51 protein-coding genes (1 of these 51 running past the window's edge) are annotated in these 57,671 nt (G+C 34.7%); 39 read left to right on the top strand and 12 right to left on the bottom strand.

All coding sequences use genetic code 11. The annotated features are described in order from the left end of the window. Positions 1-490 carry the end of a hypothetical protein gene (locus J7574_RS13430; RefSeq protein ID WP_290969133.1) on the top strand. 677 nt of this gene lie to the left of the window's left edge, so 490 of the gene's 1,167 nt are visible here — the last part of the coding sequence; the start codon falls outside the window, past its left edge; the stop codon is at positions 488-490. An 85-nt stretch (positions 491-575) separates the two neighbouring features. Here J7574_RS13430 and ytxJ read toward each other — a convergent pair whose 3' ends face one another. Then, entirely contained in the window at positions 576-965 is a 390-nt protein-coding gene (ytxJ, locus tag J7574_RS13425; protein WP_290969130.1) for a bacillithiol system redox-active protein YtxJ, read from the bottom strand. Positions 966-1,168: 203 nt separating this feature from the next. On the opposite strand from ytxJ, the gene clpB reads away from it, so the two are divergent. The 5 genes from clpB (at position 1,169) to J7574_RS13400 (ending at position 7,567) form a co-directional block, all read left to right on the top strand. After that, entirely contained in the window at positions 1,169-3,766 is a 2,598-nt protein-coding gene (gene clpB / locus J7574_RS13420) for an ATP-dependent chaperone ClpB (protein ID WP_290969127.1), read from the top strand. 395 nt (positions 3,767-4,161) lie between these two features. Next, on the top strand, positions 4,162-5,046 hold the full coding sequence (locus tag J7574_RS13415) for a DUF808 domain-containing protein (protein WP_290969124.1): 885 nt from the start codon (positions 4,162-4,164) through the stop codon (positions 5,044-5,046). 346 nt (positions 5,047-5,392) lie between these two features. Continuing rightward, entirely contained in the window at positions 5,393-5,806 is a 414-nt protein-coding gene (locus J7574_RS13410; protein WP_290969121.1) for a hypothetical protein, read from the top strand. Positions 5,807-6,121: 315 nt separating this feature from the next. Next, positions 6,122-6,595 carry a DUF6169 family protein gene (locus J7574_RS13405; RefSeq protein ID WP_290969118.1) on the top strand — a complete coding sequence of 158 codons (474 nt, stop codon included), beginning with the start codon at positions 6,122-6,124 and terminating at the stop codon, positions 6,593-6,595. An 81-nt stretch (positions 6,596-6,676) separates the two neighbouring features. Then, positions 6,677-7,567, top strand: coding sequence for a carbon-nitrogen hydrolase (locus tag J7574_RS13400; protein WP_290969115.1), 891 nt, complete (start codon positions 6,677-6,679; stop codon positions 7,565-7,567). A 375-nt stretch (positions 7,568-7,942) separates the two neighbouring features. Here J7574_RS13400 and J7574_RS13395 read toward each other — a convergent pair whose 3' ends face one another. After that, entirely contained in the window at positions 7,943-9,202 is a 1,260-nt protein-coding gene (locus tag J7574_RS13395; protein ID WP_290969111.1) for an OmpA family protein, read from the bottom strand. 201 nt (positions 9,203-9,403) lie between these two features. Further along, positions 9,404-10,924: a choice-of-anchor I family protein gene (locus J7574_RS13390; protein WP_290969108.1), complete on the bottom strand. Its 1,521-nt coding sequence runs from the start codon at positions 10,922-10,924 to the stop codon at positions 9,404-9,406. A gap of 184 nt (positions 10,925-11,108) precedes the next feature. Here J7574_RS13390 and J7574_RS13385 point away from each other — a divergent pair, with 184 nt between their 5' ends. Then, entirely contained in the window at positions 11,109-12,149 is a 1,041-nt protein-coding gene (locus tag J7574_RS13385; RefSeq protein ID WP_290969106.1) for an agmatine/peptidylarginine deiminase, read from the top strand. A gap of 214 nt (positions 12,150-12,363) precedes the next feature. Beyond that, on the top strand, positions 12,364-13,548 hold the full coding sequence (locus tag J7574_RS13380) for an endonuclease/exonuclease/phosphatase family protein (protein ID WP_290969103.1): 1,185 nt from the start codon (positions 12,364-12,366) through the stop codon (positions 13,546-13,548). Positions 13,549-13,725: 177 nt separating this feature from the next. Here the strand turns inward: J7574_RS13380 and fahA are convergent, their stop codons facing one another. Continuing rightward, positions 13,726-15,009, bottom strand: coding sequence for a fumarylacetoacetase (gene fahA, locus J7574_RS13375; protein ID WP_290971146.1), 1,284 nt, complete (start codon positions 15,007-15,009; stop codon positions 13,726-13,728). Positions 15,010-15,119: 110 nt separating this feature from the next. On the opposite strand from fahA, the gene glyA reads away from it, so the two are divergent. From glyA to J7574_RS13355, 4 genes are all read left to right on the top strand, one after another. Next, the gene (gene glyA, locus J7574_RS13370; protein WP_290969100.1) at positions 15,120-16,394 is read left to right on the top strand and encodes a serine hydroxymethyltransferase; all 1,275 of its coding nucleotides are present in this window, start codon (positions 15,120-15,122) and stop codon (positions 16,392-16,394) included. Positions 16,395-16,545: 151 nt separating this feature from the next. Beyond that, complete coding sequence (locus J7574_RS13365; RefSeq protein ID WP_290969097.1) at positions 16,546-17,139, top strand: tRNA-(ms[2]io[6]A)-hydroxylase; 594 nt, start codon at positions 16,546-16,548, stop codon at positions 17,137-17,139. A 280-nt stretch (positions 17,140-17,419) separates the two neighbouring features. Beyond that, on the top strand, positions 17,420-18,460 hold the full coding sequence (locus tag J7574_RS13360; protein WP_290969094.1) for a GMP reductase: 1,041 nt from the start codon (positions 17,420-17,422) through the stop codon (positions 18,458-18,460). Position 18,461: 1 nt separating this feature from the next. Continuing rightward, positions 18,462-18,959 carry a GNAT family N-acetyltransferase gene (locus J7574_RS13355; protein ID WP_290969091.1) on the top strand — a complete coding sequence of 166 codons (498 nt, stop codon included), beginning with the start codon at positions 18,462-18,464 and terminating at the stop codon, positions 18,957-18,959. A gap of 152 nt (positions 18,960-19,111) precedes the next feature. On the opposite strand, the gene J7574_RS13350 is transcribed toward J7574_RS13355, so the two are convergent. Continuing rightward, on the bottom strand, positions 19,112-19,690 hold the full coding sequence (locus tag J7574_RS13350; RefSeq protein WP_290969088.1) for a pentapeptide repeat-containing protein: 579 nt from the start codon (positions 19,688-19,690) through the stop codon (positions 19,112-19,114). 156 nt (positions 19,691-19,846) lie between these two features. Here J7574_RS13350 and aspA point away from each other — a divergent pair, with 156 nt between their 5' ends. The 6 genes from aspA (at position 19,847) to J7574_RS13320 (ending at position 26,787) form a co-directional block, all read left to right on the top strand. Then, positions 19,847-21,256: an aspartate ammonia-lyase gene (aspA, locus tag J7574_RS13345; RefSeq protein WP_290969085.1), complete on the top strand. Its 1,410-nt coding sequence runs from the start codon at positions 19,847-19,849 to the stop codon at positions 21,254-21,256. A 156-nt stretch (positions 21,257-21,412) separates the two neighbouring features. Next, entirely contained in the window at positions 21,413-22,699 is a 1,287-nt protein-coding gene (locus J7574_RS13340) for a BamA/TamA family outer membrane protein (protein ID WP_290969082.1), read from the top strand. A 157-nt stretch (positions 22,700-22,856) separates the two neighbouring features. Continuing rightward, a complete protein-coding gene (locus J7574_RS13335) occupies positions 22,857-23,531 on the top strand; it encodes a response regulator transcription factor (RefSeq protein WP_290969080.1) in 675 nt (224 codons plus the stop codon). A gap of 1 nt (position 23,532) precedes the next feature. Further along, positions 23,533-24,915, top strand: a complete 1,383-nt coding sequence (locus J7574_RS13330; protein WP_290969077.1) for a HAMP domain-containing sensor histidine kinase — start codon at positions 23,533-23,535, stop codon at positions 24,913-24,915. An 82-nt stretch (positions 24,916-24,997) separates the two neighbouring features. Beyond that, on the top strand, positions 24,998-25,720 hold the full coding sequence (locus J7574_RS13325) for a hypothetical protein (protein ID WP_290969075.1): 723 nt from the start codon (positions 24,998-25,000) through the stop codon (positions 25,718-25,720). 119 nt (positions 25,721-25,839) lie between these two features. Next, entirely contained in the window at positions 25,840-26,787 is a 948-nt protein-coding gene (locus J7574_RS13320; RefSeq protein ID WP_367272605.1) for a bestrophin family protein, read from the top strand. 166 nt (positions 26,788-26,953) lie between these two features. On the opposite strand, the gene J7574_RS13315 is transcribed toward J7574_RS13320, so the two are convergent. Then, positions 26,954-28,375: a PLP-dependent aminotransferase family protein gene (locus J7574_RS13315; protein ID WP_290969070.1), complete on the bottom strand. Its 1,422-nt coding sequence runs from the start codon at positions 28,373-28,375 to the stop codon at positions 26,954-26,956. A 110-nt stretch (positions 28,376-28,485) separates the two neighbouring features. Here J7574_RS13315 and J7574_RS13310 point away from each other — a divergent pair, with 110 nt between their 5' ends. Continuing rightward, positions 28,486-29,400 carry an EamA family transporter gene (locus J7574_RS13310; protein ID WP_290969067.1) on the top strand — a complete coding sequence of 305 codons (915 nt, stop codon included), beginning with the start codon at positions 28,486-28,488 and terminating at the stop codon, positions 29,398-29,400. Between the two features lie 328 nt (positions 29,401-29,728). Continuing rightward, on the top strand, positions 29,729-31,987 hold the full coding sequence (locus J7574_RS13305; protein WP_290969065.1) for an acyl-CoA dehydrogenase: 2,259 nt from the start codon (positions 29,729-29,731) through the stop codon (positions 31,985-31,987). 119 nt (positions 31,988-32,106) lie between these two features. Here J7574_RS13305 and J7574_RS13300 read toward each other — a convergent pair whose 3' ends face one another. Then, the gene (locus J7574_RS13300; RefSeq protein WP_290969062.1) at positions 32,107-32,451 is read right to left on the bottom strand and encodes a 5-carboxymethyl-2-hydroxymuconate Delta-isomerase; all 345 of its coding nucleotides are present in this window, start codon (positions 32,449-32,451) and stop codon (positions 32,107-32,109) included. A 116-nt stretch (positions 32,452-32,567) separates the two neighbouring features. Here J7574_RS13300 and J7574_RS13295 point away from each other — a divergent pair, with 116 nt between their 5' ends. The 4 genes from J7574_RS13295 (at position 32,568) to J7574_RS13280 (ending at position 38,783) form a co-directional block, all read left to right on the top strand. Beyond that, on the top strand, positions 32,568-34,214 hold the full coding sequence (locus J7574_RS13295; RefSeq protein WP_290969059.1) for a DUF6377 domain-containing protein: 1,647 nt from the start codon (positions 32,568-32,570) through the stop codon (positions 34,212-34,214). A 204-nt stretch (positions 34,215-34,418) separates the two neighbouring features. After that, the gene (locus J7574_RS13290; protein ID WP_290969057.1) at positions 34,419-36,635 is read left to right on the top strand and encodes a glycoside hydrolase family 3 C-terminal domain-containing protein; all 2,217 of its coding nucleotides are present in this window, start codon (positions 34,419-34,421) and stop codon (positions 36,633-36,635) included. Between the two features lie 273 nt (positions 36,636-36,908). Then, on the top strand, positions 36,909-37,556 hold the full coding sequence (locus J7574_RS13285; protein WP_290969055.1) for a DUF1349 domain-containing protein: 648 nt from the start codon (positions 36,909-36,911) through the stop codon (positions 37,554-37,556). 81 nt (positions 37,557-37,637) lie between these two features. Then, positions 37,638-38,783: an acyltransferase gene (locus J7574_RS13280; protein WP_290969052.1), complete on the top strand. Its 1,146-nt coding sequence runs from the start codon at positions 37,638-37,640 to the stop codon at positions 38,781-38,783. Between the two features lie 270 nt (positions 38,784-39,053). On the opposite strand, the gene J7574_RS13275 is transcribed toward J7574_RS13280, so the two are convergent. Together J7574_RS13275 and J7574_RS13270 are read right to left on the bottom strand one after the other, a co-directional pair. Continuing rightward, on the bottom strand, positions 39,054-40,160 hold the full coding sequence (locus J7574_RS13275; protein WP_290969050.1) for an NADH:flavin oxidoreductase: 1,107 nt from the start codon (positions 40,158-40,160) through the stop codon (positions 39,054-39,056). Between the two features lie 7 nt (positions 40,161-40,167). Then, on the bottom strand, positions 40,168-40,470 hold the full coding sequence (locus J7574_RS13270) for a helix-turn-helix transcriptional regulator (RefSeq protein ID WP_290969047.1): 303 nt from the start codon (positions 40,468-40,470) through the stop codon (positions 40,168-40,170). 309 nt (positions 40,471-40,779) lie between these two features. Here J7574_RS13270 and J7574_RS13265 point away from each other — a divergent pair, with 309 nt between their 5' ends. After that, positions 40,780-41,274 carry a TlpA disulfide reductase family protein gene (locus tag J7574_RS13265; protein ID WP_160783455.1) on the top strand — a complete coding sequence of 165 codons (495 nt, stop codon included), beginning with the start codon at positions 40,780-40,782 and terminating at the stop codon, positions 41,272-41,274. 227 nt (positions 41,275-41,501) lie between these two features. Here the strand turns inward: J7574_RS13265 and J7574_RS13260 are convergent, their stop codons facing one another. Next, positions 41,502-41,882: a hypothetical protein gene (locus J7574_RS13260; RefSeq protein ID WP_290969043.1), complete on the bottom strand. Its 381-nt coding sequence runs from the start codon at positions 41,880-41,882 to the stop codon at positions 41,502-41,504. Between the two features lie 211 nt (positions 41,883-42,093). On the opposite strand from J7574_RS13260, the gene galA reads away from it, so the two are divergent. The 5 genes from galA to J7574_RS13235 all read left to right on the top strand — a co-directional run bounded on the left by galA (position 42,094) and on the right by J7574_RS13235 (position 49,240). After that, positions 42,094-44,916, top strand: coding sequence for a beta-galactosidase GalA (galA, locus tag J7574_RS13255; protein ID WP_290969040.1), 2,823 nt, complete (start codon positions 42,094-42,096; stop codon positions 44,914-44,916). A 354-nt stretch (positions 44,917-45,270) separates the two neighbouring features. Continuing rightward, positions 45,271-46,140 (top strand): AraC family transcriptional regulator, encoded by an 870-nt coding sequence (locus tag J7574_RS13250; RefSeq protein WP_290969038.1) that lies wholly within the window; start codon positions 45,271-45,273, stop codon positions 46,138-46,140. A 307-nt stretch (positions 46,141-46,447) separates the two neighbouring features. Next, on the top strand, positions 46,448-46,846 hold the full coding sequence (locus J7574_RS13245; protein ID WP_290969037.1) for a cupin domain-containing protein: 399 nt from the start codon (positions 46,448-46,450) through the stop codon (positions 46,844-46,846). 214 nt (positions 46,847-47,060) lie between these two features. After that, entirely contained in the window at positions 47,061-48,113 is a 1,053-nt protein-coding gene (locus tag J7574_RS13240; protein ID WP_290969034.1) for an NAD(P)-dependent alcohol dehydrogenase, read from the top strand. Between the two features lie 146 nt (positions 48,114-48,259). After that, positions 48,260-49,240 carry an aldo/keto reductase gene (locus J7574_RS13235; RefSeq protein WP_290969031.1) on the top strand — a complete coding sequence of 327 codons (981 nt, stop codon included), beginning with the start codon at positions 48,260-48,262 and terminating at the stop codon, positions 49,238-49,240. A 293-nt stretch (positions 49,241-49,533) separates the two neighbouring features. Here J7574_RS13235 and J7574_RS13230 read toward each other — a convergent pair whose 3' ends face one another. Beyond that, complete coding sequence (locus tag J7574_RS13230; RefSeq protein WP_290969028.1) at positions 49,534-50,121, bottom strand: DUF4142 domain-containing protein; 588 nt, start codon at positions 50,119-50,121, stop codon at positions 49,534-49,536. 197 nt (positions 50,122-50,318) lie between these two features. Here J7574_RS13230 and J7574_RS13225 point away from each other — a divergent pair, with 197 nt between their 5' ends. From J7574_RS13225 to J7574_RS13200, 6 genes are all read left to right on the top strand, one after another. Continuing rightward, a complete protein-coding gene (locus J7574_RS13225; protein WP_290969025.1) occupies positions 50,319-51,191 on the top strand; it encodes a hypothetical protein in 873 nt (290 codons plus the stop codon). Between the two features lie 21 nt (positions 51,192-51,212). Next, on the top strand, positions 51,213-51,608 hold the full coding sequence (locus J7574_RS13220) for a hypothetical protein (RefSeq protein ID WP_290969022.1): 396 nt from the start codon (positions 51,213-51,215) through the stop codon (positions 51,606-51,608). Between the two features lie 305 nt (positions 51,609-51,913). After that, a complete protein-coding gene (locus J7574_RS13215; RefSeq protein ID WP_290969020.1) occupies positions 51,914-52,153 on the top strand; it encodes a Rho termination factor in 240 nt (79 codons plus the stop codon). Positions 52,154-52,195: 42 nt separating this feature from the next. Next, entirely contained in the window at positions 52,196-53,290 is a 1,095-nt protein-coding gene (locus J7574_RS13210; RefSeq protein WP_290969017.1) for a DNA topoisomerase IB, read from the top strand. A gap of 73 nt (positions 53,291-53,363) precedes the next feature. Continuing rightward, a complete protein-coding gene (locus J7574_RS13205) occupies positions 53,364-53,525 on the top strand; it encodes a DUF1328 domain-containing protein (RefSeq protein WP_012026284.1) in 162 nt (53 codons plus the stop codon). 88 nt (positions 53,526-53,613) lie between these two features. After that, positions 53,614-54,261, top strand: coding sequence for a DUF5661 family protein (locus tag J7574_RS13200; RefSeq protein WP_290969002.1), 648 nt, complete (start codon positions 53,614-53,616; stop codon positions 54,259-54,261). Between the two features lie 75 nt (positions 54,262-54,336). Here the strand turns inward: J7574_RS13200 and J7574_RS13195 are convergent, their stop codons facing one another. After that, positions 54,337-54,924, bottom strand: coding sequence for a hypothetical protein (locus J7574_RS13195; RefSeq protein WP_290969000.1), 588 nt, complete (start codon positions 54,922-54,924; stop codon positions 54,337-54,339). A gap of 188 nt (positions 54,925-55,112) precedes the next feature. On the opposite strand from J7574_RS13195, the gene J7574_RS13190 reads away from it, so the two are divergent. The 3 genes from J7574_RS13190 (at position 55,113) to J7574_RS13180 (ending at position 57,194) form a co-directional block, all read left to right on the top strand. Beyond that, entirely contained in the window at positions 55,113-55,685 is a 573-nt protein-coding gene (locus J7574_RS13190) for a ferritin-like domain-containing protein (protein ID WP_290968998.1), read from the top strand. A 67-nt stretch (positions 55,686-55,752) separates the two neighbouring features. Further along, positions 55,753-56,484: an endonuclease gene (locus J7574_RS13185; protein WP_290968995.1), complete on the top strand. Its 732-nt coding sequence runs from the start codon at positions 55,753-55,755 to the stop codon at positions 56,482-56,484. Next, positions 56,481-57,194, top strand: a complete 714-nt coding sequence (locus tag J7574_RS13180) for a DUF72 domain-containing protein (protein WP_290968992.1) — start codon at positions 56,481-56,483, stop codon at positions 57,192-57,194. Before J7574_RS13185 ends, J7574_RS13180 begins: the two co-directional genes overlap by 4 nt. Positions 57,195-57,671: the final 477 nt, after the last annotated feature.

Genomic DNA, 57,671 nt, shown 5'->3' with positions numbered 1-57,671 from the left:
TCTTTCTTGCAATTATTTAGTGGTCAGAGAGCTTTCAGTGGCGCTTTTAGGAGCAGATATAAAACCAGGAACCGATATTCCGTTTGCATTTTTCTTTTATGCATTTACTTTGATAGTGCCCATTTATTATTTGGTTCAGGCTTTAAAAACAAAAGATAGATTAATGCTTTGGATTAGCTTTTTGGCAATTGCATTTTCAATTTATACCATTCGATTTTATCATTCTGTTTTACCGGTAGAAGTTGCGCTTACTCTTGGTGGAGCAATCTTATTTGCAATTGCTTATTTTTCAATTAGAAAATTAAAAGAAAAAGAAAGCGGTTTAACCTTTAAACCGGATAGAATCAGTCATTCAGATGCGATTTTAAATGCAGAAGCGTTAGTAGTTGCTTCAACTTTTGGAATGAAACCGGAAGTAAAACCGCAAGCGTCTCCAATGGAGTTTGGCGGTGGCGGTTTCAGCGGTGGCGGTTCTGAAGGAAGCTTTTAATATTTGTGAAATATGAAATGTGAAATGTGAGAGGTAAGATGTTTAAATCAGATTACTTCTCACATTTTTCATTTCACAAAAAAAATTAAACTTTGCTTTTCAACGTTTCAGCATCAATATCACTGTGAGAAACATCGTAAACTGCTTTTCCATTTTTGATTAAAATCAATTGAGGCGATTCGTGATATACACCAAATTTATTTGCAATTTCGTTTGAAACATCTCTGTGTGCGATTAAGTCTAAAAAGTACGCATCAACTTCACCTTCAAGATCATAATCTCTTTCAAATTGTTTTAAAGCCATTCGGCTAATGCTGCATCTCGTGCTGTGTTTAAAAATTACAACTGGTTTTTTATTAGAAATAGCTTCAATTTCCATTAATTGAAGCAAATCAGTTAATTCTGTCCAGTTTACTTTACTTTTTTGTGCTTCTGAGTTCTCTGAACTTCCGAAGATTGAATTAAAAAAACTCATATTTGGCGTTGTTTGTGACTTTTTGACGTGTTTAAATGAAAAAACTTAATTTTTACCGTCATTTTGTCTGTTTTTATAGTGTGGAATATAATTTGTCTATTTCAATGCAAAGTTAAATTATTTTGAGTTAAAAATTTACCTCAATAAATCGTAACTTTAATCTTATAAATTTCAAACATTTAAATCAATCAAATCGAAAAAATATGAATATAAATAAGTTTACTATTAAATCGCAAGAAGCCATTCAGCTGTCTCAACAGATAGCACAACGAAATGGCCAGCAGCAAATTGAAAATGAACACATTTTCAAAGCTATTTTTGAAGTGGATGAAAACGTAGCACCATTTATACTTAAAAAATTAAATGTAAATGTGCCGTTGTTTTTACAGCTTTTAGATGCTACAATTCAGAGTTTTCCAAAAGTTTCTGGGGGCGAAATCATGCTTTCAAGAGACGCCAATAAAGCTTTGAACGAAGCTGAAATTATTGCACAAAAAATGAACGACGAATACGTTTCGATCGAGCATTTAATTTTAGCCATTTTCGACTCAAAAAGCCGTGTTTCTCAGATTTTAAAAGATCAAGGGGTTACAGGAAAAGGTCTTAAAGCGGCAATAGAAGAATTGCGTAAAGGCGAAAGAGTAACTTCGGCTTCGGCGGAAGAAACATACAATTCGTTGAATAAATATGCTAAAAACCTAAACGAATTAGCGCGTACAGGAAAACTAGATCCGGTTATTGGCCGTGATGAAGAAATCCGTCGTGTGCTGCAAATCTTAACGCGTAGAACCAAAAACAATCCAATGCTTATTGGTGAGCCTGGAGTTGGTAAAACAGCTATTGCAGAAGGTTTGGCGCATAGAATTGTAGACGGAGACGTTCCAGAAAACTTGAAAGAAAAAATCGTTTTCTCACTAGATATGGGAGCTCTTATTGCGGGAGCAAAATACAAAGGAGAATTTGAAGAGCGTTTAAAATCGGTTGTAAAAGAAGTTACAGCTGCAGAAGGTGATATCGTTTTGTTTATTGATGAAATTCATACGCTTGTAGGAGCGGGTGGAGGTGAAGGCGCAATGGACGCGGCAAACATCTTGAAACCAGCTCTAGCACGTGGAGAACTAAGAGCAATTGGTGCGACGACTTTAGATGAGTATCAAAAATATTTCGAAAAAGATAAAGCACTAGAAAGACGTTTCCAAAAAGTTCTAATCGACGAGCCTGATACCGAAAGTGCGATTTCAATTCTTCGTGGAATTAAAGAAAAATACGAAACGCACCATAAAGTTCAGATTAAAGACGAGGCAATTATTGCAGCGGTTGAACTTTCGCAAAGATATATTACCAATCGTTTCTTGCCTGATAAAGCGATTGACTTAATGGACGAAGCAGCTTCTAAACTGCGTATGGAAATCAATTCAAAACCAGAAGAATTAGATGTTTTGGATCGTAAAATCATGCAATTGGAAATTGAGATCGAAGCCATCAAACGTGAGAAAGAAGAAAGCAAGCTTAAAATTTTGGGTATGGAATTGGCCAACCTGAAAGAAGAGCGAAACGAAATCTTTGCTAAATGGAAATCTGAAAAAGATATTGTTGATGGAATTCAAGCTGTAAAACATGAAATTGAAGACTTTAAGTATGAAGCTGAACGTGCAGAACGTGAAGGAGATTACGGAAAAGTAGCCGAGATTCGTTACGGAAAAATAAAAGAAGCGCAAGAACGTCAGGAAACATTGCAAAAACAATTGCAGGAATTCCAATCTGGAAATTCTTTAATCAAAGAAGAAGTAACTAGAGAAGACATTGCAGAAGTGGTAGCAAAATGGACAGGAATTCCAGTAACCAAAATGCTTCAGACAGAAAGAGAAAAGCTATTGCATTTGGAAGACGAATTGCACAAACGTGTTGTTGGACAAGAAGAAGCGATAGAAGCGGTAAGTGACGCAGTTCGTAGAAGCCGTGCCGGTTTGCAGGATATGAAAAAACCTGTTGGTACTTTCTTATTCTTAGGAACAACTGGAGTTGGTAAAACCGAATTAGCAAAAGCTTTGGCCGAATATCTTTTTGATGACGAAAATGCCATGACTCGTATCGATATGAGTGAGTACCAAGAACGTCACAGCGTTAGCCGTTTAGTTGGTGCGCCTCCAGGATATGTAGGTTATGATGAAGGCGGGCAATTGACAGAGGCGGTTCGTAGAAAACCTTATTCTGTGATTTTGTTAGATGAGATCGAAAAAGCGCATCCGGATACATTTAATATTTTGTTGCAAGTTTTGGATGAAGGACGTTTAACAGATAATAAAGGACGTTTGGCCGATTTCAAAAACACGATTATCATCATGACTTCTAATATGGGAAGCCAGATTATTCAAGAGAAATTCGAAAATCTAAAAGGTGGAGTAGAAGCAGCGACAGAAGCAGCCAAAAACGAAGTTTTAGGATTATTGAAACAAACAGTACGTCCGGAGTTTATCAACCGTATCGACGAAATCGTAATGTTTACACCTCTTACAGCAGATAATATTTCTAGAATTGTAAGCTTACAGTTAAAAGGTGTAACCAAAATGTTGGCACAACAGGGCATTACAATGGATGCAACTCCAGAAGCGATTGCTTACTTATCAGACAAAGGATATGATCCGCAGTTTGGTGCAAGACCAGTAAAACGTGTCGTGCAGAGAGAAGTTTTAAATCAATTGTCAAAAGAAATTTTGGCAGGAAACATAACAACAGACAGCATCATTTTGTTAGATGCTTTCGATGGCAAATTGGTTTTTAGAAACCAGACAGCTAATTAATTTTTTTTTCATGTTAATCTTAAAAAAGCATCAGTTCTTAACTGGTGCTTTTTTTTTACTCACAATTCTGAAACTTTTTATCCAATTCATATAACATGATATCTTCAAAAAAGAATCAATTTTAAATTAATAAAAATCAGCAAATTATTAATTAAAATTTTTAAATCATGAATAATATATTTAGAGGACTACTGGCGGGATATGGTGCTAAAAAGCTAGGTGGAGGTTGTTTTGGAACAATCATAGTTTTCATCATTTTGTGGGTTCTTTTAGGGCAATGCCATTAAGGCCGCAATACAGAAAATTACGAATAAAAACACAAATTTAGATGCGATATTTTTGGGCAGATTAAGTCAAAATGTCTAGATTCGCATCACTAAAATAAATTAAAAAAAATGGGTTCAGGTTTTTTCGCTTTATTAGATGATATCGCAGCAATTATGGATGACGTTGCAGTAATGAGTAAAGTTGCTGCAAAAAAAACAGCCGGAATTTTGGGCGACGATTTAGCAGTAAATGCCGAAAAAGCGTCTGGATTTGCTTCGTCTAGAGAATTGCCGGTTTTGTGGGCAATCAGTAAAGGTTCGTTATTAAATAAAATCATTATTCTTCCAGTTGCATTTTTATTAAGTGCCTTTTTTCCAATTGCTATTATGGTGATTTTGGTATTGGGAGGATTGTTTTTAGCTTACGAAGGAGCCGAAAAAATCTACGAATTTATAGTGCCCCACGCGCATGAAGAATCTGAAGGAATTACAGATGAGGTGCTTACCGAAGAAGAAATTTTGCTTATAGAAAAAGACAAAGTAAAATCGGCAATCGTAACCGATTTTATTCTTTCTGTCGAAATCGTAATTATAGCGCTTGGAACCGTAATCGGAAAACCATTAGTTTCGCAAATTGTTACCGTTTCTATCATTGCAGTAATTGCAACTATTGGAGTTTACGGAATTGTAGCACTTATTGTTCGTATGGATGAGGTTGGTTTCAAAATGATTAAGCATAGCAAAAAAGAAAAAAGCCTTTTAAAAACTGTTGGGAACATATTGGTTCAAGCACTTCCAAAAGTCATTAAAGCATTAACCGTTATTGGTACAATTGCCTTAATCTTGGTTGCAGGCGGGTTATTCGTTCATAATATCGAATTCTTTCACCACCTTTTGCCAAACTTTCCTTCAATTATAAAAGAGTTTGCAATCGGACTTATCATTGGTTTTATTGTTTTAGCAATAGTAAACCTTTTCAAAAAAATATTTAAAAAGAAAGAGCCAGCGGTTTAATAATTGCTTTCAAATAACAAACAGAACATCAGTCGAAAGGCTGGTGTTTTTTTTGAAGCAAGAACGAATAGTTTCAGTTCAAGTCCAGTCCCGCTATCCACTATATCTTTTGGGGCTCCCGATAGCCATCGGGACTGCCCCAAAAGGATGCCGTTTCTATCGGGGCTAAAGTAGAAAGTTTCATTTTTTATAAGAAATATAAGTAAGTCTGAACTTTTTTTTAAACAAATAAAATGCTGATTTATAGTTGTTTGTTGTTTTAGTAAAATTTTTAACATTTTTATTTAAGCAACCATTGCCATATCGCGACATCTTCATAGTAATTAACAATTAATTATTATTTTATATGAAAAGTTTTAGATTAAAATCAGTTTTAGTAGTATTATTTTTGTCAATTGCATTTGTTTCATGCAGTAGCGATGACGACAACAAAACACCTGCTCCGACAACAACAAAAGCCGCTTTGGTGACTGAAATCAAAGGACCAGCAACAGGAAAAGTAAACGACGAATTGAGCTATGATGTAACGTATGTAGTAGATAATGCTTGCGCAGAATTTGATAAAATTTCAGAAGTAACAATCGGATCTGTAAAAGGTCTTCAAGTAATTGCAAAATACCCATCTGAAGTTTGCACACAACAAGTACCAGATCCAAAAAAGACAGTTTACAAATTTAAAGCAACTGCAAAAGGAACTTTCGAAATTAAATTCAAAAAATCAGAAACAGAATTCCTGACTCAAAAAGTAGTAATCGAATAACAACAAGCTTAGTTGAATTTTTTTAGGTTGAAAAGCCATTTTGCAGAGGTTTAATTTTAAGCTGATGTAAAATGGCTTTTTGTTTTAAATATGTAAGGTTTTTGTCTTTTTTTAATTTTAGACTCTATTGAAAATAAGGTTGTTTAATCTTTTTTTCTTACATTTGCATACAATTCGAAAACAATTATGGAAAAAACAATAATCATAAAACCAGACCCTAAAATAGTTTCTGTTTTAAAGAAGATGGTGGATTTAAAAGAAGAACATCGCAAAGAAGTTTTGGCGAAAGCAAATAAAAAATAAAGTTATTTTTTAATGTATCAATATATTTCAGAAGAGGGTTTAAGCCCTCTTTTTTATTTTATAAAAAAATATGATTTAAAGTATTTTGTAAGTTTTAGAAAAGTAGATTTTGAGAATGATTATTTCGAGAATTTATTTTTTATTGATTTTTATGAATCAAATAATCAAAAATTTTATAATGATCCACATATTGAAACTACAATTATTACAATCATAAGTGATTATTTTAAAAGAAATCCGAATGTTATAATAAGTTATGTTTGTGATATTGTTGATTATAAACAGGATTTTAGAAAACGATTATTTGATAAATGGTATAAAAATTTCAATGATAATAAGTTTTCAAAAATTAATTTTCAATATGAAATAGAAAATAATAGTATTACTTATCATTTAAGTTTAATTTTTAGAAGTGAACTATATAAAGAAGAAGAATTAATAGAAAATGTTAATTTACAATTAGAAGAATTTACAAACTTGAAATGATTTCAATTTTATATTACCCTTAACTATCTCACTTTGCCATTCCTTTAAAAATTACTACTTTTGCACTCTAAATTTTATGTCATGGCGAAAAGAAAGTATAAAATATCGGTTATTCAGTTAAACCTGAATGATGTTGCTGAAAACAATCTTAAAAAATGTATTAGCAGGGTAAGAGATGCTGCAAGTCAAGGTGCAGAAGTGATCTTACTGCCTGAATTATATAGCAGTCATTATTTTTGTCAAAGTGAAGATGTAGAGAATTTTGCATTAGCAGAACCGCTTTACAGCACTTCATTTATTGCATTCAGCGAATTGGCAAAAGAATTAGGAGTAGTAATTATTGTTCCTTTCTTTGAGAAAAGAATGGCAGGAATCTATCATAACAGTGCTTACATTATTGACACAGACGGAACTGAGGCTGGTTTATACCGTAAAATGCATATTCCAGACGATCCGCATTTCTATGAGAAATTCTATTTCACTCCAGGTGATTTAGGCTTCCAAGCTATCGAAACTAAAAAAGGAACTGTTGGAACTTTAATCTGCTGGGATCAATGGTATCCAGAAGCAGCTCGTATTACAGCTCTTAAAGGGGCAGAGGTTTTGTTTTACCCAACAGCAATTGGATGGCATCCTAAGGAAAAAGAACAATACGGAGAAAACCAATATGGCGCTTGGATGAACGTTATGAAAGGTCACGCTGTAGCAAATGGCGTTTTTGTAGCGGCAGCTAACCGAATTGGTTTAGAAAAATACATCGACGGAACAGAAGGGATTCAATTCTGGGGAGCTTCTTTCATTGCTGGACCGCAAGGAGAAATATTAGCTCAAGCTTCTCACGATAAAGAAGAAATCTTAATTGCAGAGGTTGATTTAGATTTGCAAGAAAATGTTCGTCAAAACTGGCCATTTTTCAGAGACAGAAGAATTGATGCTTTTGGAGATATTACAAAAAGAGCAATCGATAAATAATTAGATTTTTATCTATATAAGTACAGAGAAGAGCTATCTTGAAAGGATAGCTCTTTTTTTTACGCTTCAGAGAAGCGAAATATATAAATTTTGGATATCGCTCCGCTGGAGCTTTTTTCATTTGTGTTGTTCAAATTCTATAGATATTTAGCTCCTATGGAGCCTATATGCGTTTTTTGTTATGCCGCCGCTTCAGAGAAGCGAAATATTTATAGAAAAGAATACATATAGGCAATAAAGAGCTCCAGAGGAGCGAAATGTATTAAGTAAGGATATTTGCCGCTGCTCTGGAGTCCTCAGCGCATTTTTTATAACTAAAAAAAGCTGTTTCATATTGAAACAGCTCCTTTTCTTGTTTTAACTTTTATATATAAATTACTTCACTTGGAAAGTAACTCTTCTCACGATTTGACGTGCTTCTTTAGAATTTTTGTTAACAGATGTATCTTCTCCGTTAGCAATTACATTCAATCTTGAAGCATCAATTCCAGCATTTACAGCTACTTTTTTCACAGCCTCAGCTCTTTTTCTTGATAACTCAACATTGTAGTCTGAATTTCCAATTTCGTCAGCATATCCAATAATGTCTGCTGATTTTCCAGGGTTGTTTTTCAAATATTTAACCAAGAAATCTACGCCTGATAAAGAAGCATTTGTTGGTTTAGACGAATTGAAGTCGAAATAAACGTTTACATAACCACCATTGATTAATTCTTCAACAGTATTGTTTGTAGCTGTTCCAGCGCCTTTCTTTTCGTAAGTTTTATCTAAATAGCTTTCTAACTCATCTGGCACACCATTTTGATTAGTATCAATAGATTGTCCTTTTGTGTTAACAGCAACTCCTGCGATAGAATTTGGTTCTAAATCGTATAAATCAGCAACTCCATCTTTGTCTGAATCGATAAGACCAGTTTCGATTAAGTCCACTCTTTTTTCCAATTCGCTAATTCTATCTTCTTCGCCAACCCAGTCAGCATGTTTTTGATTTTTGCCTAAGTAGAAAGTTAAACCAACAGAAGCGTTTAATAAAACACCGTCAAAAGCACCTGTTGATGTAGTTCCCATTCCGTCGAAGTTCCAGTTTTGTCTTCCGTTCACAATTCCGGTAAGATCACCTGTTAGAGCTACTCGGTCGCTTAATCTGATTTGTCCTGTTAAACCAGCAATTCCGTGTGCCATATAATCTTGTCCTCCAAATCCTGTTTCGGTGCTAATTTGAGAAACTCCAAAACCACCATGTGCCAAAAGACCAATTGTATTTGTCCAAGTTTCAAAATTTAAAGCACGTCCAACATTGATAACCCCTTGTAAACTAGCTCTCACATAGCGGCTGTCAAAATCTGGAGTGTTTTTTTTCTCTTTAAATTGATCGTAACCAACATCTAATTTTACCCCAAACTTTGGACTAAACATATATCTTACACCTAAATCTCCGTGAAAAAAGTTTAAAGATTCTGTAGTATAACCTGGAGTCATTGTTCTGGTTGGTTTATTAACACCACCATTAAGTTCGATCGACCATTTGTTGTATTCTTGGTCTACGCTAGGCTTGGTAGAAGTGGTTGCCATATTTTGAGCGCCTGCAGCAAATGATAGCAGTAATAATGATACTGATACTAATTTCTTTTTCATGATATCAAAAATTAAATTGTTTTTATTTTAAACTCATGAGCAAAATTAAAAGTCGATTTTCAGAATGTGTTGTATATGCTCTTACATAATTCCCATATTTTGGCTTTTAATTATATAAAACAGTTAAAATTAGCATAATAAGAGTTTAAAAAAAGGGCAAAATTCACATTTTGCCCTTTTTTATTCTTACAAAAAATAATATTATTTCAAATCTGGTTGATAAATTTTAACAGATCCATCTCCTTCGCTGCTTACTACTAATAAGCTTCTTTTTGTTGGACTTTTTGAAGCTGGAATAAATAAAACTCCTTCTGGAGCATCTCCTGTTTTTACTGTTTGCAAATATTGAGGAGAAGTTGGATTTGAGACATCATAAACCATAAAAGCATCAGATCTTTCTAAACCAACAAATAAAATGCTTTGAGTTCCTATTTTTGCTACAACCACTGCTTCAGGTTCAGAACCTTTATCGTCACTTCTTTTATCGTCATAAGTTCCTAATTCATTAGTCTTTTTGTCAGCATCATTTTTGCTGTCAAAAACAATTTTTCCAGTGTTTCCGTTCCAAATTGAGAATGATCTTCCTCCAAAACTTACCATTTCGTCCAAATCTCCATCGCCGTCAGTATCTCCCATATCAGCAACAAGATTTAATCGTCCTAAATTAGCATCTAATTTTAAAGTAGCGGCATCAGGAAAAACCGTTGCATCAAGAGTCATGTTTTTCATACGTTTCACATCTGTGTAAGCAGTGTATTCTCTTGCATCACCTTCGTTAGCCGTAACAAAATAAGGAATGTTGTTTACTGTAAAATGGCTAATAGCGTCTGGCATATAAAGACCTTTTACTTTCCAAGGATTAAAAGCAATTTTATTGTCACTATCGCTTACATCAATTGCATTTTCAGCGGTATTGTAATCTTTTAAACCTAAAGGGTAAATGGCAGTAATAGTCTTAGAAGTCAAATCCACTTTTGCAACGCCATTATTTTCTTGCAGAGTTACCCAAGCTGTTTTAGAATCGTCAGAAATAGTAATGTATTCTGGTTCGATATCTTGGGCAAAGCTAGTTTTAGCAAATTTAGAAACTCTAAATCCCTCTTTTTTCAACGCTTCAGCCTGACCTGCAAAAGAGCTGAAATCTAAAGTTGTCACATTATAAGAGCTAGTTTCGATGATAGAAACTGTTCCGTTAGGATCTTGCGAATAATCTGTATTTGGTTCGCCCTCATTAGCGGTCATAATAAATTTTCCGTCAGGAGAAAAAGTAATCATATCTGGCAATGCCCCAACTGTGACTTGTTTGATTAAGCTATAGTCTGCAGTATTAAAAACAACTACTTTGCCATTTCCTTGCTTATTTATGGTAGATTCTAAAGCAACAGCCAATTTTCCGTCAAAAACAGAAACACTGTTTGCGGCACCTTCGTATGTAGCCAAATTAATTTGTCCAATTTTAATAGGTTTTGTTGGGTCGGCAATGTCAATAACATCAATTTGATTGACACCGCTGTTGTTTACTGTAAAAAGTCTTTTTGTTTTTTCGCAGTAAGCTGAAATTTCGGCTGCACCTTCGCCGCCAATAGTAATAGAACTAATTTCTTTAAAAGTTCCGGGATTTTCATTTGCAACAACTTCAGGTGTGCTGTTAGAGTTTTCATCATTGTTACAGCTAGCCAAAACAAAAAGGACTGCTAATAATGAGATTGATAAATTTTTCATGTGTTAGTTTTTAGTTTTTGCTAAAGTAGTTCTGAGGCGTCTGTTAAATATTAAGGATGTATTATTTAATCTTTAACTTAGTTTTTACAAGATATTTTTTGTGAAATGGCATACGAATTTTACTCATATGTTTTAAAATCCTAACGAATGCTTATCTTTGCACTTTCTAAATTAGAACCTTTTTATGTCAACAAATAATAGAAGATTTCCAGCAGAATGGGAAAAACAGCAAGGAATTGTATTATGTTTTCCGCATAACGGCAACGATTGGCCAGGAAAATATGAAGCTGTTCAATGGGCTTTTGTGGAGTTTATAAAGAAAGTTGCCACTTTTGAAACTGTTTTTTTGGTGGTTGCCGATGAAAAACTGAAAGAGAAAGTAGCCGATATGCTTGAAAGAGCTCGTGTGAACCTTAAAAATGTATCTTATATTATTCATAAAACCAACAGAAGCTGGATGCGTGACTCTGGACCAATTATTGTAAAAAATGGTTCTAAAAGAGAAGCTTTGAATTTCAATTTCAATGGTTGGGCAAAATATAAAAACTATCAATTAGATAAATTCGTTCCGGGTAAAGTAGCTGATTTTATTGATGTTCCCTTAACTCAGGTAATGTATAAAGGAAAACCAGTAATTGTAGAAGGCGGAGCAATTGATGTAAACGGTAAAGGAACTTTATTGACTTCTGAAGAATGTTTGATGCACCCAACAATTCAGGTGAGAAATCCTGGTTTTACCAAAGAAGATTACGAAGCGGTTTTTAAAGAATATCTTGGAGTAACCAACGTAATCTGGTTAGGAGACGGAATTGAAGGTGATGACACACACGGTCACATCGATGATTTGTGCCGATTTGTAAATGAAGATACAATTGTAACGATTGTAGAAACAGATAAAAACGATTCTAACTACAAGCCTTTGCAAGACAATTTGAAACGTCTGCAAAACGCAAAATTAGAAAACGGAAAATCACCTGTAATTGTAGCATTGCCAATGCCAAAACGTGTTGATTTTGAAGATTTGCGTTTGCCTGCGAGCTATGCTAATTTCTTGATTTTGAATAATTGTGTATTAGTGCCAACTTTCAATGACAGCAATGACCGTGTCGCTTTGAATATCTTAGCAGAATGTTTCCCTGATCGTGAAGTAATCGGAATGAGCTGTATCGATTTTATCTGGGGCTTTGGAACTTTACATTGTTTAAGTCAGCAGATTCCTGCTTAAAAAAAGTAAAAACAGATTTATAAAAAATCACTTTAGTCTTTTTAATCTTTGGTGTAATCATTTGATATAGAAAGATTTTTTAATATTCTCTGAGCTGTCACTTTTGTTGGCAGCTTTTTTTTGTTGTATATTTAACAGACAGATTTACCTCGTGTTCCTAGAACCTCCTTATATTCGTGTGTTCAACAATGCAGAAATGCAGATTTAATTTTATATGAAGAAAATATTTTTTATCCTTTCCGTGCTTTCTTCCGGAGTTCTTTTTTCACAGTCTGATTCGCAAGAAAAAAGTGAACTTACATTTGCAACCTACAATGTAAGTATGGAATCTGATAATTATTCTCCAAAAGGCGCAATGGGAAAATCAGAGCAGATATTGATTAAGCAACTTAGTTCAGGAAATAATACTCAAATTAGAAATATTGCCCAGATTATTCAGACGGTTAGGCCAGACGTTATTCTATTAAACGAACTCGATTATATTAAAGATCCTGAACTTGGTGTAAAGGCTTTTATTAAAAATTATTTAAATGTGAGTCAAGGCGGGGCAACGGCCATAGATTATCCATACTTTTATTATTCAACAGTAAATACAGGTCAGCCAAGTCCTTACGATTTGAACAATGACGGAAAACTGGATAATTTTGGAAATGATGCATGGGGATTTGGCATGTATCCCGGACAATATGGGATGATGCTTTTGTCTAAATATCCTATTGATGTTAATGCGGTTCGTACTTTTCAGCATTTTAAATGGAAAGATATGCCGGGAGCATTGCTTACCAAAAAAGCCGATGGATCAGATTGGTATAGCAAGAAAGCATGGAAGGAATTTCCGTTGTCTTCAAAATCCCACTGGGATGTTCCTGTACAGATTGGCAGCAAAACAGTTCATATTTTAGTCAGTCATCCAACTCCTCCCACTTTTGACGGTGAAGAAGATCGCAATGGAAAAAGAAATCATGATGAAATCCGATTCTGGAAAGACTACATTTCAGACAATTCTGCTTCGTACATTTATGATGATAAAGGCGTAAAAGGTGGTTTACCTCAAAATTCTCAATTTGTTATATTAGGAGATCAAAATGCTTCGCCAGTTGAAGGAAACGCGATTAGAGAAGGCATAAAGTCTTTAATTGAAAGCCCGAAGATTAATAGCGATTTTACGCCTGCTAGTAAAGGCGGTGCTGAATATAGTCCTGAAAATCCTTTTGGAATTAATCATACTGCCTTTTGGAGAATGCGTGCTGACTATGTATTGCCATCCAGACTTGGTTTTAAGGCTGTCAGCAGCGGTGTGTTTTGGCCTGCAAAAGGGGAGCCAATGTCTGAATTAGTTGAAAAACGTGAATCAAGTTCAGATCATCGTTTGGTTTGGGTAAAAGTGGTTTTGGAGTAAATGACTCTTTCGGTATATTTTTCACACAGATTCCTTTTTAGTGATGTTTAAATAATCAGCGAAATCAGCTTAAATCTTTTTAAATCTGCGTGAAATAAATAGACAATCTCTAAATAAAAAAAGCTTGTTAGTTTTTATTCTAACAAGCTTTTTATTTTAATGTATATTATCTTCTCTTCACTGTCTAGTAAAAGGAGGTAGCAATTGGCTTGAAACTTCTCCAAATCCAATTCTTACTTCGGCATTTTCACAGAAACCGCGAATGATTACAGTATCATTGTCTTCAATAAATTTACGTTCGCTACCATCTTTTAACTTCAACGGATTTTTTCCGCCCCAAGTCAACTCTAGCATAGAGCCAAAACTATCAGGTGTTGGACCAGAGATTGTTCCAGAACCCATCATATCGCCAGAATTTACACGACATCCGTTTGATGTATGATGTGTTAATTGCTGAGCCATAGACCAGTACATATATTTGAAGTTAGATTTTGAGATCACAGTTTCTTCCTGATCTTCTGGTTTTAAAGAAACTTCTAAATGAATATCAAAAGCTTTTTTACCTTTTGTCTGTAAATAAGGAAGTGGCGACGGATCTTGTTTAGGTCCTTTAGTTCTAAAAGGTTCTAGAGCATCCATAGTTACAATCCAAGGCGAAATTGAAGTGGCAAAGTTTTTAGCTAAGAATGGTCCAAGAGGCACGTATTCCCATTTCTGAATGTCACGAGCACTCCAGTCATTTAGTAAAACCATCCCGAAAATATAATCTTCAGCTTCATAAGTTGAAATATTTTCGCCCATTACATTTACGTCTGTTGTAATAAAAGCTGTTTCCAATTCAAAATCCACTAAACGCGAAGCGCCAAAAACAGGCGTGTCGTGTCCGGCAGGTAAAGTTTGTCCCATTGGTCTATGAACTGGAATTCCAGAAGGAACAATTGTAGAGCTTCTTCCGTGATATCCAACTGGAATATGAAGCCAGTTTGGCAACAAGGCATTTTCAGGGTCACGGAACATTTTTCCTACGTTTGTAGCATGTTCTCTACTAGAATAAAAATCTGTATAATCACCAATTAAAACAGGAAGCTGCATCTCTACATCTTCAATTTTAAATATAACAATATCGCGATGTTTTGTTGTATCTCTTAATTGTGGGTTAGTTTCGTCGAATATCTCTGCGATACGATTTCGAACCAAACGCCATGTTTTTTTTCCGTCAGAAATAAAATCATTTAGTGTGTCCTGCATAAACATATCATCGGTCAATTCTATTCCCTCAAAATAGTTTAATTGCTGTAAAGCCCCTAAATCTATGGCATAATCGCCAATTCTTGTTCCTACTGTAACGACATTTTCTTTGGTAAGAAACACGCCAAAAGGAATATTCTGAATAGGGAAGTCGCTATTTTCTGGTACTTCTAACCATGATTTTCTACTGGTATCGTTAGCGGTTATAGGCATGTTTAATGTTAATTGTTTTGTTGAAAAATTGTATGTCAAATATATCATAATCTAGCAGTTTGACAAACGTTTTTTTGTATTTTTGCGTGAAATTAACGAAAAACAAAAAAATGCAACGCGACGAACAAATTTTTGATCTTATCCAAGAGGAGAAAGAAAGACAAATTCACGGATTAGAGCTTATTGCTTCAGAGAATTTTGTAAGTGATGAAGTAATGGCAGCAGCAGGGTCTGTTTTAACTAATAAATATGCAGAGGGTTATCCTGGCAAAAGATACTACGGCGGTTGTGAAGTAGTTGACGTTATTGAGCAGATTGCGATTGACAGAGCTAAAGAATTATTTGGCGCTGAATATGCAAACGTGCAGCCTCACTCAGGTTCTCAGGCAAATACAGCTGTTTATCACGCTTGTTTGAATCCTGGCGATACTATCTTAGGTTTTGACTTATCTCATGGTGGTCACTTAACTCACGGTTCTCCAGTAAACTTCTCAGGACGTTTGTACCGTCCAGTTTTCTACGGTGTAGATGCTGAAACTGGCCGTTTAGATTATGATAAAATTCAAGAAATTGCAACTAAAGAACAGCCAAAATTAATCATCGCAGGAGCTTCAGCTTATTCTCGTGATATGGATTTTGCTCGTTTCAGACAAATTGCAGACAGCGTAGGAGCGATCTTATTTGCTGACATTTCTCACCCAGCTGGTCTTATCGCAAAAGGATTATTAAACGATCCAATTCCTCACTGCCATATTGTTTCTACAACAACGCATAAAACATTAAGAGGACCACGTGGAGGTCTTATTTTAATGGGGAAAGATTTCCCAAATCCACAAGGATTAACAACTCCAAAAGGAGAAATCAGAATGATGTCTTCATTATTAGATTTAGCTGTTTTCCCAGGAAATCAAGGCGGACCTTTAATGCATATTATCGCTGCTAAAGCGGTTGCTTTTGGTGAAGCGCTTAAAGATGAGTTCTTTACTTATGCAATGCAATTGCAAAAAAATGCAAATGCAATGGCTGATGCTTTCGTAAAAAGAGGTTACAACATTATCTCTGGCGGAACAGATAACCACATGATGCTTATTGACTTAAGAAATAAAAATATTTCGGGTAAAGAAGCTGAAAATGCATTAGTAAAAGCTGAAATTACAGTAAACAAAAACATGGTTCCTTTTGACGATAAATCTCCATTTATCACTTCTGGAATTCGTGTTGGAACAGCTGCAATCACAACTCGTGGTTTAGTTGAAAAAGATATGGAAACTATTGTTGAGCTTATAGATAAAGTTTTATCTAACCATACAGATGAAAACGTAATCGAAGAAGTTGCTGAACAAGTAAACGAAATGATGAGCGAAAGACCAATTTTTGCTTATTAATTAGTTTAAAGTTTAAAGTTTAAAGTTTAAGGTTTCAAGTTTAAAGTTTTGTAATGCGGAAACAAACGTATTACAAGACTTTAAACTTTTTTAGCTTTAGGAATAACTTGAAACAAGATAAACCTGAAACAAAACAAACAAAATTTAAGTTATGGGCGTATTAAGATTACAATTGCCAACCGACCCAAGATGGGTAAATATTGTTGAGAAAAACATCGAAGAAATCTTAACAGATCATGCTTGGTGCGAGCAAAAAGCTGCAACAAATGCAATTACAATTATTACAAATAATTCTGAGCATCAAGATCTAGTAAAAGATTTATTGGCTTTAGCCAAAGAAGAAATCGATCATTTTGAGCAAGTTCACAACATCATCATCAAAAGAGGATTAAAACTAGGACGCGAACGTAAAGACGATTACGTAAACGAACTATACCAATACATGAAAAGAAGCGGAGACGGAAGTCGTGTTTCGGGACTTGTTGAAAGACTTCTTTTTTCTGCAATGATCGAAGCTAGAAGTTGCGAACGTTTTAAAGTGCTTTCTGAAAACATTAAAGATGAAGAATTAGCTCTTTTCTACAGAGAATTAATGGAAAGCGAAGCCGGACATTACACTACTTTCATTACGTACGCACGTAAATACGGAATCGGAATCGACGTTGAAAAACGCTGGAGAGAATGGTTAGCCTTTGAAGAATCTATCATTACCAATTACGGAAAAGGAGAGACAATTCACGGGTAAGTTTTTTGTTTCATGTTTCAAGTTTGTAACGTTGAGTAAAACTTTGTGAACCTCCGTGAAAACTTTTGCGAATCTTTGTGAAATTTCAAAATAAAAAAATCAGTTTTTATCCGCGATTTCGCGAAAGCGAATCCGTGCCATCAGTGTTCAAATTTTAAGTTTGAAGTTTCAAATTAGTCACAATGAGTAATTGTTCAAAAGTTCAAGTTTTTGTTAATCTAATAATCTGAAATCTAAAATCAGAAATTCTTACATTTGAGAGTAACCAAAATCTCGAACTATGAGAATAGAAATGGACCTGAAATTAGGATTTAAAGACGTAATGTTTAGACCTAAAAGATCAACGCTTAAAAGCAGATCTGAAGTTTCCTTAGAACAAAATTTCAAATTTTTGCACAGTTCTTCAACTTGGACCGGAATTCCAATTATGGCGGCCAATATGGATACTGTCGGAACTTTTGAAATGGCAAAGGTTTTAGCAAAAGAAAAGCTTTTCACGGCCATTCATAAACATTACACTTTAGAAGAGTGGAATTCGTTTCTAAAAAATGCAGCTCCTGATATTTACGATTACATTGCAGTTAGCACTGGAACAGGAAAAGAAGATTTTGAGAAGATTGAGAAAATAATTACTGCAAATCCGTTACTGAAATTTATTTGCATTGATGTGGCAAACGGCTACTCGGAACATTTTGTTCAGTTTTTGAAGAAAACCCGTCAACAATATCCAGATAAAATCATCATTGCAGGAAACGTCGTTACAGGAGAAATGACAGAAGAACTGTTGCTTGCTGGCGCAGATATTGTAAAAGTCGGAATTGGCCCAGGTTCTGTTTGCACCACTCGTGTAAAGACAGGCGTTGGTTATCCGCAACTTTCAGCTATCATTGAATGTGCTGATGCTGCCCACGGACTAGGCGGACACATTATAAGCGACGGCGGTTGTACAACTCCAGGTGATGTTGCCAAAGCTTTTGGTGCTGCAGCCGATTTTGTAATGCTTGGCGGAATGCTGGCAGGGCATACGGAAAGCGGGGGAGAACTAATAGAAGTAAATGGAGAGAAATTCAAACAATTTTACGGAATGAGTTCGAAAACCGCAATGGACAAACATGCTGGCGGCGTTGCAGAATACAGAGCTAGTGAAGGAAAAACAGTTCAAGTTCCGTTTAAAGGAGATGCTATCCATACCGTTTTGGATATTTTAGGCGGAATAAGAAGCACTTGCACTTACGTCGGAGCTTCAAGATTAAAAGAGTTAACTAAACGAACCACTTTCATCCGCGTAAGCGAACAGGAAAATCAAGTTTTTAAAAAATAATATGATTCAAATTACAGAAGCGTCAATTAATGATATTGCCAAAATTCAAGAGATTGCACATATAACTTGGCCCATAACGTATGGCGAAATTCTAACTGCAGAACAATTAGAATATATGTTGGATATGATATATTCTGATGAAGCGCTTTCAAAACAAATTCAGAATAAAGAGCAGTTGTTTTATTTAATTTCAGATACTGATTCTATAATTGGTTTTATCGGAATTGAACACAATTACAAAAACGAAGCAATTACTAAAATTCATAAAATTTACCTTCTGCCAGAAACGCAAGGAAAAGGTTTTGGTAAAATTGTTTTTGATGAAATTGGTAAAATGGCTTTAGAAAACAACTCCAAAAACCTCTTGTTAAACGTAAACCGTTTTAATACCGCTTTGAATTTCTATAAAAAACTGGGTTTCGAAATTAAAGAAACGGTTGATATAGAAATTGGAAATGGTTATTTGATGGAAGATTATGTGATGTGGAAGGAGATTTAATTTAAAAAGCACGAATGATATTGAACGCGGATGAAACGGATTTGCTTTGCAAAAACGCTGATAAAAACTGATTTTCATAAAATGTAAAATCCGCTTAAATCAGTGTCTTCGCGATAGCGAATCCGTTTCATCCGCGTTCTATTTATTAGAAATTATGTTACAATCACATCATGCGTAAACAGCAATCCTTTCACTTCATTCAAAGAAAAAACAGCTTTCTTTAATTTTGTTTTTGATGGATCGATGGTATAATTGTAACTCGTTTTAAAATCGGCTTTATTGGCGATGGCTTTGTTGAATTCAGCACGGTATAAATCGCAATTGTAGAAAACGGCGTTAGTCAAATCTGCTGCCATAAAATCGACAGCGATTAAACTGCAGTTGGTAAAAAACGTTCCTTTTAATTTTAGCGTATAAAATTTCGAAAAGTCTAAAATGCAGTCGTTAAATTCGATTTCAAATATCAATTTGTCGCACATCGCGAAGTTCACATCTTTAATTTCGCATCGGTTAAATTTCGCAGTTCTAAAGGCGACATAATTGATTTTTGCTTCGGTAAAAATACAATCATTAAAAACGCAATCGATAAAAGTAACGGCAAGAAAAGTGCAAGCAGAGAAATTGCAATTATTAAAAACGCAACATTCGAAGTCCTTAAAATTAAGATCATCTTTGGCGTAAATAATTGTATTGTATTCTTTATCAAGAAAATATTCGCTTTCTTTTTTCAACTCTTGTTTGCTAATTATTTGAGGTTGAAAAGGTACTAATTTGCTGTAGAATTTTCGATGAAAATCGCAATCATTTTGAAATTATTAACGACTTTAGAATAAAAATACTGTAGCTTTACACTTAATTTTTAAGCTAAAATTTATCAATTTCACAATATGGAATCAACAAGAAAAGAACATGATTTTCTAGGAGAATTAGAAATCCCAAATCATTTATACTACGGAATCCAAACCTTTAGAGCGGTAGAAAATTTTAATATTACTGGTATTCCAATTTCAAAAGAGCCTTTATTTATCAAGGCTTTAGGATATGTGAAAAAAGCTGCGGCATTGGCAAATAAAGATTGTGGCGCTATCGATGCTAAAATTGCAGAAGCGATTTGCTACGGAAGCGATCAGGTCATTGCAGGTAAATTTGATCAGGAATTTGTAAGCGATTTGATTCAGGGCGGGGCAGGGACTTCTGTAAACATGAACGCCAACGAAGTTATTGCCAATATCGGATTGGAATATTTAGGCCATAAAAAAGGAGAATACAATTTTCTTCATCCAAATAATCACGTAAACTGTTCGCAGTCTACAAACGATGCTTATCCTTCAGCTTTTAGAATTGCTTTGTATTTAAAAATGGAAAGCTTTATTAAAACTTTTGCAGGTCTTGAAGTTGCTTTTGCTAAAAAAGGTGAAGAATTTAAAGATGTTTTAAAAATGGGAAGAACGCAGTTGCAAGATGCTGTTCCTATGACTTTAGGGCAAGAGTTTAGAGCTTATGCAACTACAATTGGCGAAGATATTCAGCGTTTAAAAAATGCTCAGGAATTATTGTTGGAAATCAATATGGGCGCAACAGCAATTGGAACAAAGGTCAATGCTCCAGAAGGTTATCCAGAAATCTGCGTAAAATACTTGGCAGATGAGGTTGGAATTCCGTTAACGCTTTCGCCAGATTTAATTGAAGCAACAGTAGATACAGGAGCTTACGTGCAGATTATGGGAACTTTAAAACGTTCTGCGGTTAAAATTTCTAAAATCTGCAACGATTTACGTTTATTGAGTTCAGGACCAAGAACAGGTTTAAACGAAATCAATCTGCCTCCGCGTCAGCCGGGATCTTCTATTATGCCAGGAAAAGTAAATCCGGTGATTCCAGAAGTGGTAAATCAGACTTGTTTTTATGTAATCGGTCAGGATTTGACGGTTACAATGGCTGCAGAAGCGGGACAATTGCAATTGAATGTAATGGAACCCGTTATTGCTTTTGCGATGTTTACTTCGTTAGATTATCTTTCAAATGCCATTCAGACCTTAATTGATAAATGCATTAACGGAATCACAGCAAACGTTGACCATTGCTATAATATGGTGATGAATAGTATCGGAATCGTGACGCAATTGAACCCGATTATTGGTTACGAAGAAAGCGCAAGTGTTGCTGGAGAAGCGTTAAAAACAAACAAAAGCGTGCATCAGATTGCTGTTTTAGAACGAAAGCTCATCACACAGGAAAAATGGGATGAAATTTATTCTTTAGAAAACCTGATTCATCCGAAGTTTATCACGAAATAATTTTTAAATAATATAGTCCAAAGCCGTCAGATTTTTTTTGACGGTTTTTTTTGTTAAAATATTTTAAAATTATTTGGTTTTGGTGTTTAAGATGTTGAAAATAAGACTTATATTTACAATGAGATTGATTCTTATTTCTAAAACAAAACTTTGTAAATGGTGGTTTTTTTTCAAAATAATGCCGTTCAGTACAAGTCTAAAATCTTAGGATTATTATTTCTTATTTCTTTCCATTTATTTGCTCAAGAGGAAATTAAAAATCCTGAAATCGAAACCCCAGAAATCTGTCCTCCAAAAACGGTTTTTGACCTTTTTAAAAAAGAAGACGATGCATTGGTAGTTAAACCCACAAAAAACAATTTCTTTTTATTAATTCCGGCAATTGGCTCACAGCCAGCAACAGGTTTCTTTTTTGGTGCCGTGGCGCAATATACCTTTAAAGGAAAAGAAGCAAAAGACAAATATTCTATTGCCAACGTTGGGATTACCTATACCGTAAAAAATCAATGGCTGGTTAATATTAAAAACAATATTCTGCTGAATAATAATAAAATCTTTTTAAGCGGAGATTACAGATTGTATTTGTTTTCGCAGCCCAATTATGGTTTGGGAACCGATATTATTCCGCCAAAACGAGATCGCCCGCCTGGTTTTAGTGTTGATTCTCTTGCTCAGCCTATGGATTACAACTATTTGAAATTTCATCAAACCATTTCTTTTGAGGTTAAAGAAAACTATTATATTGGAGGCGGAATAAATATTGACTGGTACTCAAGCATACAAGATGAAAAATTAGATATTGCAAACGGACAATATACCTATCATTACAATTACAGCCAGAAATACGGGTTTGACAATTACGAATATTTCTTAAACGGTGTAAGTTTGAATTTGGTTCATGATTCGCGCGATAATCAGGTAAATGCTTCAAAAGGCTGGTTTGCCAATATCAATTATCGTTTTAATCCTGTACTCTTTAATAATCAAGAATATAGTCATGTTCTATTTACAGAATATCGCCATTTTATTCCTGTTTCTCACAAGAATCCACATTATATTTTAGCATTTTGGACTTACGGACAATTTGTAACCAAAGGAAAAGTGCCTTACTTAAATCTTCCTGCAATTGGTTGGGATCAGCGTAGCAGGAGTGGAGAAGGGTACACGCAAGGATTATTTAGAGGAAATGGCTTGGTTTATTTATCTACAGAATTTCGTTTTCCTATCACTTGTAATCAATTGCTGAGCGGCACCGTCTTTACCAATTTTGTAACCGCCAGTAATTCTGATAATGATTTAAAATTATTCAAATCGATACAGCCTGCAGCGGGAATTGGTTTAAGACTTTTAATTGATAAAGCATCCAAAACTAATCTGATCCTTGATTATTCTTGGGGTAACAACTCTAAAGGATTCTATTTGAACGCTGGAGAGACTTTCTAACTTTTAAGATTTATACCATAAAGGCATTCATCAAAAGTGAATGCTTTTTTTGATGCTTTTAGAAACCATTGTTCATAATTAAATCATAATTTATAATAGTTATGAATAATATTTTTGAACTCAATCCTTATTTTTGTTGATATACAAACTTCTTAAGATGAAATTACTTATAGTTGAAGACGAACCAAATCTATTATCGATATTAAGAAAAGGATTTGCAGAAAATAATAATGAAGTAAGCGTTGCCATGGACGGTAAAACGGCTATGGAGATGATTCATAATTATACTTTCGATGTAGTAATTTTGGATGTTATGCTTCCTGATATTAACGGAATCGAAATTTGCAGAAGACTTCGTGCAGCGAAAAACTTTGTGCCTATTTTGCTTTTGACGGCTTTAGGAACTTCAGAAAATATTGTAACGGGATTGAATGCTGGTGCAGACGATTATTTGGTAAAGCCTTTTAAATTTGGCGAATTAGATGCTAGAATAAATGCGCTATACAGAAGATCACAGCAGGAAACCGAAAAAATAGATACCATCACAGTTGCTGATTTAGAAATAAACGGACGCGCCAAAACCGTTAAAAGAAACGGAGAAAACATCATTTTAACGGCCAAAGAATTCAAGCTTTTGTATTATTTGGCAAAAAATACAGGAAGAATCGTTTCTCGCGACCAAATTTTGGATAATGTTTGGGATATTAATTTTGATATGAATACCAACGTTGTCGATGTATATATTACGTATTTGAGAAGAAAGATAGACAAGCCTTACTCGACCAAACTTATTCATACTATGAAAGGCTTGGGGTATGTTATAAAACCATAATATGGATATTAGAAAAAAAATTACTTTCAATTACGTTGCCCTTTCTACTTTTAGCACTTCACTATTGTGCATCATTGTGTTTTTCTTGTTTAGAGAAAACAATCGATACCACTTTTTGAAGCGACTTGACGATAGAGCAAAAATTGTTTCTTCTATTCATTTTCAAAAAGATCCAGAAAAGATCAAATATTATCAGAACCTGAAAAAGAACGGTCTTGAAGAATTGATAGAGGAAGAAGAATACGTATTAAAAATCAACAGCCACAATAGTTTTGATTATAATACCAATTTAAATCTTCCAAACTCTTTTTACACCAATATTTTAAGTACAGGAAAAGATTCTTACGAAAGAGATAATAAATATTATTTAGGACAGGTTTTTCAAGAAAATAACCAGAGATATATTGTAATTGTTGGCGCACGAGATCGTAAAGGGAAAGACACAACCGTTTATATTGTCAAGATTATGCTTTTTGGCGGAATCGGTTTTGTGATTTTGGCTTTCCTTTTAGGACGTTTTTTAGCCAAACGTGTTATCGATCCTGTGGCAAGAATTACAAAAGAAGTAAAAAGAATTAGCGCTTCTAACTTGCACAATCGTCTTCCTGAAGTTAAAAATTCTGATGAAATTTCAGATCTAACGAATACTTTTAATAATATGCTGGACCGTTTGGAAACTTCTTTCGAAATCCAAGCTAACTTTATTAATAATGCTTCTCACGAATTAAAAACGCCAATAACCACTATTATTGCCGAAGCAGAAATTATGCTGCTCAAAGAAAGAGAACAGCAAGAATATATAGAGTCTCTGCAAAACATTTACAGCCAAGCTTCGAAATTAGGCAACTTGACTGAAAGTTTGCTGAAACTGACCCAAACAGGTTACGACGGACAAAAGCAAGTGTCTGACGTTGCCCGAATGGACGAATTGTTGTTGGATGTAAAATCTGATTTGGATAAAATTTATCCAGATAATCGCGTAAGCATTAAACTCAATTTTGCCCCAGAAGATTCTAATTTGTTGCTATTGCCATGCAATAAACCGCTTTTAGAATTGGCCATCAATAATATTATTACCAACGGAGTAAAATATTCTGATAATAATGAAGTGTTTGTAAATCTTTCTGCCAATAAAGAAATGATCAAAATCACGATCAACGATATCGGAATCGGAATTCCGCCAGAAGATATTCCGCATTTATATGAGCCTTTCTTTAGGGGTAAAATTGCCGCCAAGTATATTGGGTATGGTTTAGGGCTTCCCTTAGCTTCTAAAATTATAAGAATGCACGATGGCGAACTTCAAGTGCAATCGGAACAGAATAAAGGAACAATTGTTACGATTATCTTTAAAAAAGGCAACATTAAAAAATCTAATGTTTAATTTTAGAAAATTCTAATTTTAAATTAATAAAGGTCTAATTTCCTGAGAGTTATTTTGTAAGTATAAACTAAAAGAGATGCTTATGAAAAATTTTCTTATACCTACGACTTTAAAAGATGATACCATTTCGGCTGTTAAATCTGCGGTGAATCAGTCCAAAAATACGGAATCAGAAATTATTTTAATATTAGTTTCAGAAGCACCAGATACGTTTTCTTCTTCTGGTTTTTTAAGGGAAATGAAATCTGGACTTACCAGAAGTCAGGAAGAAGTTTTAGAAACCTGCCGTTATATTGTTGAGCACACTTCAAACATCAAACTAAAAGTCCATAACCAATACGGACTTTCAGCCCCAATTTTTAAAAGACTAATCGAGGTCTTTTCTGTAAAATTGATCATTCTTACCCATTCTTATAAACAAGAAACCAAAAGAATCCACCAATATTTGGTGCAATTGGCAGGAAATCAGAAATGCCCAATTCTGCATTTAAGCACAGAAATTAATAAAGAAGTTTTTCATAAAGCACTTTATGTAGAAAATTCTAGTGTAAACATTCCTATAAAAGATGTTCAGGATTTCTTGAGTGCCAATTTCTCTTTCGAAATTGTAAGCCAAACGGCCAGTTTTGAAGACAATTACGAAAAAGTCGCTCCATTTTTATCAGAAGCCATTTCTAAGCATAATATAGATATGCTCGTAGAAACTCGAAAAGGCGAAAAAATCAAATTTAAAAAATCAAAAAAAGAAAATGTCAATGAAAAACTGGGACTTCCTGTTCTTTCATTGTACGAAGAGATGGTTTGAGAATAAGGTTCTGAGATTCTGAGGTTCTAAGGTACTAAGTTTTTAATTTTTAGCCTTAGAATCTCAGAGCCTTAGTCCCTTAGAACCTAACAAATATTAACTTAATTAAATCCGAAAATATGTTATTAAAGAAAAGAATACCAATGAAGTACGTTCTCGGGAAAATTAAAGTAGAAATTGCTTTAGTATTGGCTTATACCATACTATTTGAAATTTTCCATTATTATTTTATCAATCTTCCTGTAGATATCCCGATTGCCATTCCGACCATGATCGGAACCATTATTTCGCTATTATTGGCTTTTAAGTCCAATCAGGCTTACGACAGATGGTGGGAAGCGCGAATTGTTTGGGGCGCTGTTGTAAACGATTCTAGAACCTTAATTCGTCAGGTTTTAACGTTTTACGAAGATCCAGATTATTCGGTTGAAGCAAGTGAATTCAAAGAGAATTTTGCTAAAAGGCAAATTGCTTGGTGTTATAGTTTAGGAGAATCGCTTAGAAACAGAAACGCCATAAAACCGCTTGAAGGATTATTGAATGAAGAAGAAATCAAATACATCAAGAATCATCAAAACGTTCCGAATGCAATTTTAATGTTGCATGCTAGAGATTTGCGAAACGCTAAAAACGAAAAAAAACTTAACGTTTATCAGCAAGTTGAAATCGATAATACGCTGTCAAGATTATGTGATGAAATGGGTAAATGTGAAAGAATTAAAAATACCATTTTCCCAACAACATATAGCATGTACATTCGATTAACACTGTGTTTGTTTATTCTGTTATTGCCTTTCGGATTAACAAGCGTGTTGAGCTGGTTTGCTATTCCGCTAATTACGGCAATCGGAGCGGCTTTCTTTTTGATCGAAAGAATGGCGATTCATTTGCAAGACCCGTTTGAAAACAGACCAACAGATACACCTGTTACTGCAATAGCCAATACAATTGAAAAAAATATCAAGCAAATGCTGAACGAATATCAAAGCGAATTTGATATTCTAAAAGAATTTGACTTAAAAGACGAACCTAAGAAACTCGAAAAGGAATCTTATTTTGTCTTATAACTATTTAATTTTGGTCTTCTTTTAATTGTTGGTTGGACAGTGAGTAGTTGCGCTGTCCAACTTTTTTTGTTATTGCGAGGAACGAAGCAATACCGCTAACAAATAATATGTAAAGTTTGATTTAGCAAATGAGATTGTTTCGTTCCTCTCAATGAAAAATTTGTTCTTACAGTTGATGAGCCAATCTCCCCAATGTCTGAATTGCAGTTCTCAATTCATTAGACCACGGCAATCCAAAACTCAAACGCATACAGTTTGAAAATTGATTTTGAAACGAAAAAATCCTTCCAGGAGCAATGCTAATATTATGTTTAAGCGCCAAATGATAAAAAGCAGCCGTGTCGATTTTTTTATCTAACTCGACCCAAAGAAAAAATCCTCCCTGTGGCTGGCTGACTTTGGTTCCAGCAGGAAAAGATTCTAAAACGGTATTGATGTAATTGGTGCAGTTTCGATTCAAAATCTGGCGAATCTTTCTCAGATGATTTTCATAACGGCCATTTTTCAAGAAATCTCCAACTACTTCGTGCGTTATTGTAGTATTGGAAATCGTATGATATAATTTAGTTCTCAAGACCTCTTTCTTAAATTTTCCTGGCGAAACCCAGCCTACGCGATAACCAGGAGCCAATGTTTTAGAAGCCGAACTGCAACACAAAACAATGCCACTTTCGTCATAGGTTTTGCAATTGGTTGGTCGGCTTGTGCCAAAATATAAATCGCCATGGATATCGTCTTCTATTAACGGAACATTATAAAAATCCATTAAGCGAACGATTTCTTTTTTGTGTTCGTTAGGCAGCATACTTCCAGACGGATTGCTAAAATTACTCATCAAAACGCAAGCTTTTACTTTATTGCTTGCAAGTGTTTTTTTTACGGCTTCGAGTTCGATTCCTGTTGTCATATTGGTTGGAAGTTCCATTACATACAAACCTAAAGATCGCGCCAGTTGCAAAATACCAAAGTAAACCGGACTTTCTGTAATAATAGTGTCTCCCGGTTTGGTCAGTGCAAGCAAACAATTTGAAATAGCCGAAATACAGCCAGGAGTAGTTATAATATCTTCTTCGGTCAATGCGCCGCCCCAAGTAAAAGACCAGCGCGCAATTTCTTTTCTTAAATTGCTATTTCCTTCAATATCCTCATAACTTGTTCCGCTGTTGGGTAATTGGCGCATGGCTTGAACCATTCCTTTATTCAGTTTCGCAATCGGAAGCAGTTCATTAGACGGAAAACCAAGAGAAAGCATCGTAATATCCTTTTTACGCATATCTCCATAAACCAGATCTACTAAATCTTCACGCTCAATGTTTTCAAGGCTTAGTCGCGGTTTGCTTGCTGAAGGTTCGGCAATTGCGCGAGCAGAAATATTACTCACATAATAACCGGATTGCGGTCTTGATTCAATTAGCGAACGGCTTTCTACTTCATAGTACGCCTTGCTTACCGTACTCATGCTATAACCTGTTTCGGCGCATACTTCACGTATAGAAGGCAGTTTGTCGCCCACATTTAAAACGCCCGATTTAATCTGTTTTTCGATTCTATCAGCAAATTGAAGATATAAGTAATTGGAATTTTTCATTGGAAAATAAAAACTGTTATGCTGCAATTTACAAAAACTGTATCTGTATTGCTGTTTTATTTTTAAGAAATTTGCTCATCAATAACAAAATAATCCAAAAGCAATTTTTTGTGAAAACAACAAAGTATTATATAGCGGCGATTTCAGCCTTTATTACATGGGGACTTTTCAGCTTGGTTCTAAAGCCAATACACGAGTATCCGTCACTGGATATTTTGTTTTTCCGCGTTTTCAGCTGTGGGATTTTAATGCTCTTAATTGCTTTTTTATTCAAAAGAAAACAAATAAGAGAAACCATTCAGATTTTTAAAGCTTTGCCAAAATCAGAAAAAAGAAAATCTATTCTTCTTAATATTGGCGGAAGCGTCTTTTTGATGGCCAACTGGTTTACATTCATTTATGTAGTAAATCATGTAAGCGTAAAAGCAGCTTCTTTGGCCTATTTGGTTTGTCCAATTTTAACCACTTTATTGGCTTATTTTATATTGAAAGAAAAATTGCTAAAAACACAATGGCTTTCTGTTGGGTTAAGTATTTCAGGATGTCTATTGCTTTCGTATACCGATATAATAGACATGTTTTTCAGTATCTTCATTGGTTTAACTTACGCGGCTTATTTAGTAAGCCAGCGTGCCAACCAAAGATTTGACAAGTTTATTGTTTTGACGTTTCATATAACCTTGTCGGCATTGTTTTTATTACCTTTTTATCCGGTTTTTGGGGGACCGGTTCCAACGGAATTTAAGTTTTATTTCTGCATTGAAACCATTGCAATTATATTTACGATAATTCCGTTATTTCTCAATTTATATGCTCTTTCAGGAATCAATTCTTCTACGGTTGGAATGTTATTAAACATCAATCCGATGATTACGTTTGGGTTGGCGGCTTTTTTCTTCAAAGAAAACATTACGCCTTTACAGATTACGGCATACGGCATAATTTTTACCGCAGTGTTAGTTTTTAATTCACATCATATTTTTGCCATAAAGCAAAAAATGACCTCAATATCCAAGGGTTCTTAATTCGTAGTTTTCATATTTTTTATTGGTTTAAAATCGAAAATTATAAGAACCTTAACAGGATGTTTAAACAGGAATGAGTATTTTTCATTTCTGTTTTTTTATGCAATAAAGCGAAAAAAGAATAGCCACAGATTATATAGATTAAAAAGATTTTTCCGCCACGACCCGAGCGATAGCGAATAGGCGAAGGAATTCACGAATTATTTTAAAATTTAAATTGAAAAAATTCGTGAATTCGTGGCTAATCTTAAGACAAAGAAAGTAATCCTTTTAATCTGTGTAATCTATGGCAATAAAAAAAACTAAATCCAAACCGAATACTATTGATATGAAAAATACCAAGCTTCAAGCCTTTACTCCGTTGTTTTATTTAGTGTGGTCAGATGATTTATTGACACAGAAAGAGTTTACCACTTTAAAAGAGTTTATAAATTCTCTAAATGTTTTATCTGAAGAAGAAAAGCAGTATTTGCTTTCTAAAGTGGATATTTCAAATCCGCCTTCGCGAAATGAACTCACACAATGGAAATTGGATATTGAAAAAAGTATTCAAGACAAATCTTCGATCAAGTCGATTTTTGATATTGCAAAAGCGCTTTCAGGAACCGATTTGGACTTAACGCCAATCGAATCTGATTTTATAAAACTCGAAAATGATCTTGGAATTTTAGGAGAGGAAGCACTTCAAAACTTCAAAACAAAAGCGGGTTCTTTTACTGCCGATTCTCATACCAATGCAAGTTTTGATATCCAGAAAATCACTCAAATTTTAGACGGAAAAGAAGCAGCTATAATCCAAAGAGTAAAATCGGTGATTTCGAGACCTGAATTTGCTTACGAAACTTCGACTGATATCAATGTTTTCAGACAAACCGTTTATAAATGGTGTAAAATTCTGGCCGATGAAAATCTAGGAAGTATGGCTTATCCGAAAGAATATGGCGGAGGAGGAAATATCGAAGATTATTTTGCTATTATGGAAACGCTAAGTTACCACGATTTGAGTTTGGTAATTAAATTTGGAGTTCAGTTTGGTCTTTGGGGAATGAGCGTTCAATCTTTGGGAACAGAAAAGCATTATGCTAAGTATTTAAAAGATATTGGTTCGCTGAAACTTCCTGGCTGTTTTGCAATGACCGAAACGCATCACGGATCGAACGTAAAAGGTCTGGAAACTACAGCAACGTACAATCATAACGATCAGACTTTTACTATTCATACGCCCAATAAAAATGCGCAGAAAGAATATATCGGAAATGCCGCTGTTCACGGACAAATGGCAACGGTTTTTGCAAAATTAATTATCGATGATCATGATTATGGCGTAAATGCCTTTGTCGTTCCGCTTCGAGATCCAAACGGAAATGTGGTAAACGGAGTGACAATTGGCGATTGCGGCCATAAAATGGGATTAAATGGGGTAGATAACGGAACAATTAGTTTTGATAATGTGGTGATTCCAAAAGAGAATATGCTAGATCGTTTTGCTTCTGTAAATGATAAAGGAGAATTTGAAAGTCCGATTCCGAGTGACAACAGACGATTTTTTACCATGTTAGGCACTTTGGTTGGAGGGAGAATCGGAATTCCGCGTTCGGCTTTAGCAGCGGCAAAATCTGGCCTTACAATTGCCATTCGCTACAGCGACCAAAGAAGACAATTTGGACCAGAAGGCGGTTCTGAAGTTCCGATTTTAAACTACAGAATGCATCAGCGTAGATTGTTGCCGCATTTGGCTAAAACGTATGCTGTTCATTTTGCACTTCAATATTTAACCAATAGATTTTTAAACAGAACCGAAGCCGAAATGCAGGAAATCGAAGCTTTGGCAGCCGGAATGAAGTCATATTCTACTTGGAGCACCAGAGATATTCTGCAAGAATGCAGAGAAGCGTGTGGAGGAAAAGGCTATTTGTCTGAAAACAGAATCGATGCGCTTAAAAACGACACTGAAATTTATACCACTTTTGAAGGAGACAATACGGTCTTAATGCAATTGGTGGCTAAAAACCGTTTAGCAGAATTCAGGAAATCATTTGGAGAAATGGGTTCGTTGGGCATTATTAATTATGTGTATGAAAATGCCAAAACGGCGATTGCGGAGAAAAATCCAATTGCAACCAGAAGAACAGAAGACGAACATTTGCTAGACGGAGAATTTCATCATCAGGCATTCGTACACAGAGAAAAAACAATTTTGGCTTCTGCAGCACGACGTATCAAAAAATTAATAGATGGCGGATTAGAGCCTTATGATGCATTTAATGTGGTTCAGCATCAAATGATTGATGTAGCACAGGCTTACTTAGAAAGAATCATTTTAGAGCAGTTTCAAATTGCAATAAAGGCGGTTGAAGACGAATCATCAAAAGCTATTTTGACGAAATTGAATCAATTGTATGCGCTTTCGCAAATTGAAAAAAACAAAGCTTGGTATTTGGAAGATGGCTACATGGAAGCAGTTAAAACCAAAGCGATACGTAAAATGGTAAATCAGCTTTGCTGGGACATTCGACCAGATGCAGTAGCCTTGGTAAATGCATTCAATATTCCTGAAAGCTGTTTATCAGCACCAATTGCAGTTTAGTTTTTTACCTATAAGTGATATAAGAATTGTAAGCAACTTTGTCAAAGTTTTAAACTTTGACAAAGTTTTTTTATATCTTAGGCATTAATGGTATAAAAATGATTATGCCTTAAATGGTTTTAAATCATTGTTTTATTGACATAATTCGATTTTTCAAATTCTTGAATGTTAATCGAAATTACTGGAACATCCGGAAGTAAAGCGTTTATTTTTGTAACAATTACTTTTGATAGATTGCCCTTTTGTTCGTCGTTTCTGCCTTCCATGATGTAACTGAAAACATGAATAAAATCATCCAACGTATTTCCGTTATTGTAATAAGTAAAAGGATTGATACGTACTTTGATTTCAGAAGCGACAAAAAGATTAGTCGATAGGGCAGCATCAAAAACTTCCTGCATGATTACATCTGCAGATTCTTTACGTATTACATTTTCAGAACAGTCAATTATAAAGTGTGGCATAATTTTTAAGTTTTAGAGGAGATTTTATTGTAACAAAATTATAAAAAAGGATACTTGTAATATGATTAGAATAGCACTTTATTATATTTGTATATCTTATTTATTTTTTTGTTAGTTTGAAAAATCTATTTCTCTCTTTTTTTATAGTTCTTATCAGCTTTCCACTTTTTGCATCGGAGAGTACAGATGTTATTTTAAAAGTACTAAACGAAGCGATCAAAAACAAACAGCATTACGTTAAGATTAAAGAAGAACGAATTCTGAATTTCAAGAAAATAAAATCAGATAATCTTACCAAAGAGCAGGAGTACAATTACAATAAAACATTGTATTTTGAATATCAGAAACTAAACTCAGACTCCGCGATTCAATATGTGCAAAAGAATATTAAAATTGCCGAAGAGATTCAAAATAAAGAACTTCTCCATTTGGCCCAATTACAATTGGTTACGCTTTATTCCTCTTCAGGAAAATACCGAGAGTCTGAAGCAATTTTAAAAAGCATTAATAAAAAAAGTTTAGCTCCTTCGCTGCTTCCTAATTATTACATTTCGTATCGCGAGTTTTTTGAGCACTATGCGGCCAATAGCTATAGTCCTGAATATAGAAACCAGATTGGGAGATATCGAGATTCATTATTAAGTATTCTAAACCCGAATACGTTAGAATATCAAATAAATAGAATCCAGCAAGATATTTTTATCCATAAAAAATACAATGATCCCAAAAAGCAGTTATTAGTTTTATTGAATAAAACAAAAGAGGAAAATCCGCAATATGCGATGATTACCTATCTGTTGGGAAAAATAGGGGAAGCTACACATGACTTAGAAGCCAGAAAAAAATACTACGCGCTTTCTGCCACTTCAGATATTAAAAATGCCAACAAAGACAATGCTTCATTGCAAGAATTGGCTTTGGTTTTTTACGAAATCGGAGATGTCGATATGGCTTACAAGCTCACTCAATCGGCTATTGAAGATGCATTGTATTGCAATGTTCAGTTTAGAACTTTACTAATGTCTGAAGTATATTCGATTATCAATACCGTTTATTTAGAACGTGAAGCAGAACGAAAAAGCGAATTGCAGATTTATCTGCTTTGCATTAGTCTGCTTTCTCTGTTTTTACTCGTTGCCATTATTTACGTGTACAAACAGATGAAAAAGGTTTCACGAATAAGAAGCGAACTTTACGAAACGAGTCAGAAACTGGCGGAGTTAAACAAAGACATTACCGAAACCAACAATCAGCTGCAAGAAAGTAACCTGCAATTGTCTGAATCTAATTTGGTTAAAGAAGAATATATTGCACATTTCTTCAATCTTTGTTCGACTTATATCAATAAGCTCGAAAATTACCGCATTATCCTAAACAAGAAAGCAACTGCAAAACAATTCGACGAAATTTATAAAATATTAAAATCAACTACCTTGGTTGATAACGAATTAGAAGAATTGTACAAGAACTTCGATATTATCTTTTTAAACCTATATCCAACATTCGTCAAAGATTTTAATGCTTTATTAATTCCAGAAGAGCAAATCGTTTTAAAACAAAATGAATTGCTAAATACAGAACTTCGAATTTTTGCTTTAATCAGACTTGGAATTACAGACAGTGTAAAAATAGCGGCATTTTTGCGTTATTCTTTAAGCACAATTTACAACTATCGCACAAGAGCCCGAAATAAAGCTGCCGTTTCGCGAAATGATTTCGAAGAAATGGTCATGAAAATCGGTTCAATGGCTTTGAAAGCATAAATATTTATTTTAAAACTACTACTTTTTTTGAGGTAGTTTTTGTTTTAAATATTTGTAAATCAATATTTTAATTTTTTAAACCACTACTTTTTTCTATCTAAAAATGTAACGTGAACGATAACGTTTTAGTTTTACAATATGATAAAAAAGTTTTTATATAAACTTCAAACTATTATCTAACCTAATGCTTTAATTATTACTGTTATGTTAAAAAACGTTAAAACAATTGTTGTTTTACTTTTACTAAGTTCGTTGGGAGCAAATGCCCAGAACAAGGTTCCGGTTTATCTCGATGACAAAAAACCGATTGAAGAGCGCGTAGAAGATGCGCTGAAAAGAATGACTGCCGATGAGAAAATCGCTATGATTCACGCGCAGTCTAAATTTAGTTCTCCAGGTGTAAAACGTCTTGGAATTCCAGAAAACTGGATGACCGATGGACCGCACGGAATTCGTACAGAGGTAAAGTGGGACGAATGGGATCAGGCAGGATGGACAAACGATTCTTGTATTGCTTTCCCGGCGCTTACAGCACTTTCATCTACATGGAACAAAGAATTGGCTTCTTTATATGGTAAATCTATTGGAGAAGAAGCACGCTACCGTAACAAAAACGTATTATTAGGCCCAGGTGTAAATATTTACAGAAGCCCGTTAAACGGCCGTAACTTCGAGTATATGGGAGAAGATCCGTTTTTGGCTGCTAAAATGGTTGTTCCTTATATTAAAGGTGTTCAGTCCAACGGAGTTGCTGCCTGCGTAAAACACTTTGCTTTAAATAATCAAGAAACAAACCGTAACTCGGTAAACGTAATTGTTGAAGATCGTGCTTTATACGAAATTTATCTTCCTGCTTTTAAAGCTGCAGTTCAAGAAGGTGACGTTTGGTCTATTATGGGATCTTATAACAAATATAAAGGGCAACAATGCTGTCACAACGAATATTTATTGAATGACATTCTTCGCGGAGAATGGGGGTTCAAAGGAGTTGTAGTTTCAGATTGGGGTGGAGTTAACGATACGAAGCAAGCGATTCACAATGGTTTGGATATGGAATTTGGTTCTTGGACAAACGGTCTTTCTTGGGGAACAAGTAATGCTTATGACAACTATTATTTAGCAAAACCATATTCAGAAATGATTAAAAAAGGTGAAGTTGGGACTAAAGAATTAGACGAAAAAGTACGTCGTATTCTACGTTTATCTTTCCTTACAACAATGGATAGAAATCGCCCTTTTGGATCTTTCGGAACAGAGGAGCATGCTTTAGCAGGCCGCAAAATTGCTGAGGAAGGAATTGTTTTATTGCAAAACAACAATAATATTTTGCCAATCAATCTTTCTAAAACTAAAAAGATTGCTGTAATTGGAGAAAATGCGATCAAAATGATGACTGTTGGTGGAGGAAGTTCTTCGCTTAAAGCAAGATACGAAATCACACCGCTTGAAGGTTTAAAGAAAAGAATCGGAAATCAAGCTGAAATTGTTTACGCTAGAGGTTATGTAGGAGATCCTACAAGCAACTATAATGGAGTTGTGGCTAAAGTAAGTTTAGAAGAAAAACGTCCTCAGGCAGAATTAACGGCAGAAGCTTTAAAAATTGCCAAAGATGCGGATATCGTTCTTTTCATTGGAGGATTAAACAAAAGTCCAAACCAAGATGACGAAGGGCACGATCGTAAAGAATTAAGCTTGCCTTATGGTCAGGATAAATTAATCAGCGAATTAGCGAAAGTAAATAAAAACATTGTTTTCGTAAATATTTCTGGAAATGCGGTTGCAATGCCTTGGATTAAAGAAGTTCCAGGAGTTATTCAAGGATGGTTTTTAGGAACTGAAGCAGGAAATGCTTTAGCCAATGTTTTGGTTGGAGATGTGAATCCGTCAGGAAAATTATCTTTTACTTTCCCAGTAAAATTAGCAGATAACGGAGCTCATGCTTTAGGCGAATTTCCAGGTGGAAATGACGTTAAATACAACGAAGGAATTTTTGTAGGATACCGTTGGGTTGACAAAAATAAAATCAAACCATTGTTTCCATTTGGACACGGTTTAAGCTACACGACTTTTGCTTACGGAAAAGTTACGGCTGATAAAAAACAAATGAACGCAGGAGATAAAATTACATTCTCTGTTAATGTAAAAAATACGGGAAGCAGAGAAGGATCTGAAGTTGTTCAATTGTACATCACAGACGTAAAATCTTCTTTGGTTCGTCCAGTAAAAGAATTAAAAGGGTTCGAAAAAGTAGCTCTTAAAGCAGGAGAAGAAAAAACAGTAACGTTTACAGTTGATAAATCGGCTTTAAGTTTCTTCGACGATAAAAAACATGACTGGGTTGCAGAACCTGGTGATTTTGAAGCAATCATTGGCGCTTCATCTGCAGATATAAAATCTAAAGTGAATTTCTTACTTAAATAAGTTTTTTATTTCTAAAAATTGGTTGGTTTGTAAAGCTGCAAGTGTAAAAATTTGCAGCTTTGCTTTTGGCTAAAAATTACCAGTAAACATATATTAATTTTACCATCAAGACATTAAGAAACATAAAGAATGCTTTTTAAAGATTAATTAACCATTAAAACATTAAGAAGCATAAAGAATAGCTTTATTTTCTTAATATTTAAGCACTAAGATTAGATTCATTAAGTCAGACTTAATTTTCTTAATATCTTAATGGTTCAAAAAAGAAACAACATGAAAAAAATTACACTTGCAATAGCGGCTTTATTTTTTGCACAACATATTGCAGCGCAGAGCTTGAATAAAATGCAATGGTTTAACGAACCTGAAAAATGGGAGATTAAAAACAATGCGCTAATTATGAATGTTACCGCAAACAGCGATTATTGGAGAATCTCACATTACGGATTCACGGTTGATGATGCGCCTTTTTATTACACCACTTACGGAGGTGAGTTTGAAGCAAAAGTAAAATTGACAGGAAACTATATTGCCCGTTTTGACCAAATGGGATTAATGATTCGTATTGACGAGAAAAATTACATCAAAACAGGAGTAGAATTTGTTGACGGAAAGTTTAATATCAGTACCGTTGTTACCCACGATAAAAGCGATTGGAGCGTAACTACTTTAGAAAAAGTGCCTCCTTTTATTTGGATTAAAGCGGTGCGACGATTAGATGCCGTTGAAATATTTTATTCTTTTGATGATAAAAACTATATCCTAACCAGAAATGCGCCTTTGCAAGACAACACGCCTGTTATGGTTGGTCTGATGGCTGCTTCTCCAGACGGAAAAGGCTTTGAAGCCAAATTCGAAAATTTCTCTGTAAAACATTTGCCAGATCAAAGAAGATTGGAATGGCTTAAAAATCACCAATAATTAAATTTCAATTCAAAAAAATCCAAATTCCAAACAAACAACAACTTAAACTATTAACCATTAAAACTTAACCAAATACAAATGAGTTCAATTTCATCTGATATTAAACCAAAAAAACATTACGAAATTCTAGACGGACTGCGTGGCGTTGCGGCAATTTTAGTCGTTGCGTTTCATATTTTTGAAGCCTTTGCTGGCGGAAACCGTTTTATCCAAATTATAAATCACGGATATCTTGCCGTTGATTTCTTTTTCCTTTTATCTGGATTTGTTGTCGCCTACGCGTACGACGATCGCTGGGGAAAAATGACACAATGGGAGTTTTACAAACGCCGTTTAATCCGTTTACAGCCGATGGTGATTCTAGGAATGATCATTGGGGCAATATTTTATTATTTTCAAGCTTCAGATACATTATTCCCTATGATTGCAGGAATGGAAGTTTGGAAAGTTATTTTAACCATGGTAATAGGTTTTACGTTATTGCCAATTCCGCCTTCAATGGAAATTAGAGGTTGGGGAGAAATGCATCCTTTAAATGGTCCGGCATGGTCACTTTTTTTCGAATATATTGCAAACATCTTGTACGCCTTAATCTTCCGTAAATTTTCGAATAAAGTGCTATCAGTTTTTGTATTGATATTTGCCGGACTGTTAATTAATTATACAGTTTTTGGACCAAAAGGAGATGTAATCGGCGGCTGGTCATTAAATTGGAGACAAATGAATATTGGCTTCACCCGTTTATTGTATCCGTTTTTTGCTGGAGTATTATTGTGCCGTTTAGGAAAACTGATTCATGTAAAAAATGCTTTTTGGGTATGTGCAATTTTAATTACGATTGTTCTTTCTCTGCCTAGATTTGGAGACGAAAACAGCGTTTGGATCAATGGAATTTACGAATCAATCTGTATTATTTTTATTTTTCCTGTTATTGTGGCAATCGGAGCAGGAGGAGAGATTAAAAATGAGTTTTCATCAAAAATATGCAAACTTCTAGGTGATATTTCTTATCCAATTTACATTACACATTATCCTTTAATTTATTGGTTTACCGCATGGATTGCAGATAATAAAGTGACCATGGAGAACGGATATCTAGAAGGAATCGGGGTTTTATTAGTAAGTATTCTATTGGCTTTTGTATGCTTAAAATTATACGACGAACCAGTTAGAAACTGGTTGGTAAATAAATTTCAAAAGAAAAAGCCAGTTGCAGCATTATGATTTTTTTAGAGTTTGTAATTTTTGTTAGTTACAAATACAGAAAGGGATAAACGTTAAGTTTATCCCTTTCTTGTTTATAATTGGAATTGTAGATGCGCACTGCAGTGCGTCTCCTCGTTTTATGATTATTCCTTTATTGGAAATTTGAAAGGAGTGCTCAAATTATGATAAAAAATAAAAAGGGATAAACACACGTTTATCCCTTTTTCAGAGTTTTTAAGAAAAAAACTTAGCATCTTAGTATCTTAGAACCTTAGCATCTTAAAAAAGTTATTCTAAAACCAACTGTCCTAAAGCTTCTTTAGAGAAACCTTTTAACTCATCAGTTTTTCCAGCTTTAATTTTCGCTACCCAATTTGGATCTGATAAAAGAGGTCTTCCAACGGCAACCAAATCAAAATCGCCTCTGTCGAAACGTCTGTTCAATTCTTCTAAAGAAGTTGGTTGCGAACTTTCTCCAGCAAATGCGCCAAAGAAATCACCAGAAAGTCCAACAGAACCTACGGTAATAGTTGGTGCTCCAGTTACTTTTTTGGCCCAACCAGCAAAATTCAAATCAGAATCTTCAAATTCTGGTTCCCAGAAACGACGTTGTGAAGCGTGAATTATATCAACACCAGCATCAACAAGAGGCGTAAGCCAAGCTTCTAATTCTTGTGGATTTTTAGCCAGTTTATAATTGTAATCAGAAGGTTTGAATTGAGAAAAACGCATAATAATAGCGAAGTCATTTCCAACTTGTTTTCTCACTTCTTTTATCACTTCAATAGCAAAACGGTTGCGCTCTGGAAGTGTTTTTCCCCCGTAAATGTCTTCACGTAAATTCGTTTCAGCTCTAAAGAACTGATCGATTAGATAACCATGCGCGCCGTGAATTTCAACAGTATCAAAACCTAATCTTTTAGCATCAGCTGCAGCTTTTCCAAAAGCAAGAATAGTGTCTTCAATATCTTTTTCAGTCATGGTAATACCATTTCTAAAATCAGGACGGTTTAATCCAGATGGACCTTCAAAAGGAACTGGCGGAACCCATCCAGAATGATGATTGTCCATAATTCCCATATGCCAGATTTGCGGTCCCATTTTTCCGCCCGCAGCATGAACTCCATCAATTACTTTTTTCCATCCGTTTAAAGCTAAATCGCCATAAAAGTGAGGAACATTAGCATCGTTAGAAGAAGATTTTCTGTCAATAACAGTTCCTTCAGAAAGAATTAATCCAACTTCGCCTTCAGCTCTTTTTTGGTAGTAAGCTGCGACTTCATCAGTTGGAACTCCGTTAGGAGAAAAAGAGCGCGTCATTGGCGCCATTACGATTCGGTTTTTCAGATTTAACGATTTTAAGTTAAACTCAGAAAATAGGTTGTTTGTACTCATAGTAATTTTACAAATTAGATTGAATTAATTTACTGAGTGCTTCAAAGGCACCTTCGTTACGTTTATAATAGGTCCATTGTCCAACACGTTTGGCTTCTATAAAACCAGCGCGCTGTAAAATAGACAGGTATTCAGATACTGTAGATTGTGTCAAGCCCGCTTTGGCTTGAATTTGCCCAACGCAGACACCATGCTCAAATCCAGCATGTTCAAGCTGTCCTGGAAAGTTAATTTCAGGTTCTTTAAGCCATTCCAGCATTTGCAGTCTGGATTTATTTGATAATGCTTTAAAAATTTCTATCGGTTCCATGAAGCAAATATATCGACTTTTCCCGATATATCAATTAAGAGAAAAATATTTAGGATAATTTTATGATTGGAGATCTGGAATGCTAGCTGTTTTATGAAAGAAAATTTATATTTGCCTATAGAATAATCTCGCAAAGACGTGTGAGTTTGACTCTCATTTTGTCATTTCGACGAAGGAGAAATCTCCGCAAGTAGCTCCGTATAGGAATCGCCAATCTATGTAGAGTTTCTCGTGGAGATTTCTCCTTCGTCGAAATGACAAATAGTGCGTTGATTATAAGATTGAAAACCCCAAATTATAAACTTAATTATGAAAAAAACTTTACTTATTGCAGCGTTCTTATGTTGTGTAATCACCAGTTCTAAAGCACAAGTTGTCGGTGTAGATGTTGGAGATATTGCTCCAGAAATCGATCTTCCAGACACAAAAGGAGAGAAGGTTGCACTTTCTTCTTTAAGAGGAACTCTAGTTTTAGTTGACTTTTGGGCTTCTTGGTGCGGACCTTGCATTAAAGAACAGCCACTTTTAATAAAATTGCATAATGCATATCCAGACAAATTATCGATTTATGGCGTTTCTATGGATACCAAAAAGCCATTATGGACAGGAGCAATTGCAAAAGCAAAATTGCCTTGGACTAACGTTAGTGATTTAAAATACTGGCAATCTCCAGTAGTTGGGGATTATATGCTGCAATCTGTTCCGTTGAATTTTTTAATTGATAAAAACGGAATCATTCTAGCAAAAAACATCCACGGACAGGCTTTAGAAGCTAAAATTAAAGAGCTTTTAGAAGTGCAATAATTTTTTTTAACCGCAAAGAGCGCAAAGATTTACGCAAGGTTCGCAAAGTTTTTCACTTGAAAATAAAACTCTCGCAAAGTCGCAGAGTCGCAAAAAAAATAATAAACTTTGCGACTCTGCGACTTTGCGAGATTCTTTAAAATGTAGCGTGCTTAGCGTAAATCTTCGCGCTCTTTGCGGTTAAAAACAAAAAGTCCGATCGGCAAGATCAGACTTTTAATTTTTCTCTAAGACTCCTTATTCACTTTCTTTACACCTCCAAAACTCGTTTTCAGCATTTCTCTAATCTGAAACTGAGTCTTATTTCCCGATGCGCTTTTCCAATCTTTAAGATCAAAAATATGAATTTGATCGGCATACGGATTAGTTAAAAATGAAATTCGTGAAATCGTATATTTATAATATTTCAGTTCGTGAGAAACATGTCGATTTGGGACAACAATTAATATATTTTCCCAATTCAAAAAGTCTTTCGGAACATCTTTTCTTTCTAATAATCCTAAAGATTCAAAAAAAGCGGTAATCTTCTGGTCATTAAGTTTGCTAATCTTTTGATCAAGGCTTTTAAAAGTACTTTGGAGCCTATTTTCGTTTATAATAGTACTCATAGTGTAATTGCTTTTTATGATTTTAATATAAAATTACATCAAAAGAAAATCATTTTTAAATCTGAAGCCATTAGATTCATTCTAAATTTTAAAACACACACGAGAAGTATTTGTTATGAATGAGTTATCAGATTTTGATAAAATACTATCACTGTTTTTTCTCTAAAAGCCTTATTTTTATCGCTATCTGATTTTACTAACAACCAAACCTATGAAAACAACTTTTGTCCAAAAATCAATTTTTTGCTTTTTTTTTCTCTGTTCATTCCATTTATTAGCACAAAACAAATCAGGAAGAGAATCGATTTTGATAGACAAAGACTGGCGATTTTCATTCGGGCATTTATATGATACTAAAAAAGATTTTGGCCATGCGGAAGGTTATTTTTCTTATTTAACCAAAACTGGATTTGGCGACGGGCCAGCCGCAAAAGATTTTGACGATCGCGCCTGGAGAAAATTAGATTTGCCTCATGATTGGGCAGTCGAGCAGCCCTTTAGCGAAAGCGCAAGTTTTAGCCACGGATTTAAAGCTGCTGGCAAGAATTTCCCCGAGAAAAGCATTGGCTGGTACAGAAAGAAAATAACGATTCCAAATGAGGATTTAGGAAAAATTATTTCTTTAAAGTTTGACGGCGTTTTTAGAAATTCAAGAGTATTCTTTAACGGATTTTATTTAGGGACTGAAGAAAGCGGTTACAACGGTTTTGAGTATGATGTCACAGCTTACGTTAATTATGGAGGCGAAAATACAATCGTGGTGCGAGTTGATGCTTCGATGGAAGAAGGTTGGTTTTATGAAGGAGCAGGGATTTACAGGCATGTTTATTTACAGAAAACCAATCCGCTGCACGTAGCTCAAAACGGAACTTATGTTACTTCAGAAATTGATAACGATAATGCTTCAATTACTGTCGAAATAAAACTCGAAAATAAAGGGCATTTTAAAGGAAATGTAGAAGTAAAACAAACGATTTTGGATGCTTCAGGAAAACAAGTTGCGACTGTTTCTGAAAATGTGACAGCTCCAGAATTCTACAAAACGAATACCTATTTGTCAAAATTAAATGTCAAAAATCCGCTTTTGTGGGATATTGATTCGCCTAATTTGTATGAGTTAGTTACTGAAATAAAAAGCGAAGGAAAAGTAATTGACAGCTTTAAGACTTCATTTGGAATCAGAACGATAAAAATGGATCCAGAAAATGGTTTTTTCCTTAACGGAAAACACATAAAGCTGAAAGGAACCAACAATCATCAAGATCACGCGGGAATTGGAACGGCGTTTCCAGATGAAATTCAGTATTACAGAATCGCAAAACTGAAAGAAATGGGCTCCAATGCCTATCGCTGTTCGCATCATCCGCCAACTCCAGAATTGTTGGAAGCTTGTGATAAATTAGGAATGTTGGTTATAGACGAAACTCGTTTAATGGGAATTAATAATTATCATTTGAATAATTTACAGCGAATGATCGAAAGAGATCGCAACCATCCAAGTATTTTTTGCTGGTCGGTTGGAAACGAAGAATGGCAGATAGAAGGTGGAATTACGGGCGAAAGAATTACCAACACTATGCAGGATTTCAGCAAAAGCATAGATCCGACAAGACCTGTAACAGTAGGAATCAGCAGCGGATTTAGAAGCGGGATTTCTTCTGTAGTAGAAGTTATGGGGTACAACTATTTAGGAAATGGAGACATTGACGCGCATCGAAATCAATTTAAACAGCAACCGGGAATGGGAACTGAGGAAGGTTCAACGTTTGCAACTCGAGGCATTTATTTTACAGATGACGCCAAACATTATCAAAGCGCTTATGATAAAAAACCTAGATCTACTTTTTATAGTATAGAAGAAGGTTGGAAATTCTATGCTGAAAGGCCATATTTGGCTGGAATGTTCATCTGGACAGGTTTTGATTATCGAGGCGAACCAACGCCGTATGGCTGGCCATCGGTAACTTCTTATTTCGGAATGATGGATGTTTGCGGTTTTCCAAAAGACAATGTTTTCTACTTAAAATCTTGGTGGGGAAAAGAACCTGTTTTGCATGTGCTCCCGCATTGGAATTGGAGCCGAATGGAAGGCAAAGAAATGGATGTTTGGGCGTATTCTAATTGTGATGAGGTGGAACTTTTTCTCAACAAAAAGAGTTTAGGCAAGAAGAAAATGGAACAAAACGGACATTTAGAATGGAAAGTAAATTATGCTGCAGGAACTCTTGAAGCTGTGGGATATAAAAACGGTAAAAAAGTACTTTCTGATATTCAAAAAACTACAGGAAAAGCAGAAAACATCAAATTATCTCTAGATAAGGAAAATGTAGTAAAAGGAAATGTTTCTGTTTTAACCGTTGAAACTACTGATAAAAATGGCTTACATGTTCCAACAGCAAACGACGAAATTGCATTTTCTATAAAAGGCGGAAAGATTTTAGGAGTTGGTAATGGAGATCCAACTTCGCTAGAAAGCGATCAGTTTATTGATGGCATAACATTGGTTGCCATAAATAATTTTAAAGAACAAAAGGGTGCAAGTGCAAATTTGCCTCAGCAATTACCAAATTTTGAAGAAAATAGCTGGACAGCAGCTTTTAAAGATCGCGATTATAAAAATCAAGCGCCGTCATATATTTATAGGGGAGAATTTGATTTGAAAAATAATTCGGCTTCTAATGTGGTGAGTTTCTTTTATAAAAAAATAGGAGTGGAAGCGGCAGTTTTCTTGAACGGAAATAAAGTAGAACCAAGCAAAGAAGATGCTCAAAAATATATTCTGAATACATCGATTTTAAAACAAGGAAAAAACACTATTCACATTGTGGTAACGCCATTGCAAAAAGCAAAAGAGTGGGACGCAATGAACACCGACCCTGGAATTATTCAAGTTATTACGCCAGCAGATTCTTGGAAAAGAAAGCTTTTTAATGGTTATGCTCAAATCATTATTCAGAAAGATGAAAATGCGAAAGAAGTGGTTTTGTCTGCTTCTGCGAAAGGGTTACGGACAGGAACTTTAGTTGTGAAATAGTTTCAGATTTTTTAACCGCAAAGGACGCGAAGGTTTTTACGCCAAGTTCGCAAAGAATTTTTCATCTAAATTTAGCGATACAGATTTGTCCTCCTGAGCGAAGTCGAAGGATATGCGCATGGTATTTCTATGCGGAGCAACTTACGTGTCCTTCGACTTCGCTCAGGAAGACATAAATTGAGAATAAACTTTGCGCCTCAGCGACTTTGCGAGCATATCTCCTTAAAAAAAAGAACTTTGCGAACTTTGCGTAATTCTTAGCGCCCTTTGCGGTTAAACCAACAAACTTGAAACCTCAAACCTGAAACAAAAAAATAACAAAAGAATAATGTTTGATTTTCATAACTTTGCAAAATGAATAATCAAGCAGAAACTCAGAATTGCGATTTCACTTCAGATTTGAAGATGAAAGGATTTAAAGTATATCCTATAAATGGAGATTTCAGTAAAGTTCCCGTTTACAGTCGAAGAGACTTTTACAAAATCTGCATCAACACCAGCAAAAGCATCATACAATATGCCGACCGTGGAATAGAAACAGACGGTACGATTCTGTTTTTCGGAAACCCTATTATTCCTTATTCTTGGGAAACCGTTTCTGAGAAATATGAAGGTTACGCTTGTGTTTTTACAGAAGAGTTTTTTAAAACCAAAGATCGATCAGAAACACTTAATGAATCGCCTTTGTTTAAAATAGGAGGAACGCCAATATTTTCTTTAAACGCTGAACAAAAGGTTTTTATAGATTCATTGTTCCAAAAAATGATTCAAGAATATGAAACCGATTATGCCTTTAAAGACGATTTAATGCGCAGCTATGTCAATCTGATTATTCATGAATCGATGAAAATGCAGCCTTCAGACAATTTCTTTAGACATAAAAATGCTTCTTCAAGAATTACTTCTTTGTTTTTAGAATTATTAGAAAGACAATTTCCAATAGAAACTAAAAACCAGCCTTTAGCCTTAAAAACACCACAAGATTATGCGCAAAGTCTTTCTGTGCATGTAAACCATTTAAATCGATCTGTAAAAGAAATTACAGGCAAGCCAACTACGGCACACATTACAGAAAGAGTGATCAATGAAGCAAAAGCTTTATTGCAGCATACCGATTGGAGCATTTCAGACATTGGCTACTCGCTTGGATTTGAATATCCGAGTTATTTCAATAATTATTTTAAAAGGCTTACAGGAACGGTTCCGAAATCACTTCGAATGTAAATTGTTTCAATTTCTTAATTTTTTGTTTGAATATTGTTATTTCAGCATGGTAGTATTGTACTACATTTGCCCTGAAATAAACAACGAATCTTTATATCAGTTTTTAAACGGCTAAATCATACTTCACAAAAGCGATGTCCAGCTTTACATTTAGTTTTAAATTTTTGATAATAGAAAAAATATAATTTTTTAAAGCATTACTAAAAATTCAAATCTCCTTCTAAAAAGAGATTCGCTGTATTGATTATTTCACCGAATAACTTTTAACAACTTTAAAATTAATTATTAACCTAAAAACAACGAAATTATGTCGACACATTTCACTGCTGTAATCGAAGAAGGTAAAATTCCAAATACTTATATGACAGGCGAAGTGTCATATAAAAAGCAGACAAGCGAAATTCATCCTAAAAATACTGTCATCAAAGATATTTCTTTTGAACCCGGAGCAAGAAGTAACTGGCACAGTAATGCAAGTCTGCAATTAATCATTGTAACCGATGGAGTTGGCTATTACCAAGAAAGAGGCGGACAAATTAATCTTATCGAAAAAGGAAAAGTAATCACAGTTTTACCAGGTGTAGAGCATTGGTACGGAGCAACTCCAACCACTAAATACTCTCATATTACTATTGTAACAGAAGTAGACAAAGGCACAGGAACATGGTTGGATAGTGTTACCGATGAGGAATATTATTCTTTTTAAGGTACTGAGAGATACTAAGATACTAAGATACTAAGTTTTTACACTGTTTTTGCCGATTTATAACAGATTTTATTTTTTGATTAGATTAAAATAATCGAAATTTATATAACCGTTTGTAAATCAGTATAAATCAGCTGGGTATCTATTGCATTTTCACAACAGTTTTAAAACCTGAAACTTGAAACCTGAAACAAAAAAACAATATAAAAAAATTATGGAAACAAAAAGCATTAAAGCCTTTGGTACAGAAGCTGCCGAAGCACCATTAAAAACCTTAGATATTAAAAGAAGAACAGTTCAGGCACACGATGTAGAGATCGAAATTCTGTATTGTGGAATCTGCCACTCCGACCTGCATTCGGCTAGAAATGAATGGCATGGCACTATTTATCCGATTGTTCCAGGACATGAGATTGTAGGCCGTGTGACTAAAGTTGGAGATCATGTAAAAGGTTTTAAAGTTGGCGATTTGGCAGGAGTGGGCTGTCTGGTTGATTCTTGCAGAGAATGCGAACATTGCAAAAATGACTTGGAGCAATTCTGCGATGAAGGAAGTACTCAGACCTTTAATTCGCCAGACAAACACTTAGGAGGACAAACTTATGGAGGTTATTCTCAAAGCATTACAGTAGATGAAAGCTTCGTTTTACATATTTCAGATAAGTTAAATCTTGCTGCTGTTGCTCCATTATTATGCGCAGGAATTACAACTTATTCGCCATTAAAACACTGGAAAGTTGGTCCTGGCCAAAAAGTTGGAATTGTAGGCATCGGCGGTCTTGGTCATATGGGAATCAAAATAGCGAAAGCTATGGGCGCTCACGTAGTGGTTTTTACAACATCTTTGTCTAAAACAGACGATGCAAAACGTCTTGGAGCAGATGAGGTGGTATTGTCTACAGACGAAACGCAAATGGCACAACACGCCAGAAGTTTAAACTTTATTTTAGACTGCGTTTCTGCAGAACACAGTATTGATGCGTACTTGAATTTACTAAAAGTAGACGGAACATTAACTCTAGTTGGAGCGCCAATGGATCCGTTGCCAGTAACTTCTTTCAGCTTGATTTTAGGAAGAAGAAGCTTCTCAGGATCTCTTATTGGAGGAATTGCAGAAACACAAGAAATGCTTGATTTTTGTGCCGAACATAATATCACATCAGATGTAGAAGTAATTGGCGTTAACGATGTAAATAATGCCTACGAGAGATTATTAAAAGGAGATGTTAAATATCGTTTTGTGATTGATATGGCTTCTCTAAAATAAGGTACAGAGCGACAGAGTAACAAAGGGACAAAGGTTTCTGCTCTTTGCGCTAAAAAGAAAACAATCTAAATAAAGGTTTATGAGGCAGAGAGTATAACCTTTGTCACTTTGTCTCTTTGAACCTTTGTAACTAAAAAGAAAAAAAAATGCAAACACGTAAACTAGGAAATAGCGGTCTTGAAGTCTCTGCATTGGGACTTGGCTGCATGGGAATGAGCTTTGCCTATGGTCCGGCACCTGATAAAAAGGAAATGATCAATTTGTTACGTTCGGCGTATGAAAAAGGAATTACTTTTTTTGATACTGCAGAATGTTACGGGCCCTATTTAAACGAAGAACTATTGGGAGAGGCATTAGCGCCTTTTCGCGATAAAGTTGTAATTGCGACAAAATTCGGCTTTTTGGAAGGTGATTCTAAAAAAGGATTAGACAGTCGTCCAGAATGGATTAGAGAAAGCATTGAAGGTTCGTTAAAAAGATTAAATATCGATGTAATCGATTTGTATTATCAGCATCGTGTAGATCCGAATGTGCCGATAGAAGATGTTGCAGGAACTATAAAAGATTTGATTCAGGAAGGAAAAGTAAAACAATTTGGACTTTCAGAAGCTGGTGCAGAAAGTATTCGTCGTGCTCATGCTGTGCAGCCTGTTACAGCGCTTCAGAGCGAATACTCGCTTTGGTGGCGAAATCCAGAAGAAGAAATTTTACCCGTTTTGGAAGAATTAGGAATTGGTTTTGTGCCTTTTAGTCCGCTGGGAAGAGGTTTCTTAACAGCTAAAATTGATGAAAATACGCAATTTGACAGTACTGATTTTAGAAATACATTACCTCGTTTTACGCCAGAAGCAAGAAAAGCAAATCAGACGCTAGTAAATCTATTGTCGAAAATTGCTGCGGACAAAGGAGCAACAAACGCACAAGTAGCCCTTGCATGGATTTTGGCGCAAAAACCTTGGATTGCACCAATTCCAGGAACAACTAAATTGCACCGTTTAGAAGAGAATCTTGGTGCAATAGATTTAAAACTATTAGCAGAAGATCTTGCAGCAATTGAGAATGCCTCAAAAATTACAATTGAAGGATCAAGATACCCAGAACACCTGCAGAAGATAACGGGAAAATGATTATCGTTATAGTGCCAAAGTAACAGAGTAACAAAGCAACAAAGTTTTTTGCCTTTGCCACTCTGTTACTCTATTACTCTGTTACTCTGTTACTCTGTTACTCTGTTACTCTGTTACTCTGTTACTCTGTTACTTTGGCACTATGTCACCAAAAAAGAAACCCCTCAAGCAATTCAACTCTTGAGGGGGCTTTTAGCAAAGATTTGGGGTTCTAGGATTCTCAATTGCTTAGAATCTTAGAAGCTCATAATCTTAGCGTCTTTGAAAATAAATAATAACCAATTAAATTTATTTTACTTTTTGTCTAGGTTTTGTTTCAGCATTTTAGCGTGTTCTAAATGCGCTGTTAAACCTGCAATATTGTTAGAAGCCCAAGTTCTTACTTCTTGATCATTTGCATCTTTTGCGGCTTTCTCTAATTTTTTAATCGCTTTTTCGTGACCGTCAATCATCATGTCAGCGAATTTTTTATCGAAATCAACTCCCGATTTTTCGTTTAATTTATTGTATTCGTCTTGACCTTCTTCAGTTAGCGAAGTTGGCAATGTAAAGTTTTTAGCTTTTGCTAATGCACTCACTTCAGAAGCTGCTTTAGTATGCTCATCAACTAGCGTTTTACCAAATTTTTTCACTTCAGCATTGGTACTTTTTGTTTGTGCCAGTTTACCAATTTCGATTTCAGCTAAATTAATTTCGGCTTGATCTACTAAAAATTCAGAATCATCCTCTTTGCTGTCAATCGAATCAAATTTTGCTTCGTTGGCATCTTCAGCAACTTCTTTTGGATCTTCTTGTTTGGTTTCGTTTTTACAAGATTGAAGGAATATAATAATAAGTCCTGCTCCTAAAATGGCTTTCCCGGCTAATAATAACTTTTTCATGATTTTAATAGTTTAAATGTTATGATGTAAAATTATAGAGTAACTGTAAGAAAAATTTATAGGATTTTTAGGGATTGTTATAGGATTTGGATGCAAAAAAAATATTTTAAACTTTTATGGCAGAGCCGAATGATGTATATTTGTTTTCGGAAAAATATTACAAAATAAAAATATCGTTGAATATTTAATATTTATTAATGAAACAAAAAATTACATTCCTATTTCTTCTAGCAACAGCTTTTGTATCAGCCCAAATTAGTTATAAAGGTTTCATTGACAAATATCCAATTGAGTTTGTGAGCTACATCTATTCAGACGGAGTTGGATCGGCTATTTATGCTTATTCCAATTATGATACTCCAATTGTTTTAAAAGCTAAACTGAATGGCAAAACTTTGGTATTTACTGAAAAAGATAAAAATGGTAAAGAAACAGCAAAACTGACTTTTAAAAATTACGATGCTAAAAGCAATCAATTAAACGGAATTTGGAAAGATGTAAATTCTGGAAAAGAACTCCAAATCAATTTAACAAAAGAGTTTGATATTGATTATGGTGATAATGTAGAATGGACAGAAAAAGAAATTTTGCAGCCTGTTTCTTTTAAGGACAAATACTTTAAGTTGGTAATTACCAAAGAAAAAGGCAGTTTTTATGCTAAAGTTTCGGGCGTAAAAATCATCGAAAAAAAGACCGATAAATTAATTCAGAAATTCGACTTAGATTGCGAGCTTTGGGGATTGGATAATATGAGTAGCGGAGATTATAATTTTGACGGATTTGAAGATTTTTCTGTTTTCGAATCTAGTTATGCTGGACCTAATACTTCGAGTATATATTTTCTATACAATCCAAAAACAGGAAAATACTTTGAAAGCAGTTTTAGCGGGACTTCTCTAGAATTTGACGCTTCAACCAAAAGAATATACGAGCACAATCAATGTTGTGCGGGAGCAAGTGTTCAAACAGCCGAATATAAAGTAGTCAATAATAAAATGGTTTTAATAAAAAAGACTTGTATGGAATATGATGGAAAAATTCAGGATTACAAGAAAGTCAAATGTGATTAATTATTTTAATTTTATTATTAAATGAAGATTGTTAAGATATTTTCGATATTGGTTCTATTAGGGATGTTTTTTCTATATATAATTTATTTTTCTCCTTTTGTGATGCCTTGGCAAAAAGAAGAAGCTATTAAATGTGCTTTAAGTTGGGGACAACTTGAAAAACTTCCCGACAATGCAGAAATTATAGATATGGAAAAGAGAGGTTCAATTTTTACACGACAATTTATAATTGAATTTGAAAGTTCTAAATTTGAAATACAGAAGTGGATGCAGCAAAGTAAGGGTTTTCAAAATAATATTCCAAAAATTAGAAACAATACCAAAATCTATGAAATTCATCCAAGAGACCAAGAAGCTTATGGAGGAAAAGTTGAAATTACGGGAAATAAAGTTATTATCAATATGAGTTGGAGCTAAATAATAGATTGAATGACGAAACATTTTTTTTTTACAATTCTAATTTCCTAATTCAATTGATTTTGGTGATTTTGAAATTACAATCTTCAGCAATGATTAATCCCAACTCCAAAAGAGTTGGGATTTTTTTTTGTAAAGATTTTCACAACTCACATTTGACAACTCACATTTTACATTTCCCCTTTCACAATTCCCATCCCACAAATATGAAATTTGCAGCAAAAATTCTATAACAAAATCGTCTTGGTTTTTGAGGAACTTTGAAATATCAGATTTTAAGAATTTAACCTTTAAAAATTAAAGTCATGCCAGATCCAAGAATTAAGAATGAAGAGCAATATGAGGCATTGGTTAAAAAAGGATACAGCAAAGAAAAATCGGCTCGTATCGCCAACACGCCAAATGCAGGTAAGAAAGGCGGAAAAGCAAAGCCTTATGACGAATGGACAAAAGACGAACTTTTAAAGCAAGCTAGTAAAGTAGGTATAAAAGGAAGATCTTATATGAATAAAAAAGAACTGATAGAGTCTTTAAGAAATAATTAAAGTTTAAAACAAAACCATTTCTGTGATAAAAAATTAAATACCATGAACGCGGCGAGAAAAGAAAATTTAATGAATCAGCTGATTAAAGCGCCACACTTAGTTATAGAAAAACTAGACTTAGAATACATTAATGACAATCAATTAACTATTGTACGCTGCCGCGAAGGAGAAAGTTTCGTTTACAAAAAGAACGGAAAAAATGTGAAGAACAAAAGCGAAATTAAACGCATTAATAGTTTAGTTCTTCCGCCTGCATGGGAAAATGTTCGTATAACAGATATTACAAATGGTCATTTACAAGCCGTTGGAACAGATCTTAAGAATAGGAAACAATACCGTTATCATCCGCGATGGAATTTGATTCGGAACCAGACTAAGTTTTATAAGATTGCCGAATTTGGAGCCAAACTTCCATCGATAAGAAAACAAGTCGATCTTGATTTGGAAAAAAAAGAATGGTCGAAAGAGAAAGTAACGGCTTTGGTTATTCGGTTAATGGAAGAAACGCATATTCGAATTGGAAATGAGAAATATGCCAAAGACAATAAATCGTACGGACTTTCGACTTTAAGGAAACGCCACATTAATATCAATAAAAATTCGCTTCGGTTTGAGTTTATCGGTAAAAAAGGAAAACAGCATACCATTACCACCCGAAACAAGCAATTGATAAAACTGGTAAGCCGATGCGAAGAAATTCCAGGTTACGAAGTCTTTAAATATTATGATAAAAACGGCGAAAGAAAAGTGTTGGACAGTCATGCTGTAAATGAATATCTGCACCATATTTCGGGTGAATATTTTAGCGCGAAAGATTTTAGAACATGGGCAGCATCGATCATTTTCTTTGAAAGTTTAATGGAAATAGGAATCACTTCTGATGAAAAAGAAATTAAGCAAAACATTATCACAGCTTTTGATCTTACAGCCGAAGCACTCGGAAATACTAGAAAAGTCTGCAAAGATTATTACGTTCATCCGCTTTTGATTTCGACTTACGAAGATGGTTCTATTCAGAAATATTTCGATTTGGCTCAAAAAAGCCGAAGCACCAGAAAATATTTTACAAAATCAGAAATAGCGTTTTCCGAATTGATCCAGAATTATGAAATCAATTTAGAAACACCTTGTTCATAAAGGAGTTAGGCACTCTCCAAAAGCCTAAAGTTTGCATACAAACAAAATCATTATTAACTAAAAAACTATTATTATGTTACGTTGGACAGTCACTTTTATTATTCTAGCCATTGTGGCGGGAATATTTGGTTTTGGTGGAATCGCCGCTGGAGCCGCAAGTATAGCTAAAATTCTATTCTTTATATTTTTAGTTCTATTCGTTATTTCTTTAATCAGCGGAAGATCGAGAGTATAAAAGAGCAGTAGATATAGAACAGATTTAAAACGGCACATTCTTTTGATAATGTGTCGTTTTGTGGTTTTAATAAAAAAAATAAAAAGTCATGGGAACACAAAGCGGGGCTTATCAAGATGTCTATATTAAAAGAGATGACACAATGTTGAGTTTGAAGAATGATGTGACAGATTTTTGCGAAAAATATATAAAACCTGTTCATCCAGAAAACTGGGATTGGTCGATTCGTGATTTTGAAGATCCTAAAAATGATCCCACAATAGCAGAAGCGAGAGCTATTGCAAATGTGGTTTTCAGAGATTTAAACGATGCCAAACAAACAGATGTTGATCTTTCGACGATGAATAATGTGCATGCGATTAAAGCCTATTTGGATCCAAATAGCAAACACGAAGCTTTTAATATGGAAGAATTTGCTTTTGCTTTAAAGGTAGAATTAGAACACGGGAGAGTAAAAGATGTGAATGTGACCAATAATCATCCTTTTTTAACCGCAATGATTGCGCTTGCGCACATGACAGAAAGTTTAACTTATTATAAAAGACTTAAGGTGATGGAGGCAGAGGGCGAAATCTATGAGATTGTACGAAAGTTGGAAACATCGCCGGTTGGAAAAGAAAAATGGTATATAGAATTAGGCAAAGCCGAACAAGAACTCAACGAGGCCAGAGCTGGATTAGCAGAACGCTTGGCCCGTATGGACGATATTCCAGTACTGAAAATTATTGGAGATTAAGTAGTTAAATTTTTAAACTCAAAAAAACCGTCCCGTTAAAAACGAGACGGTTTTTTCTTTTTCTGAGAATAAATATTAGAATCGGCGTGGATCATTTTCTGGATATTCTTCGTCATCATTATCTTCCTGAACATCATCTTCGATATAATCATTGCTGTCTTCGTCAATGTCTTCTTCTATATAGTCGTCCTCGTCGTCCTCGTCGTCCTCTTCATCCTCATTTTCATCGTCATCTTCATCTTCATCTTCGTCATCTTCATCTTCGTCATCAATGTCTTCTAGAACATCTTCGGTTTCGTTAAAGTCGTATTCATCTTCTTTCAGATCTGACGGATTGTCGAATTCATCATTTTCTTCGGCATAATTGCCGTCTTCCAACTCGACTTCATAAATATCATCGTTATTGTCTTCAAGATCTCTGTCATTATGAAAATCGTCGTTTAAATCTTCTAAATCATCGTCGCTTACAAAATCCTCCTGATCTGGATTTGGTCTGTTCGGATTATAGCCATTTCGCACCATATAGCCTCTTTCAGCGATTTCGCTACTGTCATTGTCAGGCTTTTTGATATCGGCATTAAGATCTTCGCTTAAGTTTCGGTCGTTGGAAAAGTGATTTTTTATATCTCTATTTATGCTGTTTTTTTTATCGATAGTATTCATGATATCTTGTTTTTATGATTAATACTTACAAAGCTAAGAGGAAGATAAAGGAATTGCTTATAGAATTTTTAACTCTAATTCTATAATTAACAGATGTTTAGAATAGAATTTTAATTCAAAATCTTATAAGCTTCCAGAAAGTAGAGGCAGTAATTTTATCCTCATATTAATCATAAAAAACTATTACCATGAAAAGTACAGATAATAAAAATGCAAGTACTGCAAAAGAGACTACACCAAGAGGAGTAACTAAACCAAAATCGAGCGCTGCATCGGGATTAACAGAGTTGTTTGAAGATGCATTAAAAGATATTTATTGGGCAGAAAAAGCTTTGACAAAAGCATTGCCTGTAATGGTTAAAAATGCTTCTTCTGTCGAATTAAAAGATGCATTAGACAATCATTTAACAGAAACAGAAGAACAAATTACCCGTTTGGAAGAAGTGTTTAAAATTGTGGGCAAAAAAGCAACAGCTAAAAAATGCGATGCCATGGATGGTCTGATCGAAGAAGCTAAAGGAATGCTAGAAGAAACCGAGTTTGGAGTAGTACGCGATGCAGGAATTATTGCCGCAAGCCAAAAAATCGAGCATTATGAAATCGCGACTTATGGTACTTTAAGACAATTTGCAGAAACATTAGGACTGCCCGAAGCGGCCACTTTATTGGAACAAACTCTTGATGAAGAGAAAGGTGCCGATAAAACCCTTACAGAAGTGGCTGTAAATGCAGTAAATCTTGAAGCTGCCGAAATTGAATAAAGAGTAAGAAAGAAATAAAAGTGCAGTTTTCGAACTGCACTTTTTAGTTATATAAAAAATACAATATATGCCTGAAGGTCCGTCTATAGTAATCTTAAAAGAAGAAGTGCAACAGTTTGCCGGACAGAAAATAATTTCTGCTTCTGGAAATGCTCATATTGACATTGCCAGTCTTAAGGATAAAACTGTTCTAGCTTTTAAAACTTGGGGAAAGCACTTTTTAATTTGTTTCGATTCTTTTACAGTAAAAATCCACATGCTGATGTTTGGAACATACCGAATAAATGAGCGTAAAGTGTCTAAACCGAGATTAAGCCTGGTTTTTGCGAACGGAGAACTTAATTTTTATACCTGTTCGGTTAAAATTTTAGAAGGAGATGTCGATTCCCATTACGATTGGAGTGTTGATGTTATGAATGAAAATTGGAATCCGAAGAAGGCACAGTTGAGTATGGATAAAATGCCCGAAAAGATGATTTGTGATGTCATTCTTGATCAAGATATTTTTTCTGGAGTAGGCAATATCATAAAAAATGAAGTTTTGTATCGCTGTTATGTTCACCCAGAATCTATTGTGGCAAAAATTCCGCCTCATGTAAAAAGTCAGCTTATTGCAGAATGTTCGACATATAGCTTTGAGTTTTTATACTGGAAAAAGAAATTTGAACTCAAAAAACACTGGGAAGCCTATACCAAAAGCACTTGCCTAAGATGCAATCTTCCATTTCAGAAGAAACAGACTGGACTACGAAAACGCAGAAGCTTTTTCTGCACTAACTGCCAACAATTATATATATGAAAAATCAAATAAGAATAGGTTGTTCCAGCTTTTATAACAGTTTTTGGAAAACTGTTTTTTATCCTCAGAATCTTCCCTCCAAAAAATGGTTCGAGTTCTATTGCCAGCATTTTGACACTTACGAGTTTAATGGCAGTTTTTATAAATTTCCAACTGTCCGTATTTTTCAAAATTGGTATAATAAAACGCCAGAATCTTTTTTGTTTTCGGTCAAAGTGCCAAAAGAAATTACCCATGTCAAAAAACTGATAGATTGCGAAAGCCGTTTGGATGAATTTTATACCGTTTGTAAAGACGGAATGAAAGAGAAACTCGCAGCTGTACTGTTTCAATTCCCGCCAAGTTATACTTTTAGCCGAGAAAAATTAGATTCCATAATTGCAATTCTGAATTATGATTTTAAAAATGTAGTAGAATTTCGTCACGAAAGCTGGTGGAATGATGAGGTTTGGAATGCTTTTAAGGATAATAAAATTACGTTTTGCAGTGTGAGTTATCCAAATCTTCCGCAAACTATTTTTAAAGATTTTCCAATACTTTATATGCGTTTTCACGGAATCCCGAAATTATTTCATTCCAGTTATTCTACAGAAGAGTTACAGCAGATAAACCGTGAGATCCGTTCTAAAAAAGGATTTGTATACTTCAACAACACAGCAAGCGAAGCAGGTATTCTGAATGCTTTAGAATTAAAGAGAATGGCTGTTTGAGTCTTTTTTTAACCGCAAAGGCGCAAGGGTTGCGCAAAGTTCGCTAAGTTTTTTTAACGCAGAGAACGCCAAGATTTTTTATTATGAAAGCTTAATGCAGACGCAAAAAGAGTTCGCAAAGATTATGCTCTTTGTGGTTAATTTTTTTTGTTTCCCGCAGATTTTGCAGATCATGCAGATTTTTGTGATGTGAAAAGATCTACGCAGATTAAAAAATCTATTTAAATCTGCCAGATCTGCGAGAGACAAAATTATACGCAACAGTTTTGCATAAAAAATCGCGTTTTTTTGCCACAAATTAAAGGATTAAAATCTGTTTAAATCTGCCGAAATCTGCAAAATCTGCGTGAAACAAAACTATACCCAACAGTAAAAAATAACCGCAAAGAGTAAGAATTTAACGCAAAGCAAGAAAGATAAATCTTAGCGAACTTTGCGCAACCCTTGCGCCTTTGCGGTTAAAAAAAGACTCAAACA

It is taken from the genome of Flavobacterium sp. (assembly GCF_017744675.1).
Classification (GTDB): domain Bacteria; phylum Bacteroidota; class Bacteroidia; order Flavobacteriales; family Flavobacteriaceae; genus Flavobacterium.
This window is presented reverse-complemented; position numbering and strand designations above follow the sequence as displayed.

Excerpts from the sequence above, each read along its gene's own strand:
- ytxJ (WP_290969130.1), bottom strand. The coding sequence starts at position 965 with ATGAGTTTTTTTAATTCAATCTTCGGAAGTTCAGAGAACTCAGAAGCA.
- clpB (WP_290969127.1), top strand. The coding sequence starts at position 1,169 with ATGAATATAAATAAGTTTACTATTAAATCGCAAGAAGCCATTCAGCTG.
- J7574_RS13415 (WP_290969124.1), top strand. The coding sequence starts at position 4,162 with ATGGGTTCAGGTTTTTTCGCTTTATTAGATGATATCGCAGCAATTATG.
- J7574_RS13410 (WP_290969121.1), top strand. The coding sequence starts at position 5,393 with ATGAAAAGTTTTAGATTAAAATCAGTTTTAGTAGTATTATTTTTGTCA.
- J7574_RS13405 (WP_290969118.1), top strand. The coding sequence starts at position 6,122 with ATGTATCAATATATTTCAGAAGAGGGTTTAAGCCCTCTTTTTTATTTT.
- J7574_RS13400 (WP_290969115.1), top strand. The coding sequence starts at position 6,677 with ATGGCGAAAAGAAAGTATAAAATATCGGTTATTCAGTTAAACCTGAAT.
- J7574_RS13395 (WP_290969111.1), bottom strand. The coding sequence starts at position 9,202 with ATGAAAAAGAAATTAGTATCAGTATCATTATTACTGCTATCATTTGCT.
- J7574_RS13390 (WP_290969108.1), bottom strand. The coding sequence starts at position 10,924 with ATGAAAAATTTATCAATCTCATTATTAGCAGTCCTTTTTGTTTTGGCT.
- J7574_RS13385 (WP_290969106.1), top strand. The coding sequence starts at position 11,109 with ATGTCAACAAATAATAGAAGATTTCCAGCAGAATGGGAAAAACAGCAA.
- J7574_RS13380 (WP_290969103.1), top strand. The coding sequence starts at position 12,364 with ATGAAGAAAATATTTTTTATCCTTTCCGTGCTTTCTTCCGGAGTTCTT.
- fahA (WP_290971146.1), bottom strand. The coding sequence starts at position 15,009 with ATGCCTATAACCGCTAACGATACCAGTAGAAAATCATGGTTAGAAGTA.
- glyA (WP_290969100.1), top strand. The coding sequence starts at position 15,120 with ATGCAACGCGACGAACAAATTTTTGATCTTATCCAAGAGGAGAAAGAA.
- J7574_RS13365 (WP_290969097.1), top strand. The coding sequence starts at position 16,546 with ATGGGCGTATTAAGATTACAATTGCCAACCGACCCAAGATGGGTAAAT.
- J7574_RS13360 (WP_290969094.1), top strand. The coding sequence starts at position 17,420 with ATGAGAATAGAAATGGACCTGAAATTAGGATTTAAAGACGTAATGTTT.
- J7574_RS13355 (WP_290969091.1), top strand. The coding sequence starts at position 18,462 with ATGATTCAAATTACAGAAGCGTCAATTAATGATATTGCCAAAATTCAA.
- aspA (WP_290969085.1), top strand. The coding sequence starts at position 19,847 with ATGGAATCAACAAGAAAAGAACATGATTTTCTAGGAGAATTAGAAATC.
- J7574_RS13340 (WP_290969082.1), top strand. The coding sequence starts at position 21,413 with ATGGTGGTTTTTTTTCAAAATAATGCCGTTCAGTACAAGTCTAAAATC.
- J7574_RS13335 (WP_290969080.1), top strand. The coding sequence starts at position 22,857 with ATGAAATTACTTATAGTTGAAGACGAACCAAATCTATTATCGATATTA.
- J7574_RS13330 (WP_290969077.1), top strand. The coding sequence starts at position 23,533 with ATGGATATTAGAAAAAAAATTACTTTCAATTACGTTGCCCTTTCTACT.
- J7574_RS13325 (WP_290969075.1), top strand. The coding sequence starts at position 24,998 with ATGAAAAATTTTCTTATACCTACGACTTTAAAAGATGATACCATTTCG.
- J7574_RS13320 (WP_367272605.1), top strand. The coding sequence starts at position 25,840 with ATGTTATTAAAGAAAAGAATACCAATGAAGTACGTTCTCGGGAAAATT.
- J7574_RS13315 (WP_290969070.1), bottom strand. The coding sequence starts at position 28,375 with ATGAAAAATTCCAATTACTTATATCTTCAATTTGCTGATAGAATCGAA.
- J7574_RS13305 (WP_290969065.1), top strand. The coding sequence starts at position 29,729 with ATGAAAAATACCAAGCTTCAAGCCTTTACTCCGTTGTTTTATTTAGTG.
- J7574_RS13300 (WP_290969062.1), bottom strand. The coding sequence starts at position 32,451 with ATGCCACACTTTATAATTGACTGTTCTGAAAATGTAATACGTAAAGAA.
- J7574_RS13290 (WP_290969057.1), top strand. The coding sequence starts at position 34,419 with ATGTTAAAAAACGTTAAAACAATTGTTGTTTTACTTTTACTAAGTTCG.
- J7574_RS13285 (WP_290969055.1), top strand. The coding sequence starts at position 36,909 with ATGAAAAAAATTACACTTGCAATAGCGGCTTTATTTTTTGCACAACAT.
- J7574_RS13280 (WP_290969052.1), top strand. The coding sequence starts at position 37,638 with ATGAGTTCAATTTCATCTGATATTAAACCAAAAAAACATTACGAAATT.
- J7574_RS13275 (WP_290969050.1), bottom strand. The coding sequence starts at position 40,160 with ATGAGTACAAACAACCTATTTTCTGAGTTTAACTTAAAATCGTTAAAT.
- J7574_RS13270 (WP_290969047.1), bottom strand. The coding sequence starts at position 40,470 with ATGGAACCGATAGAAATTTTTAAAGCATTATCAAATAAATCCAGACTG.
- J7574_RS13265 (WP_160783455.1), top strand. The coding sequence starts at position 40,780 with ATGAAAAAAACTTTACTTATTGCAGCGTTCTTATGTTGTGTAATCACC.
- J7574_RS13260 (WP_290969043.1), bottom strand. The coding sequence starts at position 41,882 with ATGAGTACTATTATAAACGAAAATAGGCTCCAAAGTACTTTTAAAAGC.
- galA (WP_290969040.1), top strand. The coding sequence starts at position 42,094 with ATGAAAACAACTTTTGTCCAAAAATCAATTTTTTGCTTTTTTTTTCTC.
- J7574_RS13250 (WP_290969038.1), top strand. The coding sequence starts at position 45,271 with ATGAATAATCAAGCAGAAACTCAGAATTGCGATTTCACTTCAGATTTG.
- J7574_RS13245 (WP_290969037.1), top strand. The coding sequence starts at position 46,448 with ATGTCGACACATTTCACTGCTGTAATCGAAGAAGGTAAAATTCCAAAT.
- J7574_RS13240 (WP_290969034.1), top strand. The coding sequence starts at position 47,061 with ATGGAAACAAAAAGCATTAAAGCCTTTGGTACAGAAGCTGCCGAAGCA.
- J7574_RS13235 (WP_290969031.1), top strand. The coding sequence starts at position 48,260 with ATGCAAACACGTAAACTAGGAAATAGCGGTCTTGAAGTCTCTGCATTG.
- J7574_RS13230 (WP_290969028.1), bottom strand. The coding sequence starts at position 50,121 with ATGAAAAAGTTATTATTAGCCGGGAAAGCCATTTTAGGAGCAGGACTT.
- J7574_RS13225 (WP_290969025.1), top strand. The coding sequence starts at position 50,319 with ATGAAACAAAAAATTACATTCCTATTTCTTCTAGCAACAGCTTTTGTA.
- J7574_RS13220 (WP_290969022.1), top strand. The coding sequence starts at position 51,213 with ATGAAGATTGTTAAGATATTTTCGATATTGGTTCTATTAGGGATGTTT.
- J7574_RS13215 (WP_290969020.1), top strand. The coding sequence starts at position 51,914 with ATGCCAGATCCAAGAATTAAGAATGAAGAGCAATATGAGGCATTGGTT.
- J7574_RS13210 (WP_290969017.1), top strand. The coding sequence starts at position 52,196 with ATGAACGCGGCGAGAAAAGAAAATTTAATGAATCAGCTGATTAAAGCG.
- J7574_RS13205 (WP_012026284.1), top strand. The coding sequence starts at position 53,364 with ATGTTACGTTGGACAGTCACTTTTATTATTCTAGCCATTGTGGCGGGA.
- J7574_RS13200 (WP_290969002.1), top strand. The coding sequence starts at position 53,614 with ATGGGAACACAAAGCGGGGCTTATCAAGATGTCTATATTAAAAGAGAT.
- J7574_RS13195 (WP_290969000.1), bottom strand. The coding sequence starts at position 54,924 with ATGAATACTATCGATAAAAAAAACAGCATAAATAGAGATATAAAAAAT.
- J7574_RS13190 (WP_290968998.1), top strand. The coding sequence starts at position 55,113 with ATGAAAAGTACAGATAATAAAAATGCAAGTACTGCAAAAGAGACTACA.
- J7574_RS13185 (WP_290968995.1), top strand. The coding sequence starts at position 55,753 with ATGCCTGAAGGTCCGTCTATAGTAATCTTAAAAGAAGAAGTGCAACAG.
- J7574_RS13180 (WP_290968992.1), top strand. The coding sequence starts at position 56,481 with ATGAAAAATCAAATAAGAATAGGTTGTTCCAGCTTTTATAACAGTTTT.